This window comes from Streptomyces poonensis (assembly GCF_014650915.1).
Classification (GTDB): Bacteria; Actinomycetota; Actinomycetes; order Streptomycetales; family Streptomycetaceae; genus Streptomyces; species Streptomyces poonensis.
Map to the genome: position 1 here is coordinate 457,812 of NZ_BMVW01000001.1, position 57,138 is coordinate 514,949.

At 70.3% G+C, this 57,138-nt stretch carries 53 protein-coding genes, 1 pseudogene and 1 riboswitch (1 of these 55 cut by a window edge); of the genes and pseudogenes, 31 read left to right on the forward strand and 23 right to left on the reverse strand.

Going from position 1 to position 57,138, the window contains the following annotated elements; all coding sequences use genetic code 11:
• Window positions 1-355 precede the first annotated feature (355 nt).
• From IE242_RS02005 to IE242_RS02020, 4 genes are all read left to right on the forward strand, one after another.
• A complete protein-coding gene (locus tag IE242_RS02005) occupies window positions 356-1,609 on the forward strand; it encodes a DUF3631 domain-containing protein (protein ID WP_189854642.1) in 1,254 nt (417 codons plus the stop codon).
• A 314-nt stretch (window positions 1,610-1,923) separates the two neighbouring features.
• Window positions 1,924-2,499, forward strand: a complete 576-nt coding sequence (locus tag IE242_RS02010) for a MobC domain-containing protein (RefSeq protein WP_189856307.1) — start codon at window positions 1,924-1,926, stop codon at window positions 2,497-2,499.
• A complete protein-coding gene (locus IE242_RS02015) occupies window positions 2,489-4,192 on the forward strand; it encodes a mobilization protein (protein ID WP_189854644.1) in 1,704 nt (567 codons plus the stop codon). The genes IE242_RS02010 and IE242_RS02015 overlap by 11 nt, the downstream gene beginning before the upstream one ends.
• A gap of 456 nt (window positions 4,193-4,648) precedes the next feature.
• The gene (locus IE242_RS02020; protein ID WP_189854646.1) at window positions 4,649-7,369 is read left to right on the forward strand and encodes an ATP-dependent DNA helicase; all 2,721 of its coding nucleotides are present in this window, start codon (window positions 4,649-4,651) and stop codon (window positions 7,367-7,369) included.
• Between the two features lie 144 nt (window positions 7,370-7,513).
• On the opposite strand, the gene IE242_RS02025 is transcribed toward IE242_RS02020, so the two are convergent.
• The 4 genes from IE242_RS02025 to IE242_RS02040 form a co-directional block, all read right to left on the reverse strand.
• Entirely contained in the window at window positions 7,514-8,059 is a 546-nt protein-coding gene (locus IE242_RS02025) for an HAD domain-containing protein (protein ID WP_189854648.1), read from the reverse strand.
• A 31-nt stretch (window positions 8,060-8,090) separates the two neighbouring features.
• Window positions 8,091-8,783: a class I SAM-dependent methyltransferase gene (locus IE242_RS02030; RefSeq protein ID WP_189854650.1), complete on the reverse strand. Its 693-nt coding sequence runs from the start codon at window positions 8,781-8,783 to the stop codon at window positions 8,091-8,093.
• A 1-nt stretch (window position 8,784) separates the two neighbouring features.
• Window positions 8,785-9,696, reverse strand: a complete 912-nt coding sequence (locus IE242_RS02035) for an aminoglycoside phosphotransferase family protein (RefSeq protein ID WP_189854652.1) — start codon at window positions 9,694-9,696, stop codon at window positions 8,785-8,787.
• 80 nt (window positions 9,697-9,776) lie between these two features.
• A complete protein-coding gene (locus IE242_RS02040) occupies window positions 9,777-10,526 on the reverse strand; it encodes a hypothetical protein (protein ID WP_189854654.1) in 750 nt (249 codons plus the stop codon).
• A 223-nt stretch (window positions 10,527-10,749) separates the two neighbouring features.
• Between IE242_RS02040 and IE242_RS02045 the strand changes: the two genes are divergently transcribed.
• The 3 genes from IE242_RS02045 (at window position 10,750) to IE242_RS02055 (ending at window position 13,647) form a co-directional block, all read left to right on the forward strand.
• On the forward strand, window positions 10,750-12,105 hold the full coding sequence (locus tag IE242_RS02045; RefSeq protein WP_189854656.1) for an NsdA family TPR-like regulatory protein: 1,356 nt from the start codon (window positions 10,750-10,752) through the stop codon (window positions 12,103-12,105).
• A 1-nt stretch (window position 12,106) separates the two neighbouring features.
• Window positions 12,107-12,637, forward strand: a complete 531-nt coding sequence (locus IE242_RS02050) for an NUDIX domain-containing protein (RefSeq protein ID WP_189854658.1) — start codon at window positions 12,107-12,109, stop codon at window positions 12,635-12,637.
• A 107-nt stretch (window positions 12,638-12,744) separates the two neighbouring features.
• The gene (locus tag IE242_RS02055) at window positions 12,745-13,647 is read left to right on the forward strand and encodes a hypothetical protein (RefSeq protein ID WP_189854660.1); all 903 of its coding nucleotides are present in this window, start codon (window positions 12,745-12,747) and stop codon (window positions 13,645-13,647) included.
• 642 nt (window positions 13,648-14,289) lie between these two features.
• Here the strand turns inward: IE242_RS02055 and IE242_RS37330 are convergent.
• The 3 genes and pseudogenes from IE242_RS37330 to IE242_RS02065 all read right to left on the reverse strand — a co-directional run.
• Window positions 14,290-14,490, reverse strand: a pseudogene (locus IE242_RS37330) (dihydrofolate reductase family protein); the annotation flags it as partial.
• A gap of 158 nt (window positions 14,491-14,648) precedes the next feature.
• A complete protein-coding gene (locus IE242_RS02060; protein ID WP_189854662.1) occupies window positions 14,649-15,806 on the reverse strand; it encodes a family 2 encapsulin nanocompartment cargo protein polyprenyl transferase in 1,158 nt (385 codons plus the stop codon).
• A gap of 111 nt (window positions 15,807-15,917) precedes the next feature.
• A complete protein-coding gene (locus IE242_RS02065) occupies window positions 15,918-17,324 on the reverse strand; it encodes a family 2B encapsulin nanocompartment shell protein (protein WP_189854664.1) in 1,407 nt (468 codons plus the stop codon).
• Window positions 17,325-17,594: 270 nt separating this feature from the next.
• On the opposite strand from IE242_RS02065, the gene IE242_RS02070 reads away from it, so the two are divergent.
• The 3 genes from IE242_RS02070 (at window position 17,595) to IE242_RS02080 (ending at window position 19,713) form a co-directional block, all read left to right on the forward strand.
• Entirely contained in the window at window positions 17,595-17,828 is a 234-nt protein-coding gene (locus IE242_RS02070) for a hypothetical protein (RefSeq protein WP_189854666.1), read from the forward strand.
• 234 nt (window positions 17,829-18,062) lie between these two features.
• Window positions 18,063-18,653: an N-acetylmuramoyl-L-alanine amidase gene (locus tag IE242_RS02075; protein ID WP_189854668.1), complete on the forward strand. Its 591-nt coding sequence runs from the start codon at window positions 18,063-18,065 to the stop codon at window positions 18,651-18,653.
• Window positions 18,654-18,783: 130 nt separating this feature from the next.
• Complete coding sequence (locus IE242_RS02080) at window positions 18,784-19,713, forward strand: 1-aminocyclopropane-1-carboxylate deaminase/D-cysteine desulfhydrase (RefSeq protein ID WP_189854670.1); 930 nt, start codon at window positions 18,784-18,786, stop codon at window positions 19,711-19,713.
• A gap of 48 nt (window positions 19,714-19,761) precedes the next feature.
• On the opposite strand, the gene IE242_RS02085 is transcribed toward IE242_RS02080, so the two are convergent.
• A complete protein-coding gene (locus IE242_RS02085) occupies window positions 19,762-21,357 on the reverse strand; it encodes a Na+/H+ antiporter (RefSeq protein WP_189854672.1) in 1,596 nt (531 codons plus the stop codon).
• 60 nt (window positions 21,358-21,417) lie between these two features.
• On the opposite strand from IE242_RS02085, the gene IE242_RS02090 reads away from it, so the two are divergent.
• The 3 genes from IE242_RS02090 (at window position 21,418) to IE242_RS02100 (ending at window position 23,541) form a co-directional block, all read left to right on the forward strand.
• Complete coding sequence (locus IE242_RS02090) at window positions 21,418-21,678, forward strand: UBP-type zinc finger domain-containing protein (RefSeq protein WP_189854673.1); 261 nt, start codon at window positions 21,418-21,420, stop codon at window positions 21,676-21,678.
• 304 nt (window positions 21,679-21,982) lie between these two features.
• A complete protein-coding gene (locus IE242_RS02095; protein ID WP_030574593.1) occupies window positions 21,983-22,396 on the forward strand; it encodes an ATP-binding protein in 414 nt (137 codons plus the stop codon).
• A 17-nt stretch (window positions 22,397-22,413) separates the two neighbouring features.
• Entirely contained in the window at window positions 22,414-23,541 is a 1,128-nt protein-coding gene (locus tag IE242_RS02100) for an RNA polymerase sigma factor SigF (RefSeq protein ID WP_229858038.1), read from the forward strand.
• A 90-nt stretch (window positions 23,542-23,631) separates the two neighbouring features.
• On the opposite strand, the gene IE242_RS02105 is transcribed toward IE242_RS02100, so the two are convergent.
• A complete protein-coding gene (locus IE242_RS02105) occupies window positions 23,632-24,084 on the reverse strand; it encodes a hypothetical protein (RefSeq protein WP_189854675.1) in 453 nt (150 codons plus the stop codon).
• 237 nt (window positions 24,085-24,321) lie between these two features.
• On the opposite strand from IE242_RS02105, the gene IE242_RS02110 reads away from it, so the two are divergent.
• Both IE242_RS02110 and IE242_RS02115 read left to right on the forward strand, forming a co-directional pair.
• Entirely contained in the window at window positions 24,322-25,290 is a 969-nt protein-coding gene (locus IE242_RS02110) for a diacylglycerol/lipid kinase family protein (RefSeq protein ID WP_189854677.1), read from the forward strand.
• A gap of 320 nt (window positions 25,291-25,610) precedes the next feature.
• Window positions 25,611-25,868 carry a WhiB family transcriptional regulator gene (locus IE242_RS02115; protein ID WP_003992873.1) on the forward strand — a complete coding sequence of 86 codons (258 nt, stop codon included), beginning with the start codon at window positions 25,611-25,613 and terminating at the stop codon, window positions 25,866-25,868.
• 229 nt (window positions 25,869-26,097) lie between these two features.
• Here the strand turns inward: IE242_RS02115 and IE242_RS02120 are convergent, their stop codons facing one another.
• Complete coding sequence (locus tag IE242_RS02120) at window positions 26,098-27,564, reverse strand: PAS domain-containing sensor histidine kinase (protein ID WP_189856310.1); 1,467 nt, start codon at window positions 27,562-27,564, stop codon at window positions 26,098-26,100.
• 594 nt (window positions 27,565-28,158) lie between these two features.
• On the opposite strand from IE242_RS02120, the gene nagB reads away from it, so the two are divergent.
• From nagB to IE242_RS02165, 9 genes are all read left to right on the forward strand, one after another.
• Complete coding sequence (gene nagB / locus IE242_RS02125; protein ID WP_189854679.1) at window positions 28,159-28,944, forward strand: glucosamine-6-phosphate deaminase; 786 nt, start codon at window positions 28,159-28,161, stop codon at window positions 28,942-28,944.
• A 379-nt stretch (window positions 28,945-29,323) separates the two neighbouring features.
• On the forward strand, window positions 29,324-30,088 hold the full coding sequence (locus IE242_RS02130) for a GntR family transcriptional regulator (RefSeq protein ID WP_189854681.1): 765 nt from the start codon (window positions 29,324-29,326) through the stop codon (window positions 30,086-30,088).
• Between the two features lie 138 nt (window positions 30,089-30,226).
• Complete coding sequence (locus IE242_RS02135) at window positions 30,227-32,395, forward strand: carbon starvation CstA family protein (RefSeq protein ID WP_189856312.1); 2,169 nt, start codon at window positions 30,227-30,229, stop codon at window positions 32,393-32,395.
• Window positions 32,367-32,579, forward strand: coding sequence for a YbdD/YjiX family protein (locus tag IE242_RS02140; protein WP_189854683.1), 213 nt, complete (start codon window positions 32,367-32,369; stop codon window positions 32,577-32,579). The genes IE242_RS02135 and IE242_RS02140 overlap by 29 nt, the downstream gene beginning before the upstream one ends.
• A 160-nt stretch (window positions 32,580-32,739) precedes the next feature.
• Window positions 32,740-33,033, forward strand: coding sequence for a DUF3311 domain-containing protein (locus tag IE242_RS02145; RefSeq protein ID WP_189854685.1), 294 nt, complete (start codon window positions 32,740-32,742; stop codon window positions 33,031-33,033).
• Window positions 33,030-34,652, forward strand: coding sequence for a monocarboxylate uptake permease MctP (mctP, locus tag IE242_RS02150; protein ID WP_189854687.1), 1,623 nt, complete (start codon window positions 33,030-33,032; stop codon window positions 34,650-34,652). Before IE242_RS02145 ends, mctP begins: the two co-directional genes overlap by 4 nt.
• Before the next feature lie 79 nt (window positions 34,653-34,731).
• Window positions 34,732-35,238: a GNAT family N-acetyltransferase gene (locus tag IE242_RS02155; RefSeq protein ID WP_189854688.1), complete on the forward strand. Its 507-nt coding sequence runs from the start codon at window positions 34,732-34,734 to the stop codon at window positions 35,236-35,238.
• A 65-nt stretch (window positions 35,239-35,303) separates the two neighbouring features.
• Window positions 35,304-35,439, forward strand: a riboswitch (cobalamin riboswitch).
• A 150-nt stretch (window positions 35,440-35,589) separates the two neighbouring features.
• The gene (locus IE242_RS02160; protein WP_229858057.1) at window positions 35,590-37,947 is read left to right on the forward strand and encodes a ribonucleoside-diphosphate reductase subunit alpha; all 2,358 of its coding nucleotides are present in this window, start codon (window positions 35,590-35,592) and stop codon (window positions 37,945-37,947) included.
• Window positions 37,947-38,963 (forward strand): ribonucleotide-diphosphate reductase subunit beta, encoded by a 1,017-nt coding sequence (locus tag IE242_RS02165; protein ID WP_189854692.1) that lies wholly within the window; start codon window positions 37,947-37,949, stop codon window positions 38,961-38,963. The genes IE242_RS02160 and IE242_RS02165 overlap by 1 nt, the downstream gene beginning before the upstream one ends.
• Here IE242_RS02165 and IE242_RS02170 read toward each other — a convergent pair.
• Entirely contained in the window at window positions 38,867-39,139 is a 273-nt protein-coding gene (locus IE242_RS02170; RefSeq protein WP_189854694.1) for a pilus assembly FimT family protein, read from the reverse strand. The genes IE242_RS02165 and IE242_RS02170 overlap by 97 nt on opposite strands.
• A gap of 93 nt (window positions 39,140-39,232) precedes the next feature.
• Here IE242_RS02170 and IE242_RS02175 point away from each other — a divergent pair, with 93 nt between their 5' ends.
• Window positions 39,233-40,195 carry a helix-turn-helix domain-containing protein gene (locus tag IE242_RS02175; protein ID WP_189854696.1) on the forward strand — a complete coding sequence of 321 codons (963 nt, stop codon included), beginning with the start codon at window positions 39,233-39,235 and terminating at the stop codon, window positions 40,193-40,195.
• A gap of 30 nt (window positions 40,196-40,225) precedes the next feature.
• Here the strand turns inward: IE242_RS02175 and IE242_RS02180 are convergent, their stop codons facing one another.
• The 10 genes from IE242_RS02180 to IE242_RS02225 form a co-directional block, all read right to left on the reverse strand.
• Window positions 40,226-41,596: a bifunctional albaflavenone monooxygenase/terpene synthase gene (locus IE242_RS02180; RefSeq protein WP_189854698.1), complete on the reverse strand. Its 1,371-nt coding sequence runs from the start codon at window positions 41,594-41,596 to the stop codon at window positions 40,226-40,228.
• On the reverse strand, window positions 41,593-42,678 hold the full coding sequence (gene cyc1 / locus IE242_RS02185) for an epi-isozizaene synthase (RefSeq protein WP_189854700.1): 1,086 nt from the start codon (window positions 42,676-42,678) through the stop codon (window positions 41,593-41,595). Before cyc1 ends, IE242_RS02180 begins: the two co-directional genes overlap by 4 nt.
• A 275-nt stretch (window positions 42,679-42,953) precedes the next feature.
• Window positions 42,954-43,604, reverse strand: a complete 651-nt coding sequence (def, locus tag IE242_RS02190) for a peptide deformylase (RefSeq protein WP_189854703.1) — start codon at window positions 43,602-43,604, stop codon at window positions 42,954-42,956.
• 94 nt (window positions 43,605-43,698) lie between these two features.
• On the reverse strand, window positions 43,699-44,679 hold the full coding sequence (locus tag IE242_RS02195) for a tetratricopeptide repeat protein (RefSeq protein WP_189854705.1): 981 nt from the start codon (window positions 44,677-44,679) through the stop codon (window positions 43,699-43,701).
• A gap of 153 nt (window positions 44,680-44,832) precedes the next feature.
• Window positions 44,833-46,170 carry an HD domain-containing protein gene (locus IE242_RS02200; RefSeq protein ID WP_229858059.1) on the reverse strand — a complete coding sequence of 446 codons (1,338 nt, stop codon included), beginning with the start codon at window positions 46,168-46,170 and terminating at the stop codon, window positions 44,833-44,835.
• On the reverse strand, window positions 46,167-47,501 hold the full coding sequence (locus IE242_RS02205) for an HD-GYP domain-containing protein (protein ID WP_189854708.1): 1,335 nt from the start codon (window positions 47,499-47,501) through the stop codon (window positions 46,167-46,169). Before IE242_RS02205 ends, IE242_RS02200 begins: the two co-directional genes overlap by 4 nt.
• A 220-nt stretch (window positions 47,502-47,721) precedes the next feature.
• The gene (gene rsrA / locus IE242_RS02210; protein WP_189854710.1) at window positions 47,722-48,039 is read right to left on the reverse strand and encodes a mycothiol system anti-sigma-R factor; all 318 of its coding nucleotides are present in this window, start codon (window positions 48,037-48,039) and stop codon (window positions 47,722-47,724) included.
• Window positions 48,036-48,722, reverse strand: a complete 687-nt coding sequence (sigR, locus tag IE242_RS02215; protein ID WP_189854712.1) for an RNA polymerase sigma factor SigR — start codon at window positions 48,720-48,722, stop codon at window positions 48,036-48,038. Before sigR ends, rsrA begins: the two co-directional genes overlap by 4 nt.
• A 366-nt stretch (window positions 48,723-49,088) precedes the next feature.
• Window positions 49,089-49,676: an alpha/beta hydrolase family protein gene (locus IE242_RS02220; protein WP_229858306.1), complete on the reverse strand. Its 588-nt coding sequence runs from the start codon at window positions 49,674-49,676 to the stop codon at window positions 49,089-49,091.
• A gap of 218 nt (window positions 49,677-49,894) precedes the next feature.
• Window positions 49,895-50,710 (reverse strand): SOS response-associated peptidase, encoded by an 816-nt coding sequence (locus tag IE242_RS02225; protein WP_189854714.1) that lies wholly within the window; start codon window positions 50,708-50,710, stop codon window positions 49,895-49,897.
• A 49-nt stretch (window positions 50,711-50,759) separates the two neighbouring features.
• On the opposite strand from IE242_RS02225, the gene IE242_RS02230 reads away from it, so the two are divergent.
• The 4 genes from IE242_RS02230 (at window position 50,760) to IE242_RS02245 (ending at window position 54,433) form a co-directional block, all read left to right on the forward strand.
• Entirely contained in the window at window positions 50,760-51,482 is a 723-nt protein-coding gene (locus IE242_RS02230) for a M50 family metallopeptidase (RefSeq protein WP_189854716.1), read from the forward strand.
• A 157-nt stretch (window positions 51,483-51,639) separates the two neighbouring features.
• Window positions 51,640-52,956 carry a 3-phosphoshikimate 1-carboxyvinyltransferase gene (gene aroA, locus IE242_RS02235; RefSeq protein ID WP_189854718.1) on the forward strand — a complete coding sequence of 439 codons (1,317 nt, stop codon included), beginning with the start codon at window positions 51,640-51,642 and terminating at the stop codon, window positions 52,954-52,956.
• A gap of 16 nt (window positions 52,957-52,972) precedes the next feature.
• On the forward strand, window positions 52,973-53,989 hold the full coding sequence (gene rsgA / locus IE242_RS02240) for a ribosome small subunit-dependent GTPase A (protein ID WP_189854721.1): 1,017 nt from the start codon (window positions 52,973-52,975) through the stop codon (window positions 53,987-53,989).
• Window positions 53,990-54,109: 120 nt separating this feature from the next.
• The gene (locus IE242_RS02245) at window positions 54,110-54,433 is read left to right on the forward strand and encodes a DMT family transporter (RefSeq protein ID WP_189854723.1); all 324 of its coding nucleotides are present in this window, start codon (window positions 54,110-54,112) and stop codon (window positions 54,431-54,433) included.
• A gap of 58 nt (window positions 54,434-54,491) precedes the next feature.
• Here the strand turns inward: IE242_RS02245 and IE242_RS02250 are convergent, their stop codons facing one another.
• Entirely contained in the window at window positions 54,492-55,106 is a 615-nt protein-coding gene (locus tag IE242_RS02250) for a TetR/AcrR family transcriptional regulator (RefSeq protein ID WP_189854725.1), read from the reverse strand.
• A 427-nt stretch (window positions 55,107-55,533) separates the two neighbouring features.
• Here IE242_RS02250 and hisN point away from each other — a divergent pair, with 427 nt between their 5' ends.
• Entirely contained in the window at window positions 55,534-56,334 is an 801-nt protein-coding gene (hisN, locus tag IE242_RS02255; RefSeq protein ID WP_189854728.1) for a histidinol-phosphatase, read from the forward strand.
• A 185-nt stretch (window positions 56,335-56,519) separates the two neighbouring features.
• Complete coding sequence (locus IE242_RS02260) at window positions 56,520-56,939, forward strand: CBS domain-containing protein (protein WP_189854730.1); 420 nt, start codon at window positions 56,520-56,522, stop codon at window positions 56,937-56,939.
• A gap of 103 nt (window positions 56,940-57,042) precedes the next feature.
• Here the strand turns inward: IE242_RS02260 and IE242_RS02265 are convergent, their stop codons facing one another.
• Window positions 57,043-57,138, reverse strand: partial view of a catalase gene (locus IE242_RS02265; RefSeq protein ID WP_189856316.1) — the 3' portion only. It continues 1,359 nt past the right edge of the window; the window shows 96 of its 1,455 coding nt (coding positions 1,360-1,455); the start codon falls outside the window, past its right edge; it ends in the stop codon at window positions 57,043-57,045.

Genomic DNA, 57,138 nt, shown 5'->3' on the forward strand with positions numbered 1-57,138 from the left:
AGGAACGTCTATGGAGGACTCTACGTCCCCCGCCACCTCGAACACATCCGAGGTTGTTTGGCCCACCCCCGCGGTCCCCGGCCAGGGCATCCCCTGGCGCAACGGGGACCGAGGCGGGGACCGAACGGAGTCACAGTCCCCTGCGACAGGTGTTCCGGTCGGGGACCGAGATTCCCCCAACGCGGAACATGCGCAGGTCAGCGCCCTGGGGACCGGTCCCGCCGAACCGGACGCCGGGGACCGGATAGAGACTTCCGGTCCGCCGGTCCCCGAACCCGGTCCCCGCGTCCCGGACGAGCGCGACGCACCCCGAGCCCTTGGTGAGGACCACGGTCCCCACGCATCTGCGGGGACCGTGGTCCCCGACGGCGGATCGGGGACCGGGGACCGCGCCGGCGCAAGCGACGAGACGGCCGACGAAGGAGATCCGCTGCTGGATGACCTACGTGCGGCGATCGGTCGGTACGTGGTACTGCCGAGCGACGAGGCCCTGACGGCGGTCACGTTGTGGGTGGCGGCCTCCCACATCCAGCCCGCCCTCCAGCACGCGCCACGGCTGGCTGTGGTGGGGCCGACCAAAGGATGCGGCAAGTCCCGTGTCCTGGACGTGCTCCACGAGACCGTGCACCAACCGATGATGACGGTGAACACGTCGCCCGCGGTGGTGTTCCGCGTCATCGGCAAGAACCCGCCGACGCTGCTGGTGGACGAGGCCGACACCATCTTCGGTCCGAAGGCAGGCGACAAGGAGGATCTGCGGGGCTTGCTGAACGCGGGTCACCAGCGCAACCGGCCCGCCTGGCGGATCTCTGGGCCGGAGCACAAGCCGACGGCATTTCCCACCTTCGCCATGGCCGCGCTCGCCGGGATCGGCGACCTGCCTGACACGATCATGGACCGGGCGGTCGTGCTCCGCATGCAGAAGCGCGCGCCGGGCGAGCGCATCGCCCCGTTCCGCTCGCGGTACTCCGTTCCCGAACTGAACGCGCTGCGCGACCGGCTGACCGCCTGGCTGGCCCCGCTGCGGAGCACCGCAGAGGGCTTGGTTCCGCAGATGCCGGTCGAAGACCGCGCAGCCGACACGTGGGAGCCGCTGGTGATCGTCGCCGATCTGGCCGGCGGGCACTGGCCCTCGCGGGCCCGTGCCGCCTGCCTGGCGATGACGCGCAACGAGGTGGTCCAGGACGAGCAGACGACGCTGAAGACGCGGCTGCTGCGAGACGTCCGCCGAGTGTTCGAGCGGGAAGGCCACAGGGAGGCTCTGCGCAGCCAGGACCTGCTCGCCGCCCTCCTCCAGGATGCGGAGGCACCGTGGGCCGAGTACGGGACGAAGGGCCTGAACGCCTACCACCTGGCCAACCTGCTGCGCGACTTCGGCATCAGCCCGGCCAACCACCGCTTCGAGAATGGCAGGCAGGCCAAGGCGTACGCCCGCAACCAGTTCCTCGACGCCTGGGCCCGCTACTGCCCCGACCCCGCCCAACCGGCCCCCGCAGCCGGCGAGACCGTGGTCGCACGTCGGGCCCCGGGCAAGCCGCCCGCCCCTCCGTCCGGGACGCTGCCCATCGGCCCGCCCGGCGGGCCTGCCGGCCCCAGGCCCACGCGCTGACACCAGCTCCGTATCAATCCGTCGCATCCGTCCCCGCGCAGGTCAGCGCGGGGACGGAGTTCCTCGCCGATACGGATCACTCCGTACCTGCGACCGCCTCCGTACCTGTCCTGACCAGCTACGGGACGGATGCAACGGACGTGACGAAGCCCCACCCCACACGACCACCGGAGCACCCCATGCCCGAAACGAGCACCGACAACGCCCCCTCCCGCCGCCGCAAGGGATTCTTCGGCCTGACCCGCCGATCAGCAGCAAGCTGGAGCGAACGAGCCTCTAACGAGGCTTCGTCCGCGCTTGCCCCCGCCCCAGGGGTGGCGGAGGAGAAGGCCGAGCGCCAGGGGGCGCCCGAGCCGGAGGAGGGTGTAGCCGAGACCAGCTGCCCGCCCGCACCCGACTCCGTCGCGCCGCGCCCTCAGCCGCCGACCGACGTCCAACCGCCCACCGAGCAGCCCTCCTGGCGGGACCTCGACGCCCCCGCCCTGCCCGCACTGATGAACCGCAAGCGCACCGTGGAGAAGCGCGACCAGGAGAAGACCATCCGCTTCACGCGGACCGCGGTGAGCATGATCAGCGCCGCCGCTCATCAGCGCGGTCAGAAGTTCGCCGGATTCGTCGGGGACGCCTCCTTGGCCGTTGCCCTCGGCAAGGCGGGGTTGGTCGGCAGCCCGGAGGACGACCCGGTCCGCCCGCTGATCGAGGCCGTCGAGGCACACACGGTCGCGTTGAACCGCATCGGCGGCAACCTCAACCAGATCACCGCAGCCATCCACCGAGGAACGGTGCCCGAGCGTGCCGAGGCGGTGCTGGACCGCGTCGAGCAAGCGGCCGAGAGCAGCTACCGACTGATCGACCAGCTTCTGACGGAAGGCACCGCGCATGGTTCCTGACGTCTCCACCGGCTCCAACACCCGCGGACTGATCGTCTACCTCTTCGGCCCCGGCCGCCGCGACGAACACGCCAACCCGCACATCGTCGCCGCCTGGGACATGGCCGGAGCCCTCGACCCGGGCCGCGACCCCGAGGCCACCTACTTCCAGCTCGCCAAGCGCCTCGACCACCACGTCGACCTGCGCACCCGCGAGCTGGGCGGCAAGAAGCCACCTCAGCACGTCTGGCACTGCCCGGTCCGTACCGCGCCCGGCGACCGCTACCTCACCGACGCCGAGTGGGCTGAGGTAGCCCGCCGCATCGTGCACGCCACAGGCATCGCCCCCGAAGGCGACGAGAAGGCATGCCGGTGGATCGCTGTACGCCACGCCGACGACCACATCCACCTCATGGCCACCACCGTCCGCGCCGACGGACGCCGCCCTCGCACCCACCGCGACGGGCAGCGGGCCCAAGCCGAGTGCCGCAAGATCGAAGCCGAGTTCGACCTGCGTCGTCTGAAGTCCGGCGACCTCACCGCGCCCCGCACCCCCACCGGCGCCGAACGCGCCAAGGCCGAGCGCCAGGGCCAGACGGTCACGGCACGGCACTGGCTGCGCGAGCAGGCGTACGCGGTCGCCGCCGCCGTACACAACGAAGCCGACTACTTCACCGTGCTGCAGTCCCTCGGCATCAAGGTCAAGACACGACTCGGCCCCGAGACCGGCGACGTGATCGGCTACAGCCTCGCCGCACCCGGCGACACCAACGTGGCTGGCGAACCCGTCTGGTACGGCGGCTCGAAGCTCGCCCCCGACCTCTCCATCAACCGCCTACGCGAACGCCTCCCCAACCAGAAGGTGGCCGACCACCCCCGGTATGCGGCGGACCCCACCGACCCATGGCGGCACAGGCACACCACCACCGCCATACACACGGCACGCACCGCCCTCGACTCGGATGACGATGCCGTCGCCCAGGGCCACCTGGCTGCCTTCGGCGATGCCCTGTACAACATCGCCAGCGCCACGACCGGCCCACACCGGGCGGAACTGCGGGCGGCGGCGATGGCGTTCAACCGCGCCCGCCGATCCGCCACCCGCGCCGACCACCAGGCCGCCACCGCCCTGCGCAAGGCCGCCAAGGAACTCGCCTACGCCTCCGGCGAGCCGGGCGGACTCGCCATCGCCCTGCTCTTCGCCACCATGCACCTGGCCCGCGCCGCCGCCAAGTGGCACGAGCAGCGCGGCCACGAACAGCAGGCCGCTGCGGCCGAAGAAGCCTTCCGCCACCTCCAGGCGGGCTACCAGCAGGCCGCCACACCCGTCCTGACGGACTTGGCCCGCCGAGCACCACGAGCCGCAACCGCCCGCCGCTTCGAGCAGGACGTTCGAGCGACCCTCCCCGACCACGCCGCCCGGATCCTCACCGACCCCGCTTGGACCGCCCTGACCACCACCCTCGCCCAAGCCGAGACCGCCGGCCACAACCCCCGACGCCTCCTGGCCGAAGTGGCCACCCAACGGGAACTCGACAGCGCCGAGCACCCCGCCGAGGTCCTCAACTGGCGCATTACAGCTCGGCCGAACCGGAGGACGCAAGCGGCTCGCATGCGAAGCGCCACCAGCGGCACCTCGGCCATGTCCGCCACGCCACACCCTCCGGCCACACCAGTGGCTACGAGGCCCGAAGAGCTGAGTCGGCACCGCTGACCCCCGTCAGATGCCCTCGCCACACGTCGCGGCGGGGGCATTTGATCCTCTGCCCCAGACTCTGCGCCAGCTCCTTCAACCTAGCTCGAAGCATCGGGCGCAGCAGGCTGCATGGTAAGCAGCTGCCCCAGTTCCCTCCCAACCAGAATCCCGGGCGAAGCGACCAATTAGACGGTGGGCAAGGGCGCCCGCCGAGCCCGAGGGGGTGACCCCGCGGAGGGTCTCACCGCAGAAGCGGAGGACTTCAGGACTAGGTCGTCTCCCGCTAACTACTGCACCTCAATTCCACAGCATCACTGTGCAGTTCGAGGCTATGATGAGCGCCCTATCCGACTACATGACGACAACCACCAAAGTCAGCACGTAACGGATCGACAGACGAGAACTGACCGATGGCATTCCTGGAGAAGGTGCTGTCTCGGCGGTTTGCGGCACCGAAGGGCAGGGGAATCGCTCGTGACCACCGTTGGCGAACAGATTAAGAGTGCAGATGATGCAATCTGTCGGAATATCGCTTCACTCACCGACCAGCGAGCGCTACTCTCACAGAATATCCTGGCCCAACTCCGCAATCTGGTGGAGGGAGTTTCGGTACGCCTTCATACTGGCCGGTCTGACATAGATTTCAACTATGCGGCTATAGAACCCGGACTCGCCTTCGTCAGAGGCAAGGCAAAACTCAACTTCCTCGGCAAGTTCCACAAGCTAATCCAGATGAGCGCCTCTCACTACACCCTGAGTGGGGATTCATCCGAGCGATTGATGCTCAAGTACTACGAGTACCTCCATCGCATCCGCAGCCTACTCAAGGACAGCTGCGGGATTGAGGCGTTGGCGAATCTCGAAGCATTCCCCGTCGACCTCGACCCATCACTGCGGGAGTACCATCAGAAGATCGCCGCGAGGATCGAGATGGTCCGTCCGACACCGAAACCGCAGGACTCTGCGGCGCGAAGCCGATACTACATCCACAAGACTCGCCCTTTCTTCGTAGGAGATCGCATCTACTACGAGGTCACCTTCTATCGAGCTGTCAATAAGGTGAGCAAGTTTGACCGCATAATCGCCTTCACTGACATCGACATGACCGACGATTATGCAGCCATGCTTACGCTCCAGAGCGACTCGATCGAAGTACTCGACCAGAAGATGCCAATCACGATCATTCGCGAGTGGGAAGTCTCCATACGTCCGTGCGAGTTCAACAACTTCGCTCGCCTCCTAGATGTCGCCACCAACGTTCGGTCCAGCTCTCCGGAGTACCGTTATCTGATGCGTGGGCTGACATCAGCTTCGGGTAACCTACTCGACTTGATCGACATGGCCGACGATGAATACGCGAAGGTGAAGGCGACGGGTACGGCCGGCGTCACCGAACCGCGGATCTTCCCCGCGCTCGATGAAGCACGCCGCATCGTGAGGTCAGCAGCTCCAGGCCACAACGTCATCCGTTATCTATTGCTTCGGATGCACAACCAGGTTCTAAAGTCGCAGTATTACTGGCAAGGCTGCGGCCGCCTCTCGGGGATGAAACTGCAATATGGCTGCATTCCGTTCGACACTATGCCGCTCTGTACCTCACTACCCGGGCACAACCCCCGGTATTGGGATCTCATCGAGAGCCTCGGAGCGACCGGACGAAGCCATGAATTGCTCGCTCGACGCGTGAAAAACAATGTGGAACGTAACGGGATCCTCTACACGCCCGAGGCCGATCTCGCGGAGCTCGGGGACGTCAAGGAGTTGATCGACACATACAACAACAAACTCTACTACAAGCACAAGGAGCGCCGACTCGTACGGGACAAGGGGCACGTATTCATTTGCGGGTACGAGCACGACACCGTCGCCATCGTCGAGAAGCTACAGGAGAGCGCTTCATCCGGAATCGACGGCTACAGCCAGGCCGTCGAACGCTGGCTCGATGAAATACCTCGCGGAATCGACGACGAGGGCAAGAAGGATGCACTCAAGCTACTCTTCAGCCAGTCGCGTGTCGCTTTGATCTATGGCGCAGCCGGCACTGGCAAGTCAACGATGGTGGACCACATCGCGAACTACTTCAACGACAAGGAGAAGCTCTTTCTCGCGCACACCAACCCAGCGATCGACAACCTCAAGCGCAAGGTGACTGCGCAGAACTCGACGTTCCGGACGATTAGTAGCCAGATCCACCGAAGCGCCACGGATCCGGAGTATGACCTTCTAGTTATCGATGAGTGCAGCACGGTCAGCAACACTGACCTACTCAAGGTACTAGAAGAGACGTCCTTCAAGTTGCTCGTGCTCGTTGGCGACGTTTACCAGATCGAGTCGATCCAGTTCGGAAACTGGTTCAGCATCATCCGTTCCTTCCTCCCGAACACCTCAATATTCGAGCTGAAGAAGCCATTCAGAACCAATAACGAATCACTCCTCGGCTTCTGGGAGAAGGTCCGGAACGCTGACGACGCCATCGCCGAGGTCATGGCTCGAAACGGATACTCGACCGTTCTCGACAAAACACTGTTCGAAGCTCAAAGCGACGACGAGATCATCCTTTGCCTGAACTACGACGGCCTCTACGGCATCAATAACATCAACCGTTTCCTCCAGAGCAGCAACCCCAATGCAGCGACCACTTGGCGCGTCTCGACGTACAAAGTCGGCGATCCAATCCTCTTCAACGAAACCGAGCGCTTCCGTCCACTGATCTACAACAATCTGAAGGGGCGAATCGTCGATATCGAGCGCTTCCCTGGCCGGATCCAGTTCGACGTCGAACTCGATCGAACGGTCAGCGAGTTCGACGTTGACGGTGATGAAATCGAATGGATGGGGGACGCGACTGTGCGATTCTCCGTCTACGAGTACGACACCAGCGACGAGGACGATGACTCGCTGAATACCAGCGTGCCCTTCCAGGTAGCCTATGCGGTTTCAATCCATAAGGCACAGGGTCTCGAGTACGACTCCGTCAAGATCGTCGTCACCGATGCCAACGAAGACGACATCACACACAGCATCTTCTATACAGCCGTCACTCGGGCACGTGAGCGCCTGCGGATCTTTTGGACGCCCGAGACCCAGCAGGCCGTTCTCAAGGGGCTCCACCGGAGCTCCAACCCGAAGGACGTCGCTCTACTGTGCAGCCGTCGTGGGCTTACTCCGGTCACTGGAACTCGACGATCCACCTGACCACTCGCGGCGCGACGGATGAGCGGCTGCCTCCGATCCTCAAGTCCGCCACGGCAGCGGGGCTCGACTACCCGCACCCAGGTAATCGAGCCCCACAGCACACGCTGGTGTCCTCGCTGTCCATAACAGCGGGGACACCAGTCGTCAGGCGGCACGGCCTGTGGGTAGCTGCGAGGCCCACATCGCGACCTCGGTCAGGTACTCGGGTTGCAGCCCGAGGTGTGGGTCGGGCTGCACGAGGAGGGTCGCCGCTCCGCGGGCGGTGCGCTCCGCAGCCCAGGCGTGGTCGAGGCCGGTGAAATCGTCGTCAATCCAGACGGCGCGGGCGTCGCCCAGCCAGGCGTCGACGTGGTCTCGCTTCCACAGGTAGCCGTTGGGGTGGCTGGTAGTGATCTGCGGACGCGGGAGATCGACGTGCGGCAGCATCGGGAGGCCCAGGAGGGGCCCGATGAGGGTGGTGGCGTCCTGGCGCCAGCTGGTGCACCAGACGGGGGTGACCAGGCCGGTGCGGATCACGTCCATGAGCATGGGGCCGTGGTCGGGGTTGAGCCAGACGGTGACCGGGTTGTCGGCGCTGCGGCCGGCGGGGACGACGTCGTGGCGGGCGTGAGTGGCCGGGGTCGAGCCGTCCGTGTCGGGGAAGGGTATGAGGACGCCGTCAATATCGAGGAGCAGGTAGGGCGGGCGCATCGGTCCTCCATAGGCCGGATGAGCGCAGCTGTCAGAGCTTGCGGGCGCGGACCAGCAGGGTGGTGGGCCAGTGGCCCATGCGGGAGTCGTGGAACTCCTGGGCTGAGGTGAGCCAGAAGCCCGCCTGGCTGAGGTGCTTCTCCCACCGGTCCGTGGAGAACTCCCAGCGGGCGATGGGGAGCCGGGTACGGTCGGGAAGGATGACGTAATCGCGGCGAGGCCGATCGTCGCCAGAGGGGCTGCGGCCACCACGCTGCGGGTGCGGAACCGAAAAGGCGAGCACTCGTCCGGGCGTGAGGCGTCGAGCGATGGCCGGGAGCAGGAGCTCGGGGGCGACGAGCCCGATGGCGCCGAAGACGGAGTAGATTGCGTCGAACTGCTCGTCGGCGGCGTGCAGGTAGTGCAGGGCGTGGCCCGCGACGAAGGTGAGGTTGGTGAGCCGTCCGTAGTGGGAGCGGGCGCGGCGGACCTGGAGGCCGACCAGGTCGACACCGGTGACACGGGAGCCATGGCGGGTGGCGAGGTGGGCGGCGTTGTGGCCGGGGCCGCAGCCGAGTTCCAGGAGTCGCTTGCCGCGCAGGTCGGGGCTGAGGATCTCTGCTCCGGGACCTTGGCCGGGTCTCGTCGTCCACTCCATCCGGGCCGGTACGGCCAGAGGCTCGGCGAGTCCGGCGGCGGTGCGCTGGAGGGCGTGGGCGTGCCATGGGGATGCCTGGGCGAGCACGTCAGATCTCCAGGAGGCGGAGGACATCGGTGAGGTGGCGGCGGACGGCCTTGATGTAGGCGGGGTCGGTGGCCGGGTCGTTGATCCAGCGGATGGACTGCTCCATGAACCACTCGACGGCCCACATACGGTGCCAGCCCAGGGCCCAGTTCTCGGCGGCGAGCCCGCCGCGCGGGGCGAGGGCGTCGGGGGTGCCGCCGGCGGTGACGTACTGCTCCAGGAAGACGCGGAGGCGGATGGGGTGCGGGGGCTCGATGGTGCCGTGCCAGCTGGCGAGGTCGAGCAGGCCGGGGCCGGTGAAGGCGCGGGCGAGGTCGAGCAGCCCCCAGCCGCGCTCGCCGATGTGGAGGCTGGTGGGGTGGAACTCGGAGTGCACCCAGCCGAACGGTTCCAGCGTTGCTCCGGCCGAGCGGGCCTCGGCGGCCTGGGCGATACGGTCGAACGCGTCCTCGACATCGTCGACGTCCTGCCACCGATCGGCCTTGCGCAGCCGTTCGAGATGCTCCAGCGCCCGGACCGGCAGCGTCCGCAGCCGGCACTGGTCGAGGACAGACAAGGGCGGAGCCGTACGGGTGCCGTGCAGGACCACGGCCGCGGCGACGCCGTCGAGGTCGTCGGCCTCGCGGACGGACGGTCCGAGGTCCTCCATGAGCATGCCGAGCCAGCCGTTCAGGACGGCGGAGGCGTGGACCTGGGGGACGGGGACGCCGAGGGTGTGGGCCAGGCGGAGGGCTTGGTCCTCGCTGTCGAAGGGCTTCTTGGCGTACTTGAAGATGGCCGTGGAGCCGTCAGGGAAGGTCACGCGCTCGACTCCGGACATGGACCACACGCGCACCTCCTCCCGTACGGGGGTGGTCTGGCCGGTCGCGGTGAGCAGGTTGTCGAGGAGTTCGGCGCTGGGGTTCGTGGTCACGTGGGAGCTCCTGGGAGGGATGGTGGCGTCCGGGGCGGGCGAGGGATGCCGGCCCGCCCCGGAGCCCGATCGGGTGGTGGTTACGCGGCGGGGTTCACGCGGTGGGCGTAGACCTGCTCGATCCAGCCCGCCTTGAAGGCCGCGAGGTCGTCACGGAAGTTCGCCATCGAGGCACCGTAGGGCGCGACCACGCCGCCGGACTGGTCCGGCACGGACTGGCAGCCGTGTACGAGCCGGCCGCCGAGGGCGGCGTGGGCCTTGATGGACTCGATCCGGCGGTGCTCGTTGAACCAGCCGCCGTGGTAGACCTCGTCGAGCATCCCGCCCATGTCGTCGTCCAGGTCGAAGACGACGGAGGTGGCGGCGGGGAAGAACCAGCACGGGCCGACGTTGGAGATGTGCCCGTCCAACTCCACCTTGTTGAGCGCCATGAGCGTGGCCGCCTCGCGCAGCATCCGCAGGTGCTCGGCGGTGGTCTGCGGCAGGCCGAGGCCGGCCAGGTGCTCGTCGCGGAACAGGTACGCGTACACCTCGTACGCGGTGGCCAGGACACGGGCCGCGTCGGACGTGGACTCGCTGTGCTGCTTGATGAAGTCGAGCGTGAGCTGCTCGACCGCGCTCTCGGTCGTCTCTTCCACACCCAGGAGCTGGGCCTTGACCAGCTCCCAGTCGGCGACGAGCCACGTGTTCGACTCGAAGCGGAAGAAGTACTCGGTCGGGTCGATCGTCATGCGCCGGCCGTCGACCTGGATGCCGGGCAGGCGGCTCCAGCGTGGGTCGAACGCCTCGGGCAGTTCGACCGTGATGGCCGTGGTGTCGATGGCGGTCACCGTGTCTCCGTCTCTGATCGGCCAGGTTCGGGCACGGGAATGCCCGAGCCCGGTGTGGGCGTACGGACTTCGGGGTGCCGCCCGGACCAAGGAGGGAGCCTGGATCACGGTCACGCCGTTCCGGGCGGCTGCTGATAAGTGAACCGGTGGTCACGGTCAGTGGGTACGGTGGAAGGCAGTTGAAGCGGTATACGCGGTTTACAGCTCCGGAGTGGAGGCGATCGTGGCGGCGCCTAGGGAATCCAACTCCCGTCTGCGCGACGTCATCGCGGCGGTCGGCTGCACCTACGAGGCCCTCGCCAGAGACGTGCGGCGCATCGCGGCCGAGAATGGCGAGATCCTCCAGACCAACAAGTCGGCCATCTCGCACTGGGTGAACGGCACCCGCGCCCCGTCGGGCCGGGTAAGTCAGTACCTGGCCGAGGCGCTTTCCCGCCGAGCGGGGCGCACGGTCACCCAAACCGAGATCGGCCTCCAGGCCAGCGATGACGAAGCGCCGGCGGAATCCGACCCTGTCCTCGCCGTCACCGACCTGGGCCGCGCCGACGTCGAGCGCCGCCGCTTCCTCGCCATCGCGGCCTTCACCACCGCCGGCGTCGCCATGCCGCTCGGCTACGACCACGAAGCCACCGCGCGCATGCTCCGCGCCCGCACCGGCACCTCCCTGGTTGGGACGGAGGACGTGGACGTCGTACGGCAGATCACTGCGGCCTTCAGCGCCGCCGACGAGCGCCTCGGCGGCGGGCACGGCCTGACCACCGTCACCGCGTACCTCGCCGACACAGCCGCACCCATGCTGCGCGGACGCTTCCCCAGCGAAGCCTTACGCCGGGCCGCCTTCGGTGCCGTCGCCGAACTCACCTACCTCGCCGGATGGAAGCACCACGACCTCGGCCAGGAAGGCGCCGCCCAGCGCTACTACCAGGTCGGCTACAAGCTCGCCTGCGAAGCCGACCCCCACGGCCACGCCGCCTGGATGATGCGCGCCCTCGCCCACCAAGCCCTCAGCCTCAAACAGCCCCACCACTGCGTCGACCTCGTCGAAGGCGCCCTCCGCACAGGTCTCGGCCACGTCGACGGCCAGACCGAGGCACTCCTCCACATCACCCACGCCCGCGCCTACGCCGCCACCGACGAGAACTCGTCGGCCGCACGCGCCCTGCTCGCCGCCGAAGACGCCCTCCTCCGCGACGACGGTCCCCAGCCCAGCTACTCCCGCGTAAGCGGCCCCGCCGCCGGAACCGTGACCAGCCACACCGCCCGCACCCTGACCGACCTCGCCGACCACATCGGCACCGAACAGCAGCACCGGGACGCGCTCACCCGCTGGGACCCGGAGAAGTACAAGCGCGTCCATGCCCTCACCCACGCGGACCTCGGCGACAGCCTGGCCGCCCAGGCCCGCGCCGACGAAGCCGTCGCCGCCTGGACCCAGGCCCTGGTCCTCATGGAGGGCATGACCTCCGACCGCACCCGCAAGGCGATCACCTCGATCCGCACCACCCTCGCGGTCTACCAGCGCCGCCGCGTTCCCGGCGCCGCCGATCTCGCCCGCCGCGCCCGCGAGACCCTGGCCTAACATGCCCGACAACCCGCCCGACGAAGGGAACACCGTGACCCAGCAGACCGACGACCAGCCGAAGGCCCTCAAGCCGGCGCTCGAATCGATGACCCTGCTGGTCGCCGCCGTCATCGTCCACGACAAGGCCACCAACCGCGTCGTCCTCCTCCAACGCAGCGAGAACGCGAAGTTCGCCCAGGGAATGTGGGACCTCCCCGTCGGCAAGAGCGAGCCGGGCGAACCCATCACCGAAACCGCGGTCCGCGAGCTCTACGAGGAAACCGGCCTCACAGTGAAGCCCGAGTCCCTCAAGGTCGCCCACGTCATCCACGGAGCTTGGGGCGTGGAGGCCCCCAACGGCTTCCTCACCGTCGTCTTCGCAGTCCACGAATGGACCGGCGAACCCGAGAACCGAGAACCCCGCAAGCACGCCCAGGTCCGCTGGGTCGACGCCGACTCCGTCCCAGACGAATTCGTGGACACCACAGCCAGCGCCCTCCATCGGTACCTCGCGGGAGGCCCGCAGGTCTCGCTCGACGGCTGGAGATAGAGCGCCAAATGCAGCTTGGGGGCCCTTCACCATCCGCGCTCGGCACCCGAGTCGACCGCGTGCTCAACGACGGTCCGAAACGTCAACCCGCGTACTAGCATCGTTCCGTGATGATCGAGAGAGAGGCGAACCTGCTCCTGGTCTGGCTGCTTGGGGAGTCCAACCGCGACACCCAAGCCCTGGTGGACGCGGAGCCTTTCTGGTATCCCCCCGGCGATGATGGCCTGGTCGCCCTCATCGACTATCTCAGGGGGGAGGGCATGGTGCACAACACCGAGCTCTGCGCCTCTGGAACGGTCTGCTCGCTCACCGCACACGGAGTGGCTGAGGCTGAGCGGCTCATTGCAGACCGGAATAGCCCCCGCATAAGGCTCGACCATGCCATCAACGGGCTTGTAGCAGCCGCCATGGAGAACTACCCGACGACTCGACTGAAGTTGATCGACTTTCTGTGCTCCATGCGCATGGCCGTTCTGGACGAAACTCTGGAGGTTGCCGAAGTCTTCCGGGCCGTCGAATACCTAGAGGCGAACGGGATCGTGACGGTTGATGCCCGGTCGCCTCAAACAGTTCGTGCCGTCACCCTGACCACTCTCGGCATCGAGTGCGGGTTCAAAGATCCAATCTCTGTGAGGAACTTCTTGAACGATCAGCGACAGCCCGGCATCCATAACGAGTGGAACATCACCGTTAACGGGGGCGCGCCCCAGATGGGCCAGGGCAACACCCAGAACAACACCTTCGGCTACGACCCCCAGCAGCTCACGCAGTTCGCGCGCGAGGTTCTGGCCGCCGCACACTCCGCGGACGTGCCAGAGGAGGTCCGAGCCAGGGTCGTCGCCGACGTGGAGGATCTGCAGGCGGAGCTTGCCACAGCCGCGCCTGATTCCGGGCGGGTTCGCCAGCTCGCGGAGAGGGTGCTGCAGAGCGCCAGGGCCAACCTGCCCGCCCTTGGCTGGACAGGGGTTGCCCAGTTGGTTTCGGCAAGCCTCGGCATCCCACTCTTCTGAGCCGCGAGTAGCACCCAGCAGTCCGCACACAGTCCGCAGGACACCCGATCACGACCATCACACCCCATCGCCAGCCAACAGCAAAAGGCCAGGTCAGCGACCTGCAGCCACAATCGCTGCAGGTCACCGACCCGGCCCATTACTAGGAGACGAAGAAGGCCTGACCACGGGCTTTCGCCCCGGCCGGCGAGCGGTGCACCCTCGCGGGCCGGCGAACCGCCGCGGAAGGGGCCCGGCCGGTATCCCGGCCGGGCCCCTTCTCCGTCTCCGGGCACGGCCCCGCCCCGTCGCACCCCGGACGTCACCGGTGAAGCGCACGGGCGCACCCCCTTTCAGCCGTTCACGCCCGGACGACCGGGCGTCCCCCACCCTGCCGCGCGCCACCGCACGCTACTGCGCGCGCTCGTCCTGGGGAGTCTCCTCGGACTGTTCGGTGTACGCGCCGCACTTGGGTTCCGGCATGCTCCGGGACCCCAGGCGGGCACATAGGCGCCGAGCGTCTTGCGCCGCCGTACCACTGTGTCCACAGGCTGTCCGCAGTCGGGACAGACGTGCTCGTCTCTGCCCATGTCCTCAGGTTATTGCGGGACCCGGTCCGGCGCCCCCTCCCGCGGCCGGACGCCCCCCACCTCACCCACCGCGTCAGCGCCTCCTGCCGTACGTCCGCACGATCGCCCGTTCCCGAACGTGCGTACCTCCCCCAGGGTGAACTCGTGCAGGGCGAAGCCCGAGCCGAACATCGGCACGCCGGCGCCCAGCACGTTCGGGTACGTCTTGATCACGAGCTCGTCGATCTTCGTCGACGAACTCCCCGGCGAGCCGCGAACCGCCGCACAGACAGATGCGCGCAGGCGGTGCCGTCCTCCGTGATGTCGATACGTCCCCGGGCCAGCACCATGTCGACGAAGGCGGTCATCAGCCGGGGTGCAGGGGCCGGCGGTGCGGAGACGGGGCGGGGCCCGCGCACCGTAAGGATGCGCGGGCCCCGCCCTGTCCCGGTCTCAGTCGCTGCGCCGGGTCACGAACTCCGCCAGTGCGAGCAGTCCGCCCGCCGCCTCGGGGTCGGGAACCGCGCGGGACAGTTCGTACATCGCCCGGGCCATACGGTCCGCCGCCTGCAACTGGGCCCAGTCCCGGCCGCCCGCCCGCTCCACGGCGAGGACCGTGCGCTCCAGATCACCTTCCTCGTACGGCAGTCCGTAGAGCTCGGCGAGTTCGTCCGCCGCCGGGGTGCCCGAGGTCAGTGCGGCGACCACCGGCAAGGACTTCTTGCGGGCCATGAGGTCCGCCCCGGCCGGTTTGCCGGTGCGGCCCGGGTCTCCCCAGATGCCGATCACGTCGTCGATCAGCTGGAAGGCCAGCCCGGCCTCCCGGCCGAACGCGTCCAGCGCCTCCACGTGAGCCTCCCCCGCTCCGGCGTACAGCCCGCCGACCGCGCAGGCGCACCCGAGCAGCGCGCCCGTCTTGGCCTCGGCCATGGCGAGCACCTCGTCGAGTGCGACCTCGTGCGGGCCGCGCTTCTCGAGCGCCATGTCCACCTGCTGACCGGCGCACAGTTCGACCACACACGCCGCGAGCCGGGCGGCGGCCGCGGAGGACGCCGGGTGCGGATCCTCCGCGAGCACCCGCTGGGCAAGTGCCTGGAGGGCGTCGCCGGCGAGGATGGCGTCGGCGACGCCGAACACGGTCCACGCGGTGGGCCGGTGCCTGCGGGTGATGTCCCGGTCCATGACGTCGTCGTGCAGCAGTGTGAAGTTGTGGATCAGTTCCACCGCCGCGGCGGCCGGTACGGCGGGGGGCTGGGGACCGCCGAGCGCGGCGACCGCGGCCAGCACGAGCGCGGGACGTATCGCCTTGCCGTTGCCCACGGCGGGGGTGCCGTGGGCGTCCTGCCAGCCGAAGTGGTACCGCGCGACGCACCGCATCGGGCCCGGCAGCGACTCGACGGCCCGCCGCAACTCGGGATCGACCGATGCCCTCACCCGCTCCAGCAGCACCACCGCCTCCTGCCCCACGGGAGGACTCGACGCCGTGTCCTGCCCACCGGCTCCGTCCGGTCCGGTGAAGTCCTGCCTGCGCCTCCTGGCCGTGCTTCTCGGCTCGGCCGGGCACCTCGGCTCGGCCGGGCTCTGCTTCGTCTCCGTCATGAACTCACCCATGGATCACCTTGGGAGGTTGGCGGACGGTGGCGTCTCCGCTGTCGCTGGGCGCGTACCCCCAGGGTGTACCCGCCCTGCCGGGCGGGAACACGGCGTCGGGCCCGAGGGCGGTCACCCCCAGCGGCCGATCTCGACGTTCTCCAGGACACCGAGTGCGTCGGGCACCAGGACGGCCGCCGAGTAGTACGCCGTCACGAGGTACTTGATGATCGCCTGTTCGTTGATGCCCATGAACCGCACGGACAGGCTCGGCTCGATCTCGTCCGGGACGCCCGACTGCCTCAGTCCGACGACGCCCTGGTCCTCCTCGCCCGTCCGCATGCAGATGATGGACGTCGTCCTGGCATCGGTGACCGGAATCTTGTTGCACGGGAAGATCGGCACCCCGCGCCACGCGGGGATGCGGTTGCCTCCGACGTCGATGCTCTCCGGCACCAGGCCGCGCTTGTTGCACTCGCGGCCGAACGCGGCGATCGCGCGCGGATGGGCGAGGAACAGCTTGGACGCACGCCTGCGGCTGAGCAGTTCGTCCATGTCGTCCGGGCCCGGCACACCGTCGTGCGGCTGCAGCCGCTGGTCGTACTCGCAGTTGCTGAGCAGCCCGAACTCACGGTTGTTGATCAGCTCGTGCTCCTGGCGCTCCTTCAGCGCCTCCACGGTCAGCCGGAGCTGCTGCTCGGTCTGGTTCATGGGCTTGTTGTAGAGGTCGGCCACGCGCGTGTGGACCCGCAGCACCGTCTGGGCGACGCTCAGCTCGTACTCGCGCGGCGCGCCCTCGTAGTCGACGAACGTGTGCGGGATGTCCGGCTCACCGGTGTGGCCGGCGGCGAGGTCGATCTCCTTCTCGCCGTAGTTGTTGGTGCGCTGCCCGGGGATCGACTGCTGGCGTTCCAGATGGTCGCGCAGCGAGGCGGAGCGCTCCGCGACCTGGTCGACGGCCCGGCGGGGCAGGACCAGCACGGTGCACGCGGTGACCGCGCGGGCGGTGTGCTCCCAGACGGCGTCCGGCTCCAGGAGCGCGTGGTCCCCGAAGTGTGCTCCGTCGGCGAGGACCCCGAGGACCGCGTCGTCCCCGTAGGGGCCGGTGCCGACCTTCTCCACCTTGCCGTGGGCGAGCAGGAACACCTCCTCCGCCGGGCTGCCGAACTCGGCGAGCACGGCCCCGGGCTGGAACTCCCGCTGTTCGCAGCGCCGGGCGAGCTCGCTCAGCACCTCCTCGTCCTCGTACCCCCGCAGGGGCGGCAGTTCGCCGAGCTCGGCGGGGATCACGGTGACCTGGTCACCGGTCTTCACGAAGGTGATGCGGCCGTCGCCGACCGCGTAGCTGAGCCGCCTGTTCACCCGGTACGTGCCGCCCTGCACGTCGACCCAGGGCAGCATGCGGAGGAGCCAGCGCGAGCTGATCTCCTGCATCTGGGGCACGGACTTGGTGGTCGTGGCCAGGTTCCGTGCGGCAGCGGTGCCGAGACTCTGCTGCGGTTTCTCCTGCTCCGTGCGGACCTCATCGCCTACCGACATAACGGAACGCCCTCCCGGTCGTGCAGTGATCTGGCGCGGTCATGCGCCGATCGCGCCGATCAGCCTTCCAGCACGGATTGCGCCCGTGCTATTACACGAAAGAGCGGGAATGGACCTTTTGCCTCATGGGAACAATGGGGCCGCACGAACGGCCGGGGGCCGCGTGGCGACGGGAACCGATGACACGGCAGGGCGGGAACTTCATGATCCGGCCGTCCGTTTGATGCGGTGACGGGCCCTTCGGGCGATCCGACCGAATCGGAGACGGACATGGCGGGATTTCTGGACCGCGCCAAGGAGCAGGCCCAGCGCGGCCTCACACAGGGCAGGCAGAAACTCGACGAGGTGCAGGCCCAGCGCGCCGGAAACGATCTGCTGAAGAGACTCGGCGCCGCCTACTACGCGGAGCGCCGCGGCAGCGGCTCCCCGGCCGCCACCCAGCAGGCCCTCCAGGCGCTGGAGACCCACATCGCCACGCACGGGGACGACTTCCTGCGTCCCTGACACCGCGCTCCGCCTGCTCCCTGTCACCCCGGGCGCTCCGTGCCCGCCCGTCAACACGCGCACGCTCTTTCACCCTGCGCCCGAAGCCGCCCGGCCGCCCCGTTCGGCCTGTTCATCGGGCTGACCGATCAGCCGCACATCGTTTGAAGGAGGAATCCCCGCCTCCGGCTTGCGGTACAAGCGCGGTACGAGGCGGCCGCGACCGGCGGCCGTCGCGGCGTGAAGGAGGCGGTCATGGCCCCACCCATGTCCGCGGGCAGATTCATCGGCGTCCTCAGAGCCGAGGGCGTCACCGTCGTCGAAGTAGGTGACTGGAGGAAGCACAACCGCAACCACAAGGGTGCCTGGGGCCCGGTGCACGGTGTGATGGTCCACCACACGGTGACATCGGGCAGTGAACGGACGGTCCGTATCTGCCGGGACGGCTACGCGGGCCTGCCCGGCCCGCTGTGCCACGGAGTCATCACCAAGGACGGCCGCGTCCACCTCATCGGATACGGCCGTGCCAACCACGCGGGGCTGGGTGACGACGACGTCCTGAGGGCCGTGATCGCCGAGAAGGCCCTCCCCCTGGACAACGAGGCGAACACGGACGGCAACCGTCACTTCTACGGCTTTGAATGCGAGAACCTCGGCGACGGCGAGGACCCGTGGCCCGAGGCTCAGCTGGACGCCGTCGAGCGCGTCTCCGCCGCGATCTGCCGCCATCACGGCTGGACGGCCCGATCGGTGATCGGCCACCTGGAATGGCAGCCGGGCAAGGTGGACCCGCGGGGCTTCAGGATGGCGTCGATGAGGGAGCGCATCCACGCCCGGCTGAAGTAGCGGCAGCAGCGGCACGGAAGTACGCGGGAGTACACGCGTGACGCGGGGCGCCGGCCCCGGCGATCGGGCTGCCGCGGAACCTCGCGGCAGCCCGATCGCACTCCGGACCCCTGTGCCGGACAATGACCGGGTGAACGGCCCCGGCTCCCCCGACCACCCCCACCACCCCGCCCTCGCCGCCTTGCGGCCGCGGCTGCCGTCGCCCCTGCAGGACGTCACGGACGGACGGTTCGAGCGGCACGGGGTGCGGCTGGTGCTGAAGCGGGACGACCTCGTCCACCCGGAGCTGATAGGCAACAAGTGGCGCAAGCTGGCGCCGAACCTGGAGGCCGCGGCGGGCCGTACCGTCGTCACCTTCGGCGGCGCCTACTCCAACCATCTGCGCGCCACCGCCGCCGCGGGCCGCCTCCTGGGGCTGCCCACGGTGGGCGTGGTGCGCGGCCAGGAGCTCGCCGGCCGCCCCCTCAACCCCTCGCTGGCCCGGTGCGCGGCCGACGGCATGCGGCTGCACTTCGTGGAGCGGTCCGTGTACCGCCGCAAGGCCGAGCCCGAAACGCTGTCCGGCATCCTCCGCGCCGTGGGCGCCGAGGACGCCTACGTGGTCCCCGAGGGCGGCAGCAACTCCCCGGCCGTACGCGGATGCCGGCGGCTCGGTGAGGAGCTGCGCGGCCACGCGGACGTCGTCGCCCTCGCCTGCGGCACCGGCGGCACCCTCGCGGGCCTGGCCGCGGGTCTCGGACCCGGCCGGCGCACCCTGGGCATACCCGTGCTCAAGGGCGGCTTCCTGGACGGCGAGATACGCGCCCTGCAGCAGCGGGCGTTCGGCGGCCCCCTCGGCGACTGGTCCCTCGACGACCGTTTCCACTTCGGCGGTTACGCGCGGACCACGCCCACCCTCGACGCCTTCGCCGAGGACTTCGAGCAGCGCCACGGCCTCCCGGTCGAGCGGCTCTACGTCGCGAAAATGCTCTACGCGCTCGTCGCGCTCGCCGAGGAGGGGGCCTTCCCCCACGGCACGACGCTCGCCGCGGTGATCACCGGAGCACCGTTCGGCGGCTGACGCGGCGGCACCGTCCCGGCGCCACCGCGCCCCTCGCGCGTCCTGCCGCTACGCCTCCTGCCGGTAGGCCGCCGCCTCCTCCAGGTCCAGCCTGCGCAGCAGGGTCCGCAGCATCTCGTCGTCGATGTGCCGCGCGTCCCGCAGCTTCACGAACACCTCCCGTTCGATGCCGATCAGCTCCCGCGAGAGCCTGCGGTACATGTCGTCGACGCTCTCCCCCGTCACGGGGTTCACCGCGCCGAGCCGCTCCCACACCGCGTTGCGGCGCCGCTCCAGCACCGTGCGCAGCCGGTCGGCCAGCGGCGGCGGTAGCGCGTTGCGCTCGTCGGCGAGCAGTTCCGCCAGGCGCTGCTCGGCGGCCCTGGAGGCCTGGGCCTGGGCGTTGGCCTCGGCGAGGGTGTCGGCCTGTGCGTCCCGTCCGGGCAGCCCGAGCAGCCGGATCAGCGGCGGCAGGGTCACCCCCTGCACCACCAGCGTCCCGATCACCGTCGTGAAGGTCAGGAAGAGCAGGAGGTTGCGCTCCGGGAAGGGCTCGCCGTCCACCGTCAGCGGGATCGAGAACGCGATGGCGAGGGACACCACGCCCCGCATCCCCGCCCAGGCGACGACGAACGGTCCCTGCCAGCCGGGGTTCTTCTCCCGCTCCCTGATGCGCTTCGACAGCAGCCGCGGCAGGAAGGTCGCCGGGTAGACCCAGACGAACCGGGATGCGACCACCACGAGGAAGACCGCCAGCGCGTACCAGGTGACCCGCGTCCCCTCGTACTCCTCCCCCAGCCCCTCCAGCACGACCTTCAGTTGCAGTCCGATGAGTGCGAACACCGATGACTCCAGCAGGAAGGCGATCATCCGCCATACCGCCGCCTCCTGGAGCCGGGTGGCGAAGTCGACCTGCCAGTTGCGGTGTCCCAGGTAGAGGCCCACGACCACCACGGCGAGCACACCGGAGGCATGCACCCACTCGGCGAGCCCGTACGCCACGAACGGGATCAGCAGGGAGAGGGTGTTTTGCAGAAGCGCTTCCTTCAGATGGGTGCGCAGCCAGTGGATCGGCGCCATCAGCAGCAGCCCGACCACGATGCCGCCGACCGCCGCCAGCGCGAATTCGCCCAGCGCGCCCGACCAGGTCGCCCCCTCGCCGATCGCGGCCGCCAGGGCCACCCGGTAGGCGGTGATCGCGGTGGCGTCGTTCACCAGGGACTCGCCCTGCAGGATCGTGGTGAGCCGGGACGGCAGTCCCACCCGGCGGGCGATGGCGGTCGCCGCGACCGCGTCCGGCGGTGCCACCACCGCCCCGAGCACCAGTGCCGCCGGCAGCGGCAGACCGGGCACGAGCAGATGGGCGGCCCAGCCGACGGCGAAGGTCGCGAACAGGACGTAGCCCACCGACAGCAGCGCCACGGGCCTCAGCTGGGCCCGCAGGTCGAGGTAGGAGCTCTCGGTGGCCGCCGTGTAGAGCAGCGGGGGGAGGATCAGCGGCAGGAAGATTTCGGGGTCGAGCCCGTACTCGGGCACTCCGGGCACGAACGAGACGGCCAGGCCCACCGCGACGAGCAGCAGCGGGGCCGGGACCGGCGCGCGGCGGGCCGCTCCGGCGACCGCTGCGCTGCCCGCGACCAGCAACAACAAGGGCAACACGTCCATGGGTCCGGTCCACTCCCGTCTCCGCGCGGCGTGCCGCGCACCCGTCGTAATGTGGCAATCATGAAACAGTGCACGCACACCGAAGCGCTGCCGCAGCCCGAACCCGCACCTCTGACCGAGACGTGCGAGGAGTGTCTGGCGGCCGGCACACACCCGGTGCAGCTGCGGCTGTGCCTGGAGTGCGGGCACGTCGGCTGCTGCGACTCCTCGCCGGGCCGGCACGCGACCGGGCATCATGAGGAGAGCGGCCATCCCGTCATGCGGACCCTTGAGCCGGGCGAGACCTGGCGCTGGTGCTTCGTCGACAACGTTCTCGTCTGAGCGGCGGCGGACAGGCGGCACGGCCCGTTCGAAAATCGCTGACACGAGAGCGTGCTCGTGTGGCACGGTTCGACGGTCCGTCGCATGGGTACGTCAACCCGGCGAGCGCTCTTCCTATTTGAAGCCCGCAGACCCCTAGCCACCGAGCGTATTCATAGTATTACTATGAGTGACAGTACGGGGCGGGGCCCCCGGGACAGGTAACTTCTGCGCGCGGTAGCGTCACCGCTGAACCACGTAGCGCGTTACCCCGGGGGGCGACCCCTCGGACCCCGAAACAGCTTGCACCACCTTGGAGGTGAGGGTGTCCCAGATCGCAGGCGAGCCCACGACCCAGGACTTCGTGGAAGTCCGGCTGCCGGCCGCGGGTGCCTACCTGTCGGTACTGCGTACGGCCACGGCCGGTCTCGCGGCCCGTTTGGACTTCACCCTCGACGAGATCGAGGACCTCCGCATCGCGGTGGACGAGGCCTGCGCGATCCTGCTGCAGCAGGCCGTGCCCGGCTCGGTGCTCAGCTGTGTCTTCCGGCTCGTCGACGACTCACTGGAAGTCACGGTATCGGCCCCGACCACGGACGGCCATGCCCCCTCGCGGGACACCTTCGCCTGGACCGTGCTGTCGGCCCTGGCGGGCAAGGTGTCGTCCGCCGTCGACGACGACAAAACCGTTTCGATCAGCCTCTACAAACAGCGCGGCGCGGGCCCCGGCCCGGCGTGAGGAACGGGGACGGGCCGGTGCGGGACGAAGAGCGCGGCACACGGGAACTCCCCGCCGAGGACGGGGGTCGGCCCTGCTCGGTCGGGGCCGGGACGCCGGGGCCGGACGGTCCGGGCGGAACACGGCGCTGGGCGGACGGCGTCGACGGCATCCCCGAGCAGGCCCGGCCGCACCCGGAGGACGGATCCCCGGCGGTGGCCGGGACGTCCCGGTGGGCGGGGCCGGTCGACGGCGAGGAGCGCACGACGCTCTCCGACGGACGACGGAATCCGGAGGGTGCGGTACGGAACACCACGTCCTCGGAAGGGCGGCGTCTGGTGACGGCGGGCGGGACTATGAGCGAGCACGAGCGAAACGCTGAGCAGCGCGTGCAGGGCACGCAGCACGATCCGCAGGACCGCAGCGGGGCGCGGGCGATGTTCGTCGAGCTGCGCGAGCTGAGCCAGGGCAGCGCCGAGTACGCGGAGCTGCGCAACCAGCTGGTCCGGATGCATCTGCCGCTCGTCGAGCATCTCGCGCGCCGCTTCCGCAATCGCGGCGAGCCGCTGGACGACCTCACGCAGGTCGCCACCATCGGTCTGATCAAGTCGGTGGACCGTTTCGACCCGACCCGCGGGGTGGAGTTCTCCACGTACGCCACGCCCACGGTGGTCGGCGAGATCAAGCGCCACTTCCGGGACAAGGGCTGGGCCGTCCGGGTCCCGCGCCGGCTGCAGGAGCTCCGCCTGGCCCTGACGACGGCCACCGCGGAGCTCTCCCAGCAGCACGGCCGCTCCCCCACGGTCCACGAGCTCGCCGAGAAGCTGTCGATCTCGGAGGAGGAGGTCCTGGAGGGCCTGGAGTCGGCGAACGCCTACTCGACCCTCTCCCTGGACGTCCCCGACACGGACGACGAGTCGCCCGCGGTCGCGGACACCCTGGGCGCGGAGGACGAGGCGCTGGAGGGCGTCGAGTACCGCGAGTCGCTCAAGCCGCTCCTGGAGGACCTGCCGCCTCGCGAGAAACGCATTCTGCTGCTGCGCTTCTTCGGCAACATGACCCAGTCACAGATCGCCCAGGAGGTCGGCATCTCCCAGATGCACGTCTCCCGCCTGCTGGCCCGCACCCTGGCCCAGCTCCGGGAGAAGCTGCTGGTCGAGGAGTGACCCCGGATCGCGGCGCACACGGCGCCGCGAGGGCCGACCGGTCGTACGGGCGCACGGACCGTACGGGCCCGCAGACCGGTCGTACGGCCGCTACTTCGGTTCCCCCGCCTCGCCCGGTGCCCTGATCCCGAGGGCCCGGGTCGTCACGGGGTTCACCAGCAGTACGAGCGCGGTGACCGCGACGACCGCCAGGGCGATCCCGCCCGGGATGGCGATGCTGTCGGCCTGGAGCAGGTTGTACGCGACCGGCAGCGCCAGTATCTGGGTGATGACCGCGGGGCCCCGGCTCCAGCCGCGGCGCAGGAACAGCCCGCGCGCGGCGAGCAGCGGCAGCAGCGCGAGCACGATCAGCGTGACGCCTCCGGTGACGGCCGAGCGGCGGTCGTCCGCGTCTCCCGTCATCCCCACCACCAGCATGGCGACACCGCCGACGGCGAGGGCCGCCCCCTCCAGCGCGGCCAGCGCCGCCGCGGCGGTCAGCCGCCCGGGACGCGGCTCGACGGCGGTGTCATCCGGTGTGGTGGGGTTCTGCTCAGAGCTCACCCCTGAAGGGTAGCCCCCGCCCATCCCCGGCGGCCGGGCCCCCGCAGCCGTGCACGCGCGGGCGCCCGTGCACGCCGCCCGCCGCGCACACGCCGTCCGCCCGGCCTGCGCGCGCCCGTCCCACCCGGCAGGCGACAGCCCCCGTGCGCCCCACGTGTCCGGCATCACGCCCGAACGCCCTCGTGATCCCTGCTGTGGTCTGGGCCGGAATACCGCCCAGTAGGTAACCTGCAACGCATGCGTGCACTTCTCGTGGTCAATCCGGCAGCAACCACCACAAGCGCACGTACGCGCGATGTCCTGATCCACGCGCTCGCGAGCGAGATGAAGCTGGAGGCGGTCACCACCGAGTACCGCGGGCACGCCCGGGACCTCGGCCGCCAGGCGGCGGAGAGCAAGGACATCGAGCTGGTCGTCGCCCTCGGCGGCGACGGCACCGTCAACGAGGTCGTGAACGGCCTCCTGCACCAGGGTCCCGACCCGGCGAACCTCCCCGGCCTCGCGGTGGTCCCCGGCGGCTCCACCAATGTCTTCGCCCGCGCCCTGGGCCTGCCCAACGACGCCGTCGAGGCTACGGGCGCCCTGCTGGACGCCCTGCGCGAGGGCCGCGAGCGCACGGTCGGCCTGGGCCTGGCCGCCGGCACCCCGGGCACCGAGGACGAGGCCGTCCCGGCCCGCTGGTTCACCTTCAACGCGGGCCTCGGTTTCGACGCGGGCGTGGTCGGCCGTGTCGAGCAGCAGCGCGAGCGGGGCAGACGCTCCACACACGCCCTGTATCTGCGCCAGGCGGTCCGCCAGTTCCTCGGGGAGCCGCACCGCCGGCACGGGACCATCACCCTGGAGCGCCCGGGCATCGACCCGGTGACCGATTTGGTGCTGTCCATAGTCTGCAACACCTCTCCGTGGACGTATCTGATCAATCGCCCGGTGTACGCGTCGCCTAAGGCCTCGTTCGACAAGGGGCTCGATGTGCTCGGTCTCAGCCGGATGTCGACGGCCGCGGTTGCCCGGTATGCCACCCAGTTGCTCACTTCGTCCCCCGAGCGCGGACCCCATGGGAAGCACGCCGTCTCCCTGCACGATCTGACCGACTTCACCTTGCATTCGAAGGTGCCGCTCCCCCTCCAGATGGACGGAGACCACCTGGGGCTGCGTACGAGCGTGACGTTCACAGGCGTACGCCGTGCACTGCGTGTGATTGTGTGAGCGGAACGGGCAAAAGTCCTTCCACTCGAACGTTTAGGCCAGGATCCACCCCTTGGAAGTACGGCTGTGACCTAGTCGACACCAAGGAATCAAAAAAAACTTTCCGGAAGGGGTTGTATCCGCCGCTGAGGTTTGCGAGTCTCTACGTGGCGCTCGGGACGGCCCGCATCATCGGCCTCGACAGAGCACCGGAACCCCTCCTCAAATCCAAGGACCACACCAGACGATCTGGTGATCGGCCCTTCACTTGTTGAGGGATTCGTGAAAGCGTTCACATTCACAAGCAACTTGCACGTAATACCCACGGAGAGGTAGCAGCCATGGACTGGCGTCACAACGCCGTTTGCCGCGAGGAAGACCCCGAGCTCTTCTTCCCCATCGGCAACACCGGTCCTGCGCTGCTGCAGATCGAGGAAGCCAAGGCTGTCTGCCGTCGCTGCCCGGTGATCGAGCAGTGTCTGCAGTGGGCGCTCGAGTCCGGTCAGGACTCCGGCGTCTGGGGTGGTCTCAGCGAGGACGAGCGCCGCGCGATGAAGCGCCGCGCCGCTCGCAACCGGGCCCGTCAGGCCTCCGCCTGACAATCCCACCCAGCGACAGCCTGAGCTTGGCGGCGCGTACAGCGAGTACGCATCTCCCGCCCCCGAGCCGCAGCGCGCAGTGCCCCCGATGCGCAGCAACACAAGCTGGCAGCGAGCAGCTGAGCCCCGGACCCGCAACGGTCCGGGGCTTTTTGCTGTACGGATGTGCACGGATGTGCAGATGCGGATCGCTGTGGGCGTGTGCGAGTGCGCACACCCCGGTACGGCGCTACTTGTGCGCGCGGACCGGGATGTCGAAGATCACCTGCGTGCCCCGCTCGGGCGCGGGCACCATGTCGAACGTGCCGCCCAGTTCGCCCTCCACCAGCGTCCGGACGATCTGCAGACCGAGGTTGCCCGAGCGGTGCGGGTCGAAGCCCTCCGGGAGGCCGACCCCGTCGTCCTGGACGGTGACGAGGAGGCGGGCCTCCTTCGACGTACCGCCGCGCACGGCCGCGACCTCGACGGTGCCCGTGTCGCCCTGGCGGAAGCCGTGCTCCAGGGCGTTCTGCAGGACCTCGGTGAGAACCATGGAGAGCGGGGTGGCGACCTCGGCGTCCAGGATGCCGAAGCGGCCGGAGCGCCGGCCGGTGACCTTGCCCGGTGAGATCTCGGCGACCATGGCGAGGACGCGGTCGGCGATCTCGTCGAACTCCACGCGCTCGTCCAGGTTCTGGGACAGCGTCTCGTGCACGATCGCGATGGAGCCGACCCGCCGTACGGCCTCCTCCAGGGCCTCGCGGCCGCGCTCCGACTCGATGCGCCGGGCCTGGAGGCGGAGCAGGGCCGCGACCGTCTGCAGGTTGTTCTTGACGCGGTGGTGGATCTCCCGGATCGTCGCGTCCTTGGTGATCAACTCGCGTTCGCGGCGGCGGAGTTCGGTGACGTCGCGGAGGAGGACGAGGGAACCGATGCGCGTGCCCTTGGGCTTGAGCGGGATCGCGCGGAACTGGATCACACCGTCGTGGGCCTCGATCTCGAACTCGCGCGGCGCCCAGCCGCTCGCCACCTTGGCCAGTGCCTCGTCGACCGGGCCGCGGGACGGGGCGATCTCGGCGGTGGTGGTGCCGAGGTGGTGGCCCACGAGGTCGGCGGCCAGGCCGAGGCGGTGGTAGGCCGACAGTGCGTTCGGGGAGGCGTACTGGACGATGCCGTCGGCGTCGAGGCGGATCAGCCCGTCACCGACGCGCGGCGCCGCGTCCATGTCCATCTGCTGGTCCGGGAACGGGAACGACCCGGCGGCGATCATCTGGGCCAGGTCGGAGGCGCTCTGGAGGTACGTCAGCTCCAGCCGGCTCGGGGTGCGGACGGTCAGCAGATTGGTGTTGCGCGCGATGACACCGAGGACACGCCCCTCCCGTCGTACGGGGATGGACTCGACCCGGACCGGGACCTCCTCGCGCCACTCGGGGTCGCCCTCGCGCACGATGCGGCCCTCGTCGAGGGCGGCGTCCAGCATCGGCCGGCGGCCGCGCGGGACGAGGTGGCCGACCATGTCGTCCTGGTAGGAGGTCGGGCCGGTGTTGGGGCGCATCTGCGCCACCGAGACATAGCGGGTGCCGTCCCGGGTGGGGACCCAGAGAACCAGGTCGGCGAAGGAGAGGTCGGCGAGCAGCTGCCACTCCGACACCAGCAGGTGCAGCCACTCCAGGTCGGAGTCGCTGAGCGCGGTGTGCTGGCGGACGAGTTCGTTCATGGACGGCACGTGTGCGAGCGTACCTGGCGGTTCGGACATGGCCGGGAAGTGCGGCTGTGGAGGGAGGGGCGCCGGCGCCTCCGGGCCCGGGAACACCCGCGGGCCGCGGCGCCTGGGAGGGACCCTCAACCCTCCCGGCACCGCAGCCCGGAGCAACAACGGCCGCGGGGTGTGCGGTCCCGGTCGGCCGAAGGGCGAGGAGCCGGAGCAGTCAGGGCAGAGAGCGCCGTCTCCTCGGTCCGCCCTCCTGTGCGGGGAGGACGGAGGTCCGTGGTTCGCATGCCGTGTGCTTCACATGCTTTACCTACGCATTGTGGACTAGACCACAGCGAGTGTCCATGCGTCGGCGGATGTTTGTTGTTGTCCCATTGTCCAACATCTGCCGATGACCTGAACGCAGAGTAGCCCGCCGCGGCCCCGGCGCGGAGTCGGAATCGCGCACTCGCGGGCTCGAATGTGGCGGTGGGGCGCAGTCGGGGGGCGCCCTGAGGAAGCGTTTCTGTTAGATTGGTCTAAACCACCTAGCTCCTTCCGGGTTCCCCGGGTATCCGTCGAGTCCCTTCCCGAGTTCCTCTCCAGATCGGCAGGCCCAGCGTGGAAGTTGTCATCGTCCCGGACGCCAGGGCGGGCGGCGAGCTCGTCGCCGAGGCCATGGCGCAGCTGCTCCGGCGCACACCGGACGCCCTGCTCGGCGTGGCCACCGGCTCGACCCCGCTGCCCGTCTACGAAGCGCTGGCGGCCAGGGTGGACGCGGGCGCGGTGGACACCTCGCGCGCGCGGATCGCCCAGCTCGACGAGTACGTCGGACTGCCGTCCGAGCACCCGGAGTCGTACCGCTCCGTGCTCCGCCGCCAGGTGCTCGAACCGCTCGGCATCGGCATGGACGCGTTCCTGGGACCGGACGGCACCGCCGAGGACGTACAGGCCGCGTGCGAGGCGTACGACAAGGCCCTGGCCGACGCCGGGGGCGTCGACCTCCAGCTGCTGGGGATCGGGACGGACGGGCACATCGGGTTCAACGAGCCGTGCTCCTCGCTCGCCTCCCGTACACGGATCAAGACCCTCACCGAGCAGACCCGCGTCGACAACGCGCGGTTCTTCGACGGCGACATCGAGCAGGTGCCGCACCACGTGATCACCCAGGGGATCGGCACGATCCTGGAGGCGCGGCACCTGGTGCTGCTCGCGACGGGCGAGGGCAAGGCCGACGCGGTGGCGGCGACCGTGGAGGGCCCCGTCGCCGCGGTGTGCCCGGCCTCGGCGCTGCAGCTGCACCCGCACGCCACGGTCGTCGTGGACGAGGCCGCCGCGTCCAAGCTGAAGCTGGCGGACTACTTCCGGCACACGTACGCCAACAAGCCGGAGTGGCAGGGGATCTGATCCGGTTCGCCGGACGCACGGCGCACGGTATAGACCTACGGCCTACGGCACGCGGCGTACGGCAAGGCGGCGGGCCCCTCGGCGGAGCACCGACACCTTGGCCGCCGGAATCGGTCCGCGGACCGATGATGCGGACCAGCGCGAGGCGCTTGGCCCGGACCGGGGACGCGGGAGCCCGCGGGAGAAGCAGGAGGTCCGGAGCCCGATGTTCGGGCGGGCCGGTCCGAGGTGATGGACTAGACCAACGAGGGGCGCGAAGGTATACAGAGGGGATCACGGCGGATGCGAGGGGATACCCGCACACGAAGCCGTGCCACGATGTGAGCCGAGACCGGCGGTCCGTCCGTCGTGTCGGCATCCGGAGCCGGGAAGGCGGAGCATGAGCACCGACGTCAGCAGTGCGGAGAACGAGAGCGGGGCGCCCGTCCGCACCGCGCGCGTGCCGAAGTACTACCGCCTGAAGAAGCACCTGCTCGACATGACGGAGACGCTCCCGCCGGGCACGCCGGTGCCGCCGGAGCGCACGCTCGCCGCCGAGTTCGACACCTCGCGCACCACCGTGCGCCAGGCCCTGCAGGAGCTGGTCGTCGAGGGCCGGCTGGAGCGTATCCAGGGCAAGGGCACGTTCGTGGCCAAACCCAAGGTCTCCCAGGCGCTCCAGCTCACCTCGTACACCGAGGACATGCGCGCCCAGGGACTCGAACCCACCTCGCAGCTGCTGGACATCGGTTACGTGACCGCCGACGACAGTCTCGCCGGGCTGCTCGACATAGCCTCCGGCGGCCGGGTGCTGCGCATCGAGCGGCTGCGCATGGCGAACGGCGAGCCGATGGCGATAGAGACGACCCATCTGTCCGCCAAGCGCTTCCCCGCGCTGCGCAGGTCGCTGGTGAAGTACACGTCCCTCTACACCGCGCTGGCCGAGGTGTACGACGTCCACCTCGCCGAGGCCGAGGAGACCATCGAGACCTCGCTGGCCACCCCGCGCGAGGCCGGCCTGCTCGGTACGGACGTGGGCCTGCCCATGCTGATGCTCTCCCGCCACTCCCTGGACAAGGAGGGCAAGCCGGTGGAGTGGGTGCGGTCGGTCTACCGGGGGGACCGGTACAAGTTCGTGGCGCGGTTGAAGCGGCCCGTCGAGTAGGCCCGCCGAGGGCGGCACGGCGAACCGTACGACCGTACGCCTGGCGCACATCCACTCGTGCTCGCGGTGTAGCGCGCCCCCTCTTCCCGCACTACGGTCCTCCCGTCATCGCATGGACGGGAGGACTCTCCGGTGCGCATCGCGAACGCTCAGAACAGTCCCCGTACGAGCCGCGCGCGTGCGCGGACCGTCATTGTCTGGACCATCGTGGCCCTCGTCGGCGCAATCGGCTGGGGCGTGCTCGCCCTCGCCCGCGGCGAGGAGGTCTCCGCCGCCTGGATGGTCGCGGCGGCTCTCGGCTCGTACGCCATCGGTTACCGCTTCTACGCCAGGTTCATCCAGTACCGGGTGCTGAAGGCCGACCGGACGCGGGCCACTCCGGCGGAGCGGCTGAACAACGGCATCGACTTCCACCCCACCGACCGCCGGGTGCTGCTCGGGCACCACTTCGCGGCGATCGCGGGCGCGGGCCCGCTGGTCGGGCCGGTGCTCGCCGCGCAGATGGGGTATCTGCCGGGCACCATCTGGATCGTCGCGGGCGTCATCTTCGCGGGCGCCGTGCAGGACATGGTGGTGCTGTTCTTCTCGACGCGCCGGGACGGCCGGTCGCTCGGGCAGATGGCCCGCGAGGAGATCGGCCCGGTGGGCGGCGCCGCCGCGCTGCTCGCCGCCTTCGCCATCATGATCATCCTGCTCGGTGTGCTGGCGCTCGTCATCGTCAACGCGCTCGCGGAGTCGCCATGGGGCACCTTCTCCATCGCGATGACCATTCCGATCGCCCTCTTCATGGGCTTCTATCTGCGGGTGCTCCGGCCGGGGCGGGTCAGCGAGGTCTCGCTGATCGGTGTCGCCCTGCTGCTGTTCGCGCTGGTCTCGGGCCGCTGGGTCGCTCAGTCGTCGTGGGCCGACGCCTTCACCCTCGCCCCGTCCACGCTGGTGATCTGGCTGGTGGCGTACGGATTCGTCGCCTCGATCCTGCCGGTGTGGATGCTGCTCGCGCCCCGCGACTACCTCTCCACCTTTATGAAGATCGGCACGATTCTGCTGCTCGCGGCCGGTGTGGTCGTCACCCTGCCGACGCTGCGGATGCCCGCGGTCACGGACTTCGCGACCCGCGGGGACGGCCCGGTGTTCGCGGGCTCGCTGTTCCCCTTCGTCTTCATCACCATCGCGTGCGGCGCGCTCTCCGGTTTCCACGCGCTCATCTCCAGCGGTACGACACCGAAGATGATCCAGAAGGAGACGCAGGTCAGACTGATCGGCTACGGCTCGATGCTGATGGAGTCGTCCGTGGCCGTGATGGCGCTGGTCGCGGCCTCGGTGATCGACCCGGGCCTGTACTTCGCGATGAACGCGCCCGCCGGCGTCATCGGCGACACCGTGCAGAACGCCTCGCAGGTGGTGACCGGTTGGGGCTACCAGATCTCGCCCGAGGACCTCGCGGCCGCGGCACGGCAGGTGGAGGAGTCGTCCCTGCTGTCCCGCACCGGTGGCGCGCCCACGCTGGCGGTCGGGGTATCGGAGATCTTCGCCCAGGTCACCGGGGACGGGATGCGCGCCTTCTGGTACCACTTCGCGATCATGTTCGAGGCGCTGTTCATCCTCACCGCGCTCGACGCCGGCACGCGCGTGGGGCGCTTCATGCTGCAGGACACCCTCGGCAACGTCTACCGGCCGCTCAAGAACGTCAGCTGGAAGCCGGGGCTGGTCCTCACCAGCGGCATCGTCTGCGGGCTGTGGGGCTACTTCCTGTGGGTGGGCGTCCATGAGCCGCTCGGCGGGATCAACCAGCTCTTCCCGGTCTTCGGCATCTCCAACCAGCTGCTGGCGGCGGTCGCCCTGACCGTGTGCACCACGCTGCTGGTGAAGTCCGGGCGGCTGAAGTGGGCCTGGATCACGGGCGTTCCGCTCGCCTGGGACGCGACGGTGACGCTCACCGCCAGCTGGCAGAAGGTGTTCTCCGACGATCCGCGCGTGGGCTTCTTCAAGCAGCGGGAGATCTACCAGGACGCCATCGACCGGGGCGAGGTGATCGCACCCGCGAAGACCATGGACGACATGCACACCGTCGTCACCAACTCCACGGTGGACGGCGTCCTGACGGCCGTCCTGGCGCTGCTGATCGTCGTCGTGATCGCCGACGCGGCCCGGGTGTGCGTCCGCCATGTCCGCCGGCCGGCGCTGTCGACGCTGAGCGAGGCCAGGTACGTCAAGTCGAAGCTCGTCGCCCCGGCCGGGCTGTTCCCGACCGGGGAAGAGCGGGAGGAGGCGGAGCGCGATGCGGTCGGCGCTGGTCAGGGCGGTTAGGAGGACGGCCGAGGGGGTGCGCTGGTACGTACGGGAGCTGACCGGCGAGTCGGCGTACGACCGGTACGTCGAGCATCTGCGCGCCCATGACCCCGACGCGCCCGTGCCGTCCCGCCGGGAGTTCGAGCGTATGCGGACCGACCGGCAGGACGCGGACCCGCGGCAGGGGTTCCGCTGCTGCTGATCCGCTCGCCGATCACGAGGCGCGGACTCCCGTGAGCGCCGGGCCCGGGCCCGGCGCTCATGGCCGATCCGTTATACGGACAGGGGTTCCATTAATTGGGACCGTCCCCTAAATTTCCTGCCCATTACAGAGGTGATCAACGAGGGAGCGGAGCCGCGTCATGTCGGAAGTGCCCAAGGCGCCTGAAGTGCGGGAGCCGGTGGTGACACCGGTCCGTGTGGTCATCGCCCTCTGTCTCGTGGCGCCCTTCGTGGCGATGCTGTGGGTCGGCTCGTACTCCTCGGTGGATCCCACGTTCATCGGCATCCCGTTCTTCTACTGGTACCAGATGGCCTGGGTGCTCATCTCCACGGTGCTCACCGCCGTCGCGTACAAGCTGTGGCAGCGTGACCAGCGCGCCCAGCGCGCCCGCAAGAACCGGACCGAGGCACGGGACGGGGGTGCGTCGGCATGAAGGACGGCGTGAACGGTGTGGCTCTCACCGTCTTCATCCTCTTCTTCGTGGCCGTCACGGTCATGGGCTTCCTCGCCTCCCGCTGGCGCAGGGCCGCGAACGAGCAGAGCCTCGACGAATGGGGCCTCGGCGGACGGTCGTTCGGCACCTGGGTCACCTGGTTCCTGCTCGGCGGCGACCTCTACACGGCTTACACCTTCGTGGCGGTGCCGGCTGCGATCTACGCGGCGGGCGCGTCCGGCTTCTTCGCGGTGCCGTACACCATCCTGATCTATCCGCTGATCTTCACCTTCCTGCCACGGCTGTGGTCGGTGTCGCACAAGCACGGCTATGTGACGACCTCCGACTTCGTGCGCGGGCGCTTCGGCTCCAAGGGCCTGTCGCTGGCGGTGGCGCTGACCGGGCTGCTGGCCACGATGCCGTACATCGCGCTCCAGCTCGTCGGCATCCAGGCGGTCCTGGACGTGATGGGCGTGGGCGGCGGTGAGGACACGCACTGGTTCATCAAGGACCTGCCGCTGCTGATCGCCTTCGGTGTGCTCGCGGCGTACACGTACTCGTCCGGGCTGCGCGCCCCCGCGCTGATCGCGTTCGTGAAGGACACGCTGATCTACATCGTCATCGCGGTGGCGATCATCTACATCCCGATCAAGCTGGGCGGCTTCGACGCGATCTTCGACGCGGCGGGCAAGGCTTTCGGCGAGACCAACCCGGCGACGGGCGCACCGCGCGGCGCGGTGGTCCCGAACGAGGCCGGCCAGTGGACGTACGCCACCCTGGCCCTCGGCTCGGCGCTCGCGCTCTTCATGTACCCGCACTCGATCACGGCGACGCTGTCCTCGAACAGCCGTGAGGTGATCCGCCGCAACGCCACGATCCTGCCGCTGTACTCCCTGATGCTCGGCTTCCTCTCGCTGCTGGGCTTCATGGCGATCGCGGCCGGCATCAAGGTGCAGAACGGCCAGCTGGCCATCCCGCAGCTCTTCGAGACCATGTTCCCGGACTGGTTCGCGGGCGTGGCCTTCGCGGCGATCGGCATCGGCGCGCTGGTCCCGGCGGCCATCATGTCGATCGCGGCCGCGAACCTCTTCACCCGCAACATCTACAAGGACTTCATCAAGCGCGACGCCACGCCCGAGCAGGAGACCAAGGTCTCCAAGCTGGTGTCGCTGCTGGTGAAGGTGGGTGCGCTGGTCTTCGTCCTGACCATGGACAAGACGGTCGCCATCAACTTCCAGCTGCTCGGCGGCATCTGGATCCTGCAGACCTTCCCGGCACTGGTGGGCGGCCTGTTCACCCGCTGGTTCCACCGCTGGGCGCTGCTCGGCGGCTGGGCGGTCGGCATGCTGTACGGGACGATCGCCGCGTACAACGTCTCCTCGCCGACCCAGGCGCACTTCGGCGGCTCCTCGGCGGAGATCCCGGTCATCGGCCACATCGGCTACATCGGTCTGACGGCCTTCGTGCTCAACGTCGTCGTCACGGTCGTCCTCACCTTCGTCATGCGGGCGCTCAAGGCCCCCGACGGCGTCGACGAGACCAGGCCGGAGGACTACACGGCGGACGCGGGCGACGCGGGGGTGTCGGTGGAGCTGCCGAAGGTGGGCACCGGGCACTGACGTCCTCATGGGGCCGCCGTCCTCCCTGGTCGAGGGAGGACGGCGGCCTCTGTCGTACCCCTGCGGCAGACTGCGGGCCATGGACTTCACGATCGGGCCGGCCGGGCCGGAGGAGTACGACCCCCTGGGAGAGATCACCGCGCAGGCCTACCTCCGGGACGGCCTCCTGGACTTCGGGGAGAGTGACGCGTACCTCGGCGAACTGCGGGACGTGGCCAAGCGGGCGGCCACGGCCGAGGTGCTCGTCGCCGTCGCCGACGGCCGGGTGCTCGGCGGGGTGACCTTCGTGCCGGCCGGCGGACCCATGGCCGACATCGCGCGGGCCGGGGAGGCCGAGATACGCATGCTCGCGGTGGCGCACGCGGCACGGGGGCGAGGCGTCGGCGAGGCCCTGGTGCGGGCGTGCGTCGACCGGGCCCGGACCGTCGAGGGCTGTGCGCGCGTCGTGCTGTCCAGCCAGCGCGCGATGCGCTCCGCCCACCGCATCTACGAGCGCCTCGGCTTCCTCCGTACCCCGGACCGCGACTGGAACCCCCTCCCGGACCTCGACGACATCACTCTGGTCACCTATCAGTTCACCCTTTGAGAGCCTCACGCGGGGCTCTCACGACACAACATATGGGGCCGCTTGCCCGGCCGGGCACAACATGTATGCTCGTGCTCGCTGTCGCCGCAGGGGAATCCGGTGCGAATCCGGAACTGTCCCGCAACGGTGTACTTGTGCGTGTTCGCCCGTCCGAGCGCCCACTTGTCCAGTCCGAGTACCTGCCGACGGTGCGCCCGGCCGTCCGGCCCGGGCGCCCTGACGTCCGGGCCTCGCGGAATGGGCCGGTGGACGCGCCGCGTGCCGGCCGGCTGATGCCCGATGCCCGCGCGCCGGCCGTGTGCCTCCACTCCCTCCTCCGACAGGCCCCAGCCGAGCGAGGGAGAGCCCCACGTGACCATCGCGCCACCGGATCCGGCCGCAGTCACCGCACCGAACCCCGACGGTCCCGGTACCGCGCTGCTGCGCACCCTGACCGAGCTCACCGCCGACCTCCCCGACACCGACCCCGGCCGGGTCGCCGCCGCCGCACTGCGTGGCCGCTCGGCCCACGCGGACGAGGCGGAGCTGCGGGAGCTGGCCACCGAGGCGGCGGCGGGGCTCATCTCCGAGGACCCCGCCTACTCGCGGCTGGCCGCCCGGCTGCTGACCGTCGGCATCGCCGAGGAGGCGGCCTCGCAGGGGGTGCGCTCCTTCTCCGGATCGGTCGCGGCCGGGCACCGCGAGGGTCTGATCGCGGACCGCACCGCCGAGTTCGTGACGCTGCACGCGGCGCGCCTCGACGCGCTGGCCGGCGCCGCCGTCGCCGAGGGCGCCGACGACCGCTTCGGCTACTTCGGCCTGCGGACCCTGCACAGCCGCTATCTGCTCCGCCACCCGGTCACCCGGCGGGTCGTCGAGACCCCTCAGCACTTCCTGCTGCGCGTCGCCTGCGGTCTCGCCGAGGACGGCACCGACCGCTCCGTCGACGAGGTCGCCGCGCTGTACGGGCTGATGAGCCGCCTGGAGTACCTGCCCTCCTCCCCCACCCTCTTCAACTCCGGCACGCGGCACCCCCAGATGTCGTCCTGCTACCTGCTCGACTCGCCCCGGGACGAGCTGGACTCCCTCTACGAGCGCTACCACCAGGTGGCCCGCCTCTCGAAGCACGCGGGCGGTATCGGGCTCGCCTACTCCCGCATCCGCGCGCGGGGCGCCCTGATCCGCGGCACCAACGGGCACTCCAACGGCATCGTCCCGTTCCTGAAGACCCTCGACTCCTCGGTCGCCGCCGTGAACCAGGGCGGCCGGCGCAAGGGTGCCGCCGCCGTCTACCTGGAGACCTGGCACGCCGACCTCGAGGAGTTCCTGGAGCTGCGGGACAACACCGGCGAGGACGCCCGCCGCACCCACCACCTGAACCTCGCGCACTGGATCCCGGACGAGTTCATGCGCCGGGTCGAGGCCGACGGGGAGTGGTCGCTGTTCTCCCCCTCCGACGTACCGGAGCTGGTCGACCTGTGGGGCGAGGAGTTCGACGCCGCGTACCGCAGGGCGGAGGCGGACGGACTGGCACGGAAGACGATCCCCGCGCGCGAGCTGTACGGCCGCATGATGCGCACCCTCGCCCAGACCGGCAACGGCTGGATGACCTTCAAGGACGCCGCCAACCGCACCGCCAACCAGACCGCCGAGCCGGGCCACGTCATCCACTCCTCCAACCTCTGCACGGAGATCCTGGAGGTCACCAGCGACGACGAGACGGCGGTCTGCAACCTGGGGTCGGTCAACCTGGGCGCGTTCGTCGACCCGGCCGCCCAGGATCTCGACTGGGAGCGGCTGGACGCCACCGTCCGCACCGCCGTGACCTTCCTGGACCGCGTCGTCGACATCAACTTCTACCCGACCGGGCAGGCCGCCCGCTCCAACGCCCGCTGGCGCCCCGTCGGCCTCGGCGTGATGGGCCTCCAGGACGTCTTCTTCAAGCTGCGCCTGCCCTTCGACTCGCCCGGGGCCAGGCGGCTCTCCACGCGCATCGCCGAACGGATCATGCTGGCCGCGTACGAGGCCTCCGCCGGCCTCGCCGAACGGAACGGCCCGGTGCCGGCCTGGGAGAAGACCCGGACCGCCCGGGGAGTGCTCCACCCCGACCACTACGAGGCCGACCTCACCTGGCCCGACCGCTGGGCGGCCCTCCGGAAGCGCATCGCCGCCACCGGCCTGCGCAACTCACTCCTCCTCGCGATCGCACCCACGGCCACCATCGCCTCCATCGCCGGTGTGTACGAGTGCATCGAGCCGCAGGTGTCCAACCTGTTCAAGCGGGAGACGCTGTCCGGCGAGTTCCTCCAGGTCAACTCGTATCTGGTGGACGACCTCAAGCGGCTCGGGGTGTGGGACGCCCGCACCCGCGAGGCGCTGCGCGAGGCCAACGGCTCGGTCCAGCACTTCGGCTGGATCCCCGAGGACGTACGGACGCTCTACCGCACCGCCTGGGAGATCCCCCAGCGCGCCCTGATCGACATGGCCGCCGCGCGCACCCCGTTCCTGGACCAGGCCCAGTCCCTGAACCTGTTCCTGGAGACGCCGACCATCGGCAAGCTCTCCTCGATGTACGCCCACGCCTGGAAGTCGGGCCTGAAGACCACGTACTACCTGCGCTCGCGGCCGGCGACCCGGATCGCCCGCGCCGCACAGGCGCAGCCCGCCCCCGACCCGCAAGCGGTCGCCTGCTCCCTGGAAAACCCCGAGTCCTGCGAGGCCTGCCAGTAATGACGACCACCCGTAACACCAACCTGCTCGACCCCGGCTTCGAGCTGACCCTCCGCCCCATGCGCTACCCCGACTTCTACGAGCGCTACCGGGACGCCATCAAGAACACCTGGACCGTGGAGGAGGTCGACCTCCACTCGGACGTCGCCGACCTGGCCAGGCTCACCCCCGCCGAGCAGCACCTCATCGGCCGCCTGGTCGCCTTCTTCGCGACCGGCGACTCCATCGTGGCGAACAACCTGGTGCTCACCCTCTACAAGCACATCAACTCCCCCGAGGCGCGCCTGTACCTCTCCCGGCAGCTCTTCGAGGAGGCCGTCCACGTCCAGTTCTATCTGACCCTGCTCGACACCTACCTGCCCGATCCGGAGGACCGCGCGGCGGCGTTCGCGGCCGTGGAGAACATCCCCTCCATCCGCGAGAAGGCCGGGTTCTGCTTCAAGTGGATGGACTCGGTGGAGGAGATCGACCGGCTGGAGACGAAGGCCGACCGGCGGCGCTTCCTGCTCAATCTCATCTGCTTCGCCGCGTGCATCGAGGGCCTGTTCTTCTACGGCGCGTTCGCGTACGTCTACTGGTTCCGCAGCCGGGGTCTGCTGCACGGCCTGGCCACCGGCACCAACTGGGTGTTCCGCGACGAGACGATGCACATGTCCTTCGCGTTCGACGTCGTGGACACCGTCCGCAAGGAGGAGCCGGACCTCTTCGACGACGAACTGGCGCAGCAGGTCACGGACATGCTGCGGGAGGCCGTCGAGGCCGAGCTGCAGTTCGCGCGCGACCTGTGCGGTGACGGCCTCCCGGGGATGAACACCGAGTCGATGCGCCAGTACCTGGAGTGCGTGGCCGACCAGCGGCTGAGCCGCCTCGGCTTCGCCCCGGTGTACGGCTCGGAGAACCCCTTCTCCTTCATGGAGCTTCAGGGAGTGCAGGAGCTGACCAACTTCTTCGAGCGGCGGCCCTCGGCGTACCAGGTCGCGGTGGAGGGCTCGGTCGGCTTCGACGAGGACTTCTGAGCGTTCGCGGGACCCTTCGGGAGAACCTCCTCGAGCGTCCTTCGCTCGGCCTCCCTGAGCTGACGGTCGATGCGCCGGTCGCGTACGACGCCGATCAGCGCGGGGAGGACGAGCACGGCCAGGATGCCGAGGACGGCCAGCGTTCCGATGAGGGCTTCCATGCGTGTCGTATCCATGGACACCACTCTCCCGCCGGACGCTCCTTACCGTCAGTGGCAGGACTGCCGGACCCCCTCGAATTCCTGCCAGTCCCGCGGCACACTGGCGGCATGCTGCAGAACGTGGCCGCCGTCGTGCTCGACGGGGTGCATCCCTTCGAACTCGGCGTGCTGTGCGAGGTGTTCGGGCTCGACCGCAGTGACGAGGGACTGCCCGTGTACGACTTCGCGGTGGTTTCGGCGGAGGGCCCCACGCTCGGCACGCACGCCGGGTTCACCGTCTCCACGCCTCACGGTCTGGAACGGCTCGACGAGGCCGATCTGATCGCCCTGCCGGCCGGGGAGAGCTATGTGGACCGGCGTTTTCCGCCCGAGCTGCTCGACGCGCTGCGCCGCGCGGTCGGCCGGGGCGCGCGGGTGCTGAGCGTGTGCTCCGGTGTCTTCGTGCTGGGCGCGGCCGGGCTGCTGGACGGGCGGCGGTGCGCGGTGCACTGGCGGCACGCCGGGGAGCTGGCCCGGCAGTACCCGCGCGCGGTCGTCGAGCCCGATGTGCTGTACGTGGACGAGGACCCGGTCATCACCTCGGCCGGCACCGCCGCCGGGATCGACGCCTGTCTGCACCTCGTCCGCAAGGAGCAGGGGCCCGAGGTCGCCAACGCGATCGCCCGCCGCATGGTGGTGCCCCCGCACCGGGACGGCGGCCAGGCCCAGTACATCGAGCGCCCGCTGCCCCGCTCGCGGTGCGACACGGTCGGCGAGGTGCTGGTGTGGATGGAGGAGCACCTCGATGAGGAGGTGACCGTCGAGCAGCTCGCCGCCCGTGCCCTCATGTCCCCGCGCACCTTCGCCCGCCGCTTCCAGCAGGAGACCGGCACCACGCCCTACCGCTGGATCCTGCGCCAGCGCGTGCTGCTCGCCCAGCGGCTGCTGGAGGCGACGGACGAGACGATGGACGCGATCGCGGGCCGTACCGGCTTCGGTACGGCGGCCGCGCTGCGCCATCACTTCGTACGGTCGCTGGGGACCACGCCGCACGCGTACCGGCGCACGTTCAGGGGACCTCAGGCCGCCTGACCGTGCGTACCGGCACCGACCTCCCGTGCCTCACCTGGGTGTCGCCCGCACCAGCAGCCGGTGCGGGCGCAGGGTGATGCCGACCCGGGTGGTGTCGTTCGAACCGGAGACCTGCTCCAGCCGCCACCGGCGCGCCACGGCCGCGGTGACGAGGGTCAGTTGCGCCATGGAGAAGTGGTCACTCGGGCACTTCCGGTTGCCCACACTGAACGGGCTCATGGCGTACTTGGGTACGTCCTTGACACGTTCCGGAAGCCACCGGTCGGGATCGAACTCGAGGTTCCGCTCGTACGACCGGGGGTCGCGCTGCACGGCGTAGGGGCTGTACACGATGTCGGCCCCGGCCGGAATGCGATATCCGCCGAGTTCCGTTTCGGTCACCGCCCGCCGCGTCAGAATCCAGACGGCCGGACGCAGCCGCATGGCCTCGACAACGACATTGTTCGTATGGGACAGCTTCCGGACATCCGCGAATGCGACGGGCCGGTCCCCCACGACGGATCCGACTTCCGCGCACACCCTGTCGGCGTGTTCCGGATGTGCGGTGAGGACCTGGAGCAGCCACATGACGGTGGAGGCCACGGTCTCGCTGCCGGGGGTGAGGATCGCGACGACCTGGTCGTGTATCTCCTGTTCCCCGATGGGGTCGCCCTTGTCGTCCTCCGCCTCCAGCAATGCCGTCAGTAGATCGTCCGGTTTTCGACCGGATGCCCGGCGTTCCGCGATGATCTCGTCGACCAGGGCGTGCAGATCGGCCAGTGCCCGGTCGAACCGCCGGTTGGCCGGCAGCGGCAGCCGGTAGAGCGGTCCGGCCGGGATCACCATGCGCCGGTACATGCCGCGGAACACGGTGGCGAGCGCGACGCACAGCCGCTCGGCCCGCTCGTCCATGTACTCGCCGCGCAGCAGGCAGCGGGCCGCGATGCGCACGGCGACGCGGAACGACTCGGAGGTGCAGTCGAAGGGCTCGCCGGAGGCCATCCGCGCGGCGAAGTCCGCCGCCTCCTCCTCCATGACGGGTCCGTACGCGGGGATGGCGTCGAGCCGGAAGGCGGGCTGGATGATGCGGCGCTGGCGGCGGTGGCGGGGCCCGTTGGCGGTGGCCACGCCCTCCTTGCCGAGCAGGCTCTCGAGGGACTCCCACAGCGGACCGTCGATCTTGTAGTCAGGGCTCAGGGCCAGCGCGCCGGTGAGCGCCGGGCTGGTGACGGCGTACACCGTCTTGGGCCCGAGCGCGAGCCGGACCACATCGCCCTCGTCACGCAGCCGGGCGAGGAAGCCCAGGGGATCGCGCACCAGTTTCCAGCCGTGGCCGAGGCCCGGGACACCGCCCCGGGCGAGGGGTGGCTCGATCGGCTCCGCAGCCCGCGGGGGTACGGGCTGCACGGACTCGACGGTCATTTCCCACCTGCCGTTTCGTTGCTGACGTACGGGGGCGTGGACCGGTCGTCCCAGTCGTCGACCATGTACCGGCCGGACTCGTGGTGGAACCAGTAGACGGAGCTGAACCAGTTGCGCATATTGCCGACACAGGCCCGCACGGCGGCGCGCAGCTGCCTTCCCCGCAGCGTGCCGTCGTTGAGCGAGTCGGCGAACCTGACGACGTCCTTCTCGGCGTCGATGAATTCGGTGATGCATTTCTCGACGCGCCACCGGACGTTCTCGACGGCCTCTTCCGGTGTCAGCCCCTGGTGATGAATGAGGCTGATACCCAGATTGTGGACCTCGGCGCCCGCGAGTTCCTTCGGGAGCGAGCAGAGGTCGTTGTACCACGCGGCGAATTCCTGGCTCAGCAGGGCCGCCCGCCGGTATGCGCGGTGTTTCCGTACGGCGGTGGGGAGTTCCCGACCGGCACTGGGCTCCAGGAGGTCCGTCCATATCCAGTGCGCGAAGGTGAGCCGGCGCAGTTCGAGGTATTCCTCGACCGTCGGCACGACGTTCCGCGTACGGTTGTGGAACTCCCGGTCGTACGCATCGATGACCTCGTGGAAGTGCCGGGCGAAGCGTGTGTTCCACTTCCTGCCGAGGAACGAGTACAGCCGTAGCAGGCTGTCGGCGAGGCCCGCCACCACCGGGTCGCGGTGGTGGAGGTGGTCCCGCGGGGAGTCGAGGGCCGCGTGCAGCCGGGTCCTGAGCCGCCGCCAGGCGGTGCGCCGACCGTGCACGACATCGCGGTCGTGGCGGTCGTCCCAGACGAAGAACCAGGCGCTGTAGTCCGCTATCGCCTGGAGGACCTCGTCGGGGGCGCCCATGTAGTAGCCCGCCATGAGGTCCGTGTAGCACAGGCCGTCGGCGTGTTCCGCCACCTTGTCCGCCGGCATGAGGCGTTTCTCCAGCAGCCAGGCCCTGGTCCTTCCCTGGAGACGGGGCCAATACGGATGCACTCGCCGGGGAAACGCCGCCTCGATCACGGGAAGCCGGAGCGCCGGCGGGACCGCGGCCACGGTCGTTGTCGGTGAGGTGCTCTGTGGGAATGCAGGCACGAACAAACCCCTCTCAGCCGCCTGATGACGCCCGCCCTCCCGCGTCGTACCGGGCGTGCGCCGGTGCGTATCCCCGCCCTTCTCATTCAGCACCGAAGTGACCGCTCTGGGAACGGATTTGCACCACTCACTACCCCTAGTTTCCGAGGAAGCCCTCTTGCGTGACTGCCCTGGGATCAGTTATGGAGCGCGCGGCTTCGAACTTGCTCCGGAGGCACGAACGGCGTCCGGCCGGGGCGAACCCCGGCCGGACGCCGTACGGAAGGGGCGCCGGATCAGTCGTTCGGGACCACCGGGTAGCGCGGCTCGTTCTCCGCCATCTGCCGCAGCGCGTCCTTGCGCTCGCGCTTGGAGAGCCGGTCGATGTAGAGGTAGCCGTACAGGTGGTCCGTCTCGTGCTGGAGGCAGCGCGCGAAGTAGCCGGTGCCGCGCACCTTGATCGGGGTGCCCTTCTCGTCCTGCCCGGTGACCTCGGCATAGTCGGGGCGGGCGAGCGGCATGTACGCGGTCGGCACCGACAGGCAGCCCTCGTTGCTGTCGTCCAGCACGCGCTTCCCGGCAGGGAGTTCGACCAGCTTGGGGTTGACGACCACGCCCACGTGCCGCACGCCCTCGTCGTCCGGGCAGTCGTAGACGAACACCTTCTTGCCGACACCGATCTGGTTGGCGGCCAGGCCCACGCCCTCGGCGGTGCGCTGGCTGGCGAACATGTCGTCGACCAGCTGGGCGAGCTCGTCGTCGAACTCGGTGACGTCCTCGCACTCCTTGTGCAGCACCGGGTTCCCGACGACGGTGATCGGCCGCGAGGTGCCGCGCTCGCGGTAGGCGCTCTCGCGCTCCTCGCAGTCCTCGCTGTCGATGACGAAGCCCTCGTCGTCCACGGGGAGCACGCCCGCGTGCTGCTGATCGGTGTCCTGCTGCGCCATGAGCGACGTACGCCTTCCTGAAAGCCTTCGGTGAAACGATGAAACTGCGACTACAGCCTAAAGGGGCCGCGCCCGGGGAAACCGTTCAGCAGACTCAGCAGACCTCTTCCAGATCCCGCCAGGCCCGGGAGTCCGGGCTGTCCGCGACCCAGCCGTCCAGCAGTCCCCGCACCAGGGACGCGGGCGCCGCGAGCCCGCACTCCCGCTCGGGCGCCCACAGCTGTCCGTCCGTACGGTGCCCGAGCGGCCCCGGATGACCGGGCTCGCTGTGGTCGTGCGGGTCGAGGTGTTCACCGTCGCCCTCGTCGGACGGCATCCGGGACTCCGAGCACAGCCGGCACAGCAGCCGCACCGACGACGACCAGTCCTCGGCGGCGAACCCGGCGTCGGCGGCGAGCTGCTCCAGCGCATCCCGGTCCTCCTCGGTCGCCGCCTCCAGCAGCACCACCCAGGTCGGCACCGGCGAGGGCGCCCACAGTTCGATCTCGTCGAACACCGGGAAGGCGTGCCCGGCGGCGGTGGTCCGCTCCCCGTGCGGGACCCCGTCGTGCAGCACGACCTCGCCCCAGCGCCGCCCCGACGACGGCAGCGGGATGGACAGCACCTCTATCCGGGCCGGGTCCAGCCGGCGCCCCCACACGACCTCGGCCTCGCCCTCGGGCGACAGCCGTACGGCCGCACTGCCCAGGTCCATGCCCACGGGCTCCCCGAAGGCCCCGGACCCGCCGGGCACCCGCAGCCCGTACGCCTGCCAGGCGCGCCGGGCCAGCGGCCAGTCCTGCAGGGCGGTCGCCGCGATGCCGACGTTCCACCAGTCCGGCGCCCCGGTCTCCCGGTCGAGCAGCGCCACGGCCCTGAGGCCCGCGGCCCGCGCCTGCTCCCAGTCGTGCCGGAACTTGTGCAGCAGCGCGAGGTTGAACCAGGACTCGGACAGCCAGGGCTCCAGATCGGCGGCGCGGGTCAGCAGCGCGCCCGCGTCCTCGTACCGCCCGTCGCCGATCAGCGTGAACGCGCGATCGGTGGCCTGCCGCCAGGAGGCGGAGGGCCGGTGCCGTCCCTTGCCGAAGATCCTCACGATTCCCGCCTGCCAGTTTCGTCGAGTGGGCCGGCCTGTGCCCCGGGGCACCCTCTCCCTGGCATCCAACCACGTACGCCGGGAGGGGCGCTCATTACCCATGGGTTACCCAACCGCGGGCAGCGTAAGACGGCACGGGCCCTCGCCACCACCTCACCCGGGGTACCCATGCGCGGCAGCTCCGTTCCGCGCCAGCACACGGGCCAGTGACTCCACGACCTCGGGCTGGTAGTCCCGCCCGGTCCGCAGGCGCAGCTCCTGGAGCGCCCCGAGCGGCCCGCCCGCCCCGGCCTCGCGCGCCCTCTCCTCGTAGGCGTTCACGGCCCGTACGATCCGCGCGCCCACCGGCTGCTCCCGGTACGGGTCCGCCTGGCGCTCCACGACCACGGCGACCTCGGCGTCCACCCCGGTCTGCCGGACCACGGCGCCGCCGAGGAGCGCGATCCGCCGCTGCTGCGCGGCCGGGAGCGCGGCCGTCGCCCCGGCGGGCACCGGGTCGACGAGGGACAGCTGCCCGATGTCGTGCATCAGGGCCGCGTACTCCAGCACCGACAGCTCGGCCTCGGTGAGTCCCAGCTCACGGCCGACGGCCCGGCTGAGCACAGCCACGCGCCGGGCGTGCCCGGGCGGGGTGTACCCGGCGATCTCGGTGGCGCGGGCGAGGGAGGCGATGGTCTGCCGATAGGTGGTGCGCACCGCCGCGTGTCTGCCGAAGGAGAGCTGGGTGAGCAGCAGCGGCAGCGAGAACACGGGCAGCGCCCACAGGCCCGCCACCGCGACCGCGAGCGCCATCACGACGCCGGTCGCGCACACCGCGGACCCGATGCCGAGCAGCGCCCGGAGCTCGTCCCGCAGCAGTGGCCCGAAGGGCCAGCCGGTGCGGGAGCGCGCCAGCACCGCGGCGAGCACGGCGTCGCACACCGCGGTGAGCAGGAGCAGCCCGACCAGGAGCGGTACGTACGAGGGGCCGTGCCACTCCGGGGACGCGCCCCGGTGGTCGAGAAGCCGGAAGCCCAGGGCGGCGAGGGCGACGGTGAGGATCCGCCGGGCGAACCGGTCGGCGAGCCGGCCGGCGACCGGTCCGCGCCCCGCGGCCGGGCGCGGCAGGCTCCCGGCGAGCGTGGCCACGGCGACGACGGCGATCACCTGGAACACTCCGTGCCGCGTGGGTTCCCCGGCGTCCTGTCCGAGCAGGGCGTAGGCGAGCGCCCCGGCCGCCCCGAGGGGTGCGGGCTCACGCGCCTCGGCACCGGTCGCTCCGGTCCACCGGGAGAGCTCGCCCCCGACGACGAGGACCCCGAAGGCGAGGGCGGCGGCGCGCTCGTCGAGGCCGTACCGGAGGGTGTGGGCGAACGCGGCGAGGCAGAGGAGCACGGCGGCACCCTGCACGAGGACCACGACGGGGTGTCTCAGGACGAAGCCGTACACGAGGGCTGCGGACGGGCGCCCGGCCACCGGGCCGTGCCCGCGGACGGCGGACGGGCCCCTCATGATCCGGCCTCCGCACGCAGGGGCGCCGTCCGAGACGGCACGTTTCCGCGTGCACCGGGACCGTCCGCGGTGACCGTGGGGTGCCAGCCGTGCCGTTCCAGGGCCCGCACCAGCGCCCCGACCATCACCGGGTCGAACTGTGTCCCCGCGCACCGCCGGAGCTCCTCCAGCGCGGCCGCGACCGGCCGGGCCCGGCGGTAGGAGCGGGTCGACGTCATCGCGTCGAACGCGTCGGCCACGGCCACCACCCGCGCGGGCTCCGGGATCCGGTCGCCCGCCAGCCCGTACGGGTAGCCGCTGCCGTCCAGCCGCTCATGGTGGTGCAGGACCGCGGAGCGGGCCTCGCCCAGGAACCCGATGCCTCGCACCATCTCGTGCCCGTATTCGGGATGCAGTTCGACGATCCGCCGTTCCTCCGGGGTCAGCGGGCCGTCCTTGCGCAACAGCCGGGTGGGCACACCGAGTTTGCCCACGTCGTGCAGGATGCCGGCGAAGCGGACCAGTTCGACGCGCTCGTCGGCCATGCCGAGCTCACGCGCGATCATCACGGACGCCTGGCCCACCCGCTCGCTGTGCCCGCGCGTGTACCCGTCCTTGATGTCGACGGCCTGCACCAGCGCCCGGATCGTGGCCTGGTGCGCCGCCCGCTCACGGTGGTACTGCGCGAACACCCAGCAGGACACGTACATCGGCAGCAGTACGAGCAGCGCGGCGGCCGGACCGTACGGGCTGCGCCACAGCACCGCCATCATCAGCCCGGCGAACCCGTGCGTCATGACGGGCGCGAACTGCCGCGCGAAGAGCCCGCGCCGGGCGGTCCGCGCGGGTACGCGCTCGGCGAGGACGAGGATGCCCCCGTCGAGGACGGCGAGGACCACGCAGAACACCAGCGCGGCGGCCGCCGCGGGGACCAGCGCGTACGGGAAGCCGGGACCGGCCACGGCCTCCCGGCCGCCCAGCGCCGCGTACACCCGGGAAGCCGTCCACACCGCGAGGGCGAGCCGCGCCGCCCGCCACAGGCGACGCACCCGGCGCGGCCGCTGCTCGACCGGGGAGATGAGCACCCCCGGCACCGCGACGAGCGCGGCGGCCGGGGGCGGCAGCAGGAAGGCACCGGCAAGCAGGACAGGAAAGAAGGTGCCCATGCCCCTGGGGGCGCGGGACCCCAGGAACGGGCACCGGGTGATCTGCTCGCAGCCCGCGTACAGCACGGCGAGCAGGCCGACCGCCCACCAGGGGACCGGGGCGTCCGGCAGGGCGGCCAGACAGCAGACGGCACCCAGGACGGCACAGGCGATGTACACACGTGCCCACGCCGGGACCGACCTCATGGCGCGCCTCCCCTTTTTCAGGCTCCGGAGCCTAGAGGGGCGCGCGTGACGCGGGGGTGGCAATGGGCGAATGCGAGGGTGACCGACACGCGGTTTAGCGCGATCGAGTGACAGCGGGCCGCACCTTGACGGTGCGGCCCGCACAGGAGTTCAAGCGGCTGAGGCCCGAAAATCCTCAGTGGTCCTGCTGGTTCGAACCTGCTGGTTCGAACCTGTTGGTTCAGGAGTTCAGAACTCCCGCTCCTGGGGTGTCACCGTCGACGTCGTGCTCGGGCACCGCCTCGCCGGCGCGGATCAGGTCGATGCGGCCCATGACCTTCGCCCGCAGGTCGGTCGGGACGTCGTCCTGTCCGCAGCACCGCTTGACCAGCTTCTTCACGGCCTGCTCGAGCCCGTACTTCTCCAGGCACGGCGAGCACTCCTCGAAGTGCGTCTCGAACTTGGTGCAGTCGTTGTCGGGCATCTCACGGTCCAGGAACTCGTAGAGATGATCGAGGATCTCGCTGCAATCCGTCTCGTGCGGCTCTCCGCAGCTCATGAGCCCGAGCCTTTCGCTTGGTTCGACTCTCCGGCGCCGGCGGGAACCAGCCCGCGATCACGGGCGTAGTCCTCCAGCATGCCGCGCAGTTGACGGCGTCCCCGGTGCAGCCGGGACATCACCGTACCGATCGGTGTCCCCATGATGTCCGCGATCTCCTTGTACGCAAAGCCCTCTACGTCCGCGAGGTAGACGGCGATGCGGAACTCCTCGGGGATCGCCTGCAGCGCTTCCTTGACGTCCGAGTCGGGCAGGTGGTCCAGCGCCTGCGACTCGGCGGAGCGCAGCCCCGTCGACATGTGCGACTCGGCGCGTGCCAGCTGCCAGTCCTCGATCTCCTCGGCCGCGCTGCGCTGCGGTTCGCGCTGCTTCTTGCGGTACGAGTTGATGAAGGTGTTCGTGAGGATCCGGTACAGCCACGCCTTGAGGTTGGTGCCCTCACGGAACTGGTGGAAGGACGCGTACGCCTTCGCGTACGTCTCCTGCACCAAATCCTCGGCGTCGGCCGGGTTCCGCGTCATGCGCAGGGCGGCCGAATACATCTGGTCGAGGAATTCGAGCGCGTCCCGCTCGAAGCGCGCGCTGCGCTCGGCGGTCGTCTCCGTGCTGCCACCGCCCTGGCCCTCGGGCTGCTCCGCCTGGCCGTGTTCGGTACCGGCGTCGGTCCCAGTGACCGGACCCACCTCCTCCAGAGTCCCCGTGGAACCGAGTCCGGCCCCACTCGAATCGGAGGATAGACGACGGGCGGTCGGCGACGCCTGCCGATTCACTCCGCCCGGCGCCCGGACGGGGGCGTTCGTCACCGCGTGCAGAACCGTCCAGTCGAGGTGGCCGGCGCTGCTGCGGCTCGGGCAGATGGTCGAACCCATGCGGCGGACTTCCTCTCGTCAGGGATGCTCAGCGCGTCCCACGCTGTCAGCGCTTGTCCGCGCTGTACGCAGGGCACAACAGAAGTCGGTGGCCCGGCATTCCCGCCCGTCACGCGAGTGACACGGTCCACGCCACCACTGCCTCGGACCCCCTGCCGGAGGCCCTCTGCCGGACGACCGCTACCGGAGTGAGGCGATCCACGCCCTTACGCCGTCCGTGATCACATCCATGGCCTCGTCCTCGCCGAGGGGAGCCCGCTTCGGGACCGCGAAGCCATGATCGCCGTACGGCACCTCGATCAGGCGGTGGGAGCCCTCGGGGAACTCCTCCGGCTTCCCGAACGGGTCGTTGCCGCCCTGGACGACGAGCGTGGGCACCCCGGCGCCGAGCAGCTCGTCCGCCCGGGACTTCTCGGGCCTGCCCGGCGGGTGCAGCGGGAAGCTGAGGGCCAGTACGGCGGCGGCTCCCAGCTCCCGCGCCGTACGGCAGGCCACGCGGGCGCCCGCGCTCCGGCCGCCCGCGATCACGGGGAGCCCCGGCCCGGTGAGCGCGGGCCACAGGCCCCGCCAGCCCGCGTCCAGGGTTTTCGGGGCGGGCGCCAGCTTCTTGCCGGCCACCCTCCAGGGCTGCTCGACGAGTGCGACGGTCACGCCGTGCGCGGGCAGCACCCGGGCCAGGGCCCGCAGATCGCGGGCCTCGATACCGCCGCCCGCGCCGTGGCTCACGGCGAGGACCAGGTGGGGCCGCGCCGCCGGGTGCCAGGTGATGCGGGCGGTGCCCGCGTCGGTCTCGACCGTCTCGGCCGTCTCGGCCGTCTCGGCCGTCTCGGCCGTCTCGGCCGTCTCGGCCGGTTCGGCCGTCTCGGCCGGTTCGGCCGTCTCGGCCGGTTCGGCCGGTTCGGCCGGTTCGGCCGGTTCGGCCGGTTCGGCCGGTTCGGCCGGTTCGCTGATCTCCGTCACGTCAGAAGCGTCTCATCGGAGGAGGCTCAGAAGAGCGTGCCCTCCTCGGGTGCCGCCAGCTCCTTCAGCAGCTCCGGGCCGTTGTTGCGGACATTACTGACGGCCGTGGAGACGGGGTAGGCGCGCATCAGCCCGGCGGGCGGCGGTGCGAGCAGCCCCCGTAGCTCGTCGACGTCGGTGCGGGCCGGGTCGAGCCAGGCGTCCCAGCGGTCCGGGGTGAGCATCAGCGGCATGCGCGGGTGGATGTCGGCGAGGGTGCGCGGGCCCTCGGCGGGCGCCACGGCCAGCGGCGTGGTCTCCGCCTCCGTGGTGATGACCGAGCAGGTCACCCACCAGGCCTGCGGATGGTCGTCCGGCAGCGTCCGGTCCCGCCAGAACTCGTACAGCCCGGCCATCGCGAACACCGACCCGTCGGCGGGCAGCACGAAGTACGGCTGCTTGCGCGGCCGCTTCTTCTTCCCCTCGACCTCCAGCTCGCGCTCCTGCGTGCCGGTGACCCACTCGTAGTAGCCGTCGGCGGGGACGATGCAGCGCCGGGTGGCGAAGGCACGGCGGTACGAGGGCTTCTCGTGGACGGTCTCCGCGCGGGCATTGATCATCCGGGCGGCGCCGTCGGGCGTCTTGGACCAGGAGGGGACCAGACCCCACTTCAGCCTGCGGAGCTGGCGAACCGGGCGCTTGTCGTCGGCGTCCTTCAAGGGGCGGTCGAGGACCGCGTAGACCTCTTTCGTCGGAGCCACGTTGAAGTCGGGTGCCAGGGTCTCCTCCGGCTCCCACTTCTCGATCTCAAAGACTTCCGCGAGATCCTCGGCTCCACGACTCGATGCATACCGTCCGCACATACGTGCCACACTGCCAGATCCGGTCCACCCGAGGGAGCCGACGCCCACCATGCACAGCACCGCAGCCGCCTCGCTGGCCGGCCTCTGGGACGAGGTCTTCGGCACCCAGCCCGACCCCGACACCTGGGTGGTCCTCGCCACCGTGGCCGCCGCACTCGCCGTGGTCGTCCCGGCGGGCCTCTGGCGCCTCTCCCGCAACGCCATCACCATCGCCCACGAGGGCGGCCACGGTCTGGTCGCGCTGCTCACCGGCCGCACCCTCACCGGCATACGCCTGCACTCCGACACCAGCGGTCTGACCGTCAGCAGAGGCAGGCCGACCGGCCTCGGCATGATCCTCACGGCCGCCGCCGGGTACACCGCTCCCCCGCTGCTGGGCCTGGGCGGCGCCGCGCTGCTCGGCGCGGGGCGCATCACCCTGCTGCTGTGGCTGGCCACCGCCCTGCTGGTGGCGATGCTGGTGATGATTCGCAACGCGTACGGGGCGCTCACCGTCGTCCTGACCGGCGGCACGTTCCTGCTGGTCTCCTGGCTGGCCGGACCCCAGGTACAGGCGGCGTTCGCGTACGCGGTGGTCTGGTTCCTGCTGCTGGGCGGCGTACGGCCGGCCTTCGAGCTCCAGGCGAAGCGGCGCCGGGGCGGGGCGGGGGACTCCGACGCGGACCAGCTGGCGCGGCTCACGCAGGTGCCGCCGGCGCTCTGGCTGTTCCTGTTCCACGCGGTGTCGCTGTGCTCTCTGATGGGCGGCGGGCGCTGGCTGCTCCAAGTCTGAGCCCGTCGTTCGACGTCACCGTTCCACGTCATCGCCCATCGAACTGCTGCATATATGCACATCACTTGCCTCTCGCATATCGAAACAGCGACTTCGCCGGGGTTTCACCGCTTTTGATCAGGATTTCCGGTCGTGGCCAGCCACTAAAGTGGGGCGCATGACCGTTAACCCCGCACACACCGCCCTCTGGCCCGCCCCGCACGCGAGCGGAGCCGTCGACGCGACGGTCCACGTGCCCGGGTCCAAGTCGGTCACCAACCGCGCCCTGGTGCTCGCCGCCCTCGCCTCCGAGCCGGGCTGGCTGCGCCGCCCGCTCCGCTCCCGCGACACCCTGCTGATGGCCGCCGCGCTGCGCGCCATGGGCGTGGGCATCGAGGAGGGCATCGGCCCCGACGGGACCGGCGAGGCCTGGCGGGTGCTCCCCACCGGGCTGCACGGCCCGGCCACCATCGACGTCGGCAACGCCGGCACCGTGATGCGCTTCCTGCCCCCGGTGGCCGCCCTGGCCGACGGTCCCGTCCGCTTCGACGGCGACCCCCGGTCGTACGAGCGGCCGCTGCACGGCGTGATCGACGCGCTGCGCGTCCTCGGCGCCCGCATCGACGACGACGGCCGCGGCGCGCTCCCCATGACGGTGCACGGCGGCGGCGCGCTGGACGGCGGGCCCGTCGAGATCGACGCCTCCTCGTCCTCCCAGTTCGTGAGCGCCCTGCTGCTCTCCGGCCCGCGCTTCAACCAGGGCGTGGAGGTGCGGCACATCGGCTCCACCCTGCCGTCGATGCCCCACATCCGCATGACCGTCGACATGCTGCGCTCGGTCGGCGCCCAGGTGGACACCCCGGAGTCCGGCGGCGAGCCGAACGTCTGGCGGGTCACGCCGGGCGCCCTGCTCGGCCGCGATCTGACCGTCGAGCCGGACCTGTCCAACGCCCAGCCGTTCCTGGCGGCGGCCCTCGTCACCGGCGGCCGGGTCGTCATCCCCGACTGGCCGGTCCGCACCACCCAGCCGGGTGACCGGCTGCGCGAGATCTTCACCGAGATGGGCGGCACCTGCGAACTGACCGAGACGGGACTGGAGTTCACCGGCTCGGGCAAGATCCACGGCATCGATGTCGACCTGAGCGAGGTCGGCGAGCTCACCCCGGGCATCGCCGCGGTCGCCGCCCTCGCCGACTCGCCCTCCACCCTGCGCGGCGTCGCCCACCTGCGCCTGCACGAGACGGACCGGCTGGCCGCGCTCACCAAGGAGATCAACGAGCTCGGCGGCGATGTCACCGAGACCTCCGACGGCCTGCACATCCGCCCGCGCCGGCTGCACGGCGGCGTCTTCCACACCTACGACGACCACCGCATGGCCACGGCCGGCGCGATCATCGGCCTGGCGGTCGACGGCGTGGAGATCGAGAACGTGGCGACCACGGCCAAGACCCTGCCGGACTTCCCCGACCTGTGGGACAGGATGCTGGGGAACTGACGGGCGGGCCGGGATCATGCGCCGCTACGGCAAGCACACCGACGAGGACGACGTCCGGGTCCGCCCGAACCGCAAGGGCAACCGCCCCCGGACGCACATCCGCCCCAAGCACGAGGACGCGGCCGACGGGATGGTCCTCACCGTCGACCGCGGCCGGCTGACCTGCCTGGTCGACGACCGCGTCATCGTCGCCATGAAGGCCCGCGAACTGGGCCGCAAGGCCGCGGTCGTCGGCGACCGGGTGGCCCTCGTCGGCGACCTCTCCGGCAAGAAGGACACCCTCGCCCGCATCGTCCGCATCGAGGAGCGGACGTCGGTGCTGCGCCGCACCGCCGACGACGACGATCCCTACGAGCGCGTCGTCGTCGCCAACGCCGACCAGCTCGCCATCGTCACCGCCCTCGCCGACCCCGAGCCGCGCCCGCGCCTGATCGACCGCTGCCTGGTCGCGGCGTTCGACGGCGGTCTGACCCCGCTCCTCGTCCTGACCAAGTCGGACCTGGCCCCGCCGGACGAGCTGCTGGAGCTGTACGGCGCCCTGGACATCCCGTACGTCGTCACCAGCCGCGACGAGCTGGAGAACGGCGACGCGGCGGACCGGGTGCGCGAGCACCTCGACGGCAAGATCACGGCCTTCGTCGGCCACTCGGGCGTCGGCAAGACGACCCTGGTCAACGCGCTGGTCCCGGAGGACCGCCGCCGCAGCACGGGGCACGTCAACGCGGTGACGGGCCGGGGCCGGCACACCACCACCTCGGCGCTCGCGCTGCCGCTGGCGGGCGCGAGGGCGGAGAGCTGGGTGGTGGACACCCCGGGCGTACGCTCCTTCGGCCTGGCGCACATCGACCCGTCGCGCGTCATCCACGCCTTCCCCGACCTGGAGCCCGGCACGGAGGGCTGCCCGCGCGCGTGCAGCCACGACGAACCGGACTGCGCCCTGGACGAGTGGGTGGCCGAGGGGCACGCGGATCCCGCCCGGCTGTACTCCCTGCGCCGGCTGCTGGCCACCCGGGAGCGGCGCGAGGGCGACTGACCTCTGCGGTGTTTACTCCGGCACGGCTTCGGTAAGTGCATAATCGCACCAGTCGCTCCAAGTCGGACAATCCATGTCGGACAAGCGGTCACGGAACGTGGGAGCACGGGAGGACGCAACATGGCGTGGCTGCTGGTCATCGTGGCCGGGTTGCTGGAGACCGGCTTCGCGGTCTGCCTGAAGCTGTCGCACGGCTTCACCCGGCTCTGGCCGACGGTCGCGTTCGCCGTCTTCGCACTGGGCAGCTTCGGTCTGCTGACGCTCTCCCTGCGGAAGCTGGACGTGGGGCCCGCGTACGCGGTGTGGACGGGGATCGGCGCGGCCGGTACCGCGATCTACGGCATGGTGTTCCTCGGTGACGTCGTGTCCACGCTGAAGATCGTGTCGATCTCACTGGTGATCATGGGCGTCATCGGGCTGCAGCTGTCGGGGTCCGCGCACTAGCCGGACCCACTGGCCGGACCCCGCGCCGCGCACCCGGCACCGGTCCCGCCGGTCGCCGTCAGAAACGGATCGGCTGCCGCTGCAGGGCGGTGCGCACCAGATCCGTCACGCCGCCCTCCGGCGGCGGCGCCGAGAGACAGGACAGGGCGAGGCGGAAGGCGAGTTCACAGGAACGGCCCAGCTCCGCCGTGTCCGCCTTGTGGGCTCCGGGGGCGGAGAGCACGGTGACCGCGCGGTCACGGACCAGGGCCACGAAGTCGGCGGGCGAGGGCAGCGGGCCGTCGGCGCGGCGCTGCGCGGGGACCGCGGACGACGAGGGCACCGCCGAGAGCGTGGGCGCGGGCAGGCGCTCGCTCCAGCAGCCGGTGAGCATGGCCCGTACGAGCGCGTTCCCCCGGGCCGCCGTCGCGGTCCACTCGGCGGCCGCGGCCAGCCGTTCACGGGCGTCGGTGTGGGTGGCGAGCGCCCGGTCGACCCCGGCCAGATAGGCGTCGGCCTCCCGCCGCACCAGGGCGCGGGCCAGCCCCTCCTTGCTGCCGAACTCGTTGTAGAGCGTCTGCCGGGACACCCCGGCCACGGCGGCGACGTCGACCATGCGCACCGCGGACCACGGACGACGCGCGAGCGCCGCGTAAGCAGCGTCCAGCAGGGATTCCCGCGCTGCAGGCATCATCGCCTCCCAGGGGCGAGCGGCGGCTCTGGAGCTCAGGTTTGACGTGCGCCGAGGCACTGTCAAGGGTGTACGGCGGCGCCGGGGGGCGTGTGTCGGCCAACGTACGCAGCGGTCGCGGAGGGCGCGGTGAAGCCCTGGGCGCGGCCCGTGCACCGCGCGCCCCGGGGAGCCCGCCGACAGCGGCGGGTGCCTTCCCCACTCCCGGCGTGACTCGAGCGGGAGGCACCCCCACCGCCCGGCCCCGGAGACCGCGCCCACTCCGCCATCGTGACGCCCGCGGCGGCGGTCCGGCAACGCCCGTACGAATCCTGTCCCTCGTGCGCGAGGAAGGCCCGCCGCGTCCGGCGTGCCCGGCCCGCGCGGAGGTCCCGTGACGAACCCCGGGGCCATGTGGCCGTGCGCCGGATCCGCCGGATACGGTTCGTGCATGCCCGACTATCTCGACGACCTGCGGTTCGCCCATGTCCTCGCGGACGCCGCCGACGCCGCGACCATGGACCGTTTCAAGGCGCTCGACCTCAAGGTCGAGACGAAGCCGGACATGACTCCGGTGAGCGAGGCCGACAAGGCCGCCGAGGAGCTGATCCGCGGCCATCTGAAGCGCTCCCGGCCACGCGACGCGATCCTCGGCGAGGAGTACGGCATCCAGGGCACCGGCCCGCGCCGCTGGGTCGTCGACCCGATCGACGGCACGAAGAACTACGTACGCGGCGTTCCGGTGTGGGCGACCCTGATCTCGCTGATGGAGGCGGGCGAGGGGGGCTATCAGCCGGTGGTCGGCGTCGTCTCCGCTCCCGCGCTGGGCCGCCGCTGGTGGGCCGCGAAGGGCCATGGCGCGTACACCGGCCGCAGCCTGGCCTCCGCGTCCCGGCTGCAGGTCTCACGCGTCGCCGGGCTGTCCGACGCCTCGTTCGCGTACTCGTCGCTGAGCGGCTGGGAGGAGCGGGGCCGGCTCGACGGTTTCCTGGACCTGACCCGCAAGGTGTGGCGCACGCGCGCGTACGGAGACTTCTGGCCGTACATGCTGGTCGCGGAGGGCGCGGTCGACATCTGCGCCGAACCGGAACTGTCCCTGTGGGACATGGCGGCCAACGCGATCGTCGTGACGGAGGCGGGGGGCTCGTTCACCGGACTCGACGGCCGTCCCGGCCCCCACAGCGGCAACGCGGCGGCGTCGAACGGGCTGCTCCACGACGCGCTGCTGGGCCACCTCGGCGGGGAGCACTGAGGAAGTACCGAGGAGGCAGGCGCCCCTGGGTGGCGGGAGTACCGAGTGACGCGCGGGCGCCCCGAACTGACTCGCGCGCCCTCTTGTTGACCTGTTGTTCGCCTGCGACTCTGAGAGTTCCCCCACTTGTGAATTTGTGAATCCCTGAACTAGCGCCAGGGGTTCCGAGGAGGTGGCTCGACTCCATGCTGGTTCGCGACGCCATGAGCACAGTGGTCCTCACCATCGGCCCCGACCACACCCTCCGCCAGGCCGCCGCCCTGATGTCCGCCCGCAGGGTCGGCGCGGCCGTGGTCCTCGACCCGGACGCCGGCGGCCTCGGCATACTGACCGAGCGCGACGTCCTCCGGTCCGTCGGCCTCGGCCAGAGTCCTGACCATGAGCGCGTGCATGCCCACACCACCACGGACGTCGTGTTCGCCACGCCGTCGTGGACCCTGGAGGAGGCCGCGCGGGCCATGGCCCACGGCGGTTTCCGGCACCTCATCGTCCTGGACGGGGGCGATGCCGTCGGCATCGTCTCGGTCCGCGACCTCATCCGCTGCTGGGCCCCGGCCCGGCAGGTCCCTCCCCTTCCCCCGGCCCGGCAGCACGCCCCCGCGTGACCCACGGGCCGGCTCTCCTCGTCCGGCCCGCGAAGGCAAGCCAACGGGCCGGAACCCCGAAGGGTTTCCGGCCCGTCACCTACGACAAGCGGTCCAGCCTGGATCAGCCGCGCAGGGCCTGGACTGCGGCCTCCAGACGCTTGCCGAAGTCCGCGTCCGCCTGACGGAAGTTGTTGATCGCGCGCTCGGCGATGTCGTC

Excerpts from the sequence above, each read along its gene's own strand:
- IE242_RS02015 (WP_189854644.1), top strand. The coding sequence starts at position 2,489 with ATGGTTCCTGACGTCTCCACCGGCTCCAACACCCGCGGACTGATCGTC.
- IE242_RS02025 (WP_189854648.1), bottom strand. The coding sequence starts at position 8,059 with ATGCGCCCGCCCTACCTGCTCCTCGATATTGACGGCGTCCTCATACCC.
- IE242_RS02050 (WP_189854658.1), top strand. The coding sequence starts at position 12,107 with ATGCCCGACAACCCGCCCGACGAAGGGAACACCGTGACCCAGCAGACC.
- IE242_RS02060 (WP_189854662.1), bottom strand. The coding sequence starts at position 15,806 with ATGGGTGAGTTCATGACGGAGACGAAGCAGAGCCCGGCCGAGCCGAGG.
- IE242_RS02065 (WP_189854664.1), bottom strand. The coding sequence starts at position 17,324 with ATGTCGGTAGGCGATGAGGTCCGCACGGAGCAGGAGAAACCGCAGCAG.
- IE242_RS02070 (WP_189854666.1), top strand. The coding sequence starts at position 17,595 with ATGGCGGGATTTCTGGACCGCGCCAAGGAGCAGGCCCAGCGCGGCCTC.
- IE242_RS02075 (WP_189854668.1), top strand. The coding sequence starts at position 18,063 with ATGGCCCCACCCATGTCCGCGGGCAGATTCATCGGCGTCCTCAGAGCC.
- IE242_RS02085 (WP_189854672.1), bottom strand. The coding sequence starts at position 21,357 with ATGGACGTGTTGCCCTTGTTGTTGCTGGTCGCGGGCAGCGCAGCGGTC.
- IE242_RS02090 (WP_189854673.1), top strand. The coding sequence starts at position 21,418 with ATGAAACAGTGCACGCACACCGAAGCGCTGCCGCAGCCCGAACCCGCA.
- IE242_RS02110 (WP_189854677.1), top strand. The coding sequence starts at position 24,322 with ATGCGTGCACTTCTCGTGGTCAATCCGGCAGCAACCACCACAAGCGCA.
- IE242_RS02115 (WP_003992873.1), top strand. The coding sequence starts at position 25,611 with ATGGACTGGCGTCACAACGCCGTTTGCCGCGAGGAAGACCCCGAGCTC.
- IE242_RS02120 (WP_189856310.1), bottom strand. The coding sequence starts at position 27,564 with ATGAACGAACTCGTCCGCCAGCACACCGCGCTCAGCGACTCCGACCTG.
- IE242_RS02130 (WP_189854681.1), top strand. The coding sequence starts at position 29,324 with ATGAGCACCGACGTCAGCAGTGCGGAGAACGAGAGCGGGGCGCCCGTC.
- IE242_RS02140 (WP_189854683.1), top strand. The coding sequence starts at position 32,367 with ATGCGGTCGGCGCTGGTCAGGGCGGTTAGGAGGACGGCCGAGGGGGTG.
- IE242_RS02145 (WP_189854685.1), top strand. The coding sequence starts at position 32,740 with ATGTCGGAAGTGCCCAAGGCGCCTGAAGTGCGGGAGCCGGTGGTGACA.
- mctP (WP_189854687.1), top strand. The coding sequence starts at position 33,030 with ATGAAGGACGGCGTGAACGGTGTGGCTCTCACCGTCTTCATCCTCTTC.
- IE242_RS02155 (WP_189854688.1), top strand. The coding sequence starts at position 34,732 with ATGGACTTCACGATCGGGCCGGCCGGGCCGGAGGAGTACGACCCCCTG.
- IE242_RS02165 (WP_189854692.1), top strand. The coding sequence starts at position 37,947 with ATGACGACCACCCGTAACACCAACCTGCTCGACCCCGGCTTCGAGCTG.
- IE242_RS02170 (WP_189854694.1), bottom strand. The coding sequence starts at position 39,139 with ATGGATACGACACGCATGGAAGCCCTCATCGGAACGCTGGCCGTCCTC.
- IE242_RS02175 (WP_189854696.1), top strand. The coding sequence starts at position 39,233 with ATGCTGCAGAACGTGGCCGCCGTCGTGCTCGACGGGGTGCATCCCTTC.
- IE242_RS02180 (WP_189854698.1), bottom strand. The coding sequence starts at position 41,596 with ATGACCGTCGAGTCCGTGCAGCCCGTACCCCCGCGGGCTGCGGAGCCG.
- def (WP_189854703.1), bottom strand. The coding sequence starts at position 43,604 with ATGGCGCAGCAGGACACCGATCAGCAGCACGCGGGCGTGCTCCCCGTG.
- IE242_RS02200 (WP_229858059.1), bottom strand. The coding sequence starts at position 46,170 with ATGAGGGGCCCGTCCGCCGTCCGCGGGCACGGCCCGGTGGCCGGGCGC.
- IE242_RS02205 (WP_189854708.1), bottom strand. The coding sequence starts at position 47,501 with ATGAGGTCGGTCCCGGCGTGGGCACGTGTGTACATCGCCTGTGCCGTC.
- rsrA (WP_189854710.1), bottom strand. The coding sequence starts at position 48,039 with ATGAGCTGCGGAGAGCCGCACGAGACGGATTGCAGCGAGATCCTCGAT.
- IE242_RS02225 (WP_189854714.1), bottom strand. The coding sequence starts at position 50,710 with ATGTGCGGACGGTATGCATCGAGTCGTGGAGCCGAGGATCTCGCGGAA.
- IE242_RS02230 (WP_189854716.1), top strand. The coding sequence starts at position 50,760 with ATGCACAGCACCGCAGCCGCCTCGCTGGCCGGCCTCTGGGACGAGGTC.
- aroA (WP_189854718.1), top strand. The coding sequence starts at position 51,640 with ATGACCGTTAACCCCGCACACACCGCCCTCTGGCCCGCCCCGCACGCG.
- rsgA (WP_189854721.1), top strand. The coding sequence starts at position 52,973 with ATGCGCCGCTACGGCAAGCACACCGACGAGGACGACGTCCGGGTCCGC.
- IE242_RS02245 (WP_189854723.1), top strand. The coding sequence starts at position 54,110 with ATGGCGTGGCTGCTGGTCATCGTGGCCGGGTTGCTGGAGACCGGCTTC.
- IE242_RS02250 (WP_189854725.1), bottom strand. The coding sequence starts at position 55,106 with ATGATGCCTGCAGCGCGGGAATCCCTGCTGGACGCTGCTTACGCGGCG.
- hisN (WP_189854728.1), top strand. The coding sequence starts at position 55,534 with ATGCCCGACTATCTCGACGACCTGCGGTTCGCCCATGTCCTCGCGGAC.
- IE242_RS02260 (WP_189854730.1), top strand. The coding sequence starts at position 56,520 with ATGCTGGTTCGCGACGCCATGAGCACAGTGGTCCTCACCATCGGCCCC.